This is a genomic window from uncultured Allobaculum sp. (assembly GCF_948576815.1).
Classification (GTDB): Bacteria; Bacillota_I; Bacilli_A; order Erysipelotrichales; family Erysipelotrichaceae; genus Allobaculum; species Allobaculum fili.
In genome coordinates, this window is sequence record NZ_CAPAEZ010000001.1 from 1 (window position 1) to 57671 (window position 57671).

Annotated in this window: 51 protein-coding genes and 1 pseudogene; 19 read left to right on the plus strand and 33 right to left on the minus strand. The window is 52.7% G+C overall.

What is annotated here, in order from left to right; all coding sequences use genetic code 11:
- Window positions 1-75: 75 nt before the first annotated feature.
- On the minus strand, window positions 76-483 hold the full coding sequence (locus tag Q2J39_RS00005; RefSeq protein ID WP_230267173.1) for an Inorganic pyrophosphatase: 408 nt from the start codon (window positions 481-483) through the stop codon (window positions 76-78).
- 2 nt (window positions 484-485) lie between these two features.
- Here Q2J39_RS00005 and Q2J39_RS00010 point away from each other — a divergent pair, with 2 nt between their 5' ends.
- Complete coding sequence (locus tag Q2J39_RS00010) at window positions 486-734, plus strand: hypothetical protein (protein WP_288338666.1); 249 nt, start codon at window positions 486-488, stop codon at window positions 732-734.
- 106 nt (window positions 735-840) lie between these two features.
- Here the strand turns inward: Q2J39_RS00010 and Q2J39_RS00015 are convergent, their stop codons facing one another.
- Both Q2J39_RS00015 and Q2J39_RS00020 read right to left on the minus strand, forming a co-directional pair.
- Entirely contained in the window at window positions 841-1368 is a 528-nt protein-coding gene (locus tag Q2J39_RS00015) for a hypothetical protein (protein WP_288338668.1), read from the minus strand.
- Complete coding sequence (locus tag Q2J39_RS00020; RefSeq protein ID WP_230267170.1) at window positions 1365-2513, minus strand: glycerate kinase; 1149 nt, start codon at window positions 2511-2513, stop codon at window positions 1365-1367. Before Q2J39_RS00020 ends, Q2J39_RS00015 begins: the two co-directional genes overlap by 4 nt.
- A gap of 253 nt (window positions 2514-2766) precedes the next feature.
- Between Q2J39_RS00020 and coaBC the strand changes: the two genes are divergently transcribed.
- From coaBC to Q2J39_RS00045, 5 genes are all read left to right on the plus strand, one after another.
- On the plus strand, window positions 2767-4011 hold the full coding sequence (coaBC, locus tag Q2J39_RS00025) for a bifunctional phosphopantothenoylcysteine decarboxylase/phosphopantothenate--cysteine ligase CoaBC (protein ID WP_230267169.1): 1245 nt from the start codon (window positions 2767-2769) through the stop codon (window positions 4009-4011).
- Complete coding sequence (locus tag Q2J39_RS00030; RefSeq protein ID WP_230267168.1) at window positions 3995-4795, plus strand: type III pantothenate kinase; 801 nt, start codon at window positions 3995-3997, stop codon at window positions 4793-4795. Before coaBC ends, Q2J39_RS00030 begins: the two co-directional genes overlap by 17 nt.
- Before the next feature lie 42 nt (window positions 4796-4837).
- Window positions 4838-5053 (plus strand): hypothetical protein, encoded by a 216-nt coding sequence (locus Q2J39_RS00035; RefSeq protein WP_288338673.1) that lies wholly within the window; start codon window positions 4838-4840, stop codon window positions 5051-5053.
- A 502-nt stretch (window positions 5054-5555) separates the two neighbouring features.
- On the plus strand, window positions 5556-6950 hold the full coding sequence (locus Q2J39_RS00040) for an NAD(P)/FAD-dependent oxidoreductase (protein ID WP_230267166.1): 1395 nt from the start codon (window positions 5556-5558) through the stop codon (window positions 6948-6950).
- Between the two features lie 62 nt (window positions 6951-7012).
- On the plus strand, window positions 7013-7339 hold the full coding sequence (locus tag Q2J39_RS00045; RefSeq protein WP_230267165.1) for a DUF4298 domain-containing protein: 327 nt from the start codon (window positions 7013-7015) through the stop codon (window positions 7337-7339).
- Window positions 7340-7428: 89 nt separating this feature from the next.
- Here Q2J39_RS00045 and Q2J39_RS00050 read toward each other — a convergent pair whose 3' ends face one another.
- The 8 genes from Q2J39_RS00050 to Q2J39_RS00085 form a co-directional block, all read right to left on the minus strand.
- Complete coding sequence (locus tag Q2J39_RS00050) at window positions 7429-8454, minus strand: collagen binding domain-containing protein (protein WP_288338676.1); 1026 nt, start codon at window positions 8452-8454, stop codon at window positions 7429-7431.
- 72 nt (window positions 8455-8526) lie between these two features.
- On the minus strand, window positions 8527-9387 hold the full coding sequence (locus Q2J39_RS00055) for a class C sortase (RefSeq protein ID WP_230267163.1): 861 nt from the start codon (window positions 9385-9387) through the stop codon (window positions 8527-8529).
- Window positions 9384-10634 (minus strand): isopeptide-forming domain-containing fimbrial protein, encoded by a 1251-nt coding sequence (locus Q2J39_RS00060; RefSeq protein ID WP_288338679.1) that lies wholly within the window; start codon window positions 10632-10634, stop codon window positions 9384-9386. Before Q2J39_RS00060 ends, Q2J39_RS00055 begins: the two co-directional genes overlap by 4 nt.
- Window positions 10586-11221, minus strand: coding sequence for a hypothetical protein (locus tag Q2J39_RS00065; protein WP_288338681.1), 636 nt, complete (start codon window positions 11219-11221; stop codon window positions 10586-10588). The genes Q2J39_RS00060 and Q2J39_RS00065 overlap by 49 nt, the downstream gene beginning before the upstream one ends.
- A complete protein-coding gene (locus Q2J39_RS00070) occupies window positions 11218-13872 on the minus strand; it encodes a SpaA isopeptide-forming pilin-related protein (RefSeq protein WP_288338683.1) in 2655 nt (884 codons plus the stop codon). The genes Q2J39_RS00065 and Q2J39_RS00070 overlap by 4 nt, the downstream gene beginning before the upstream one ends.
- Window positions 13873-14173: 301 nt before the next feature.
- Window positions 14174-14869, minus strand: coding sequence for an endonuclease III (gene nth / locus Q2J39_RS00075; RefSeq protein ID WP_288338685.1), 696 nt, complete (start codon window positions 14867-14869; stop codon window positions 14174-14176).
- Window positions 14866-15426 carry a DnaD domain-containing protein gene (locus Q2J39_RS00080; protein WP_230267159.1) on the minus strand — a complete coding sequence of 187 codons (561 nt, stop codon included), beginning with the start codon at window positions 15424-15426 and terminating at the stop codon, window positions 14866-14868. Before Q2J39_RS00080 ends, nth begins: the two co-directional genes overlap by 4 nt.
- Window positions 15395-15943 (minus strand): hypothetical protein, encoded by a 549-nt coding sequence (locus tag Q2J39_RS00085; protein ID WP_288338688.1) that lies wholly within the window; start codon window positions 15941-15943, stop codon window positions 15395-15397. Before Q2J39_RS00085 ends, Q2J39_RS00080 begins: the two co-directional genes overlap by 32 nt.
- Window positions 15944-16151: 208 nt before the next feature.
- Between Q2J39_RS00085 and Q2J39_RS00090 the strand changes: the two genes are divergently transcribed.
- On the plus strand, window positions 16152-17801 hold the full coding sequence (locus Q2J39_RS00090; RefSeq protein WP_288338690.1) for a helicase HerA-like domain-containing protein: 1650 nt from the start codon (window positions 16152-16154) through the stop codon (window positions 17799-17801).
- Between the two features lie 137 nt (window positions 17802-17938).
- Here Q2J39_RS00090 and Q2J39_RS00095 read toward each other — a convergent pair whose 3' ends face one another.
- From Q2J39_RS00095 to Q2J39_RS10760, 11 genes are all read right to left on the minus strand, one after another.
- Window positions 17939-18613 carry a 5'-methylthioadenosine/adenosylhomocysteine nucleosidase gene (locus Q2J39_RS00095; protein ID WP_288338692.1) on the minus strand — a complete coding sequence of 225 codons (675 nt, stop codon included), beginning with the start codon at window positions 18611-18613 and terminating at the stop codon, window positions 17939-17941.
- A 123-nt stretch (window positions 18614-18736) separates the two neighbouring features.
- A complete protein-coding gene (locus Q2J39_RS00100; RefSeq protein ID WP_230267155.1) occupies window positions 18737-19447 on the minus strand; it encodes a class I SAM-dependent methyltransferase in 711 nt (236 codons plus the stop codon).
- Window positions 19448-19668: 221 nt separating this feature from the next.
- The gene (gene rsfS, locus Q2J39_RS00105) at window positions 19669-20004 is read right to left on the minus strand and encodes a ribosome silencing factor (RefSeq protein WP_230267154.1); all 336 of its coding nucleotides are present in this window, start codon (window positions 20002-20004) and stop codon (window positions 19669-19671) included.
- Window positions 19991-21040, minus strand: a complete 1050-nt coding sequence (gene nadD, locus Q2J39_RS00110) for a nicotinate (nicotinamide) nucleotide adenylyltransferase (RefSeq protein WP_288338696.1) — start codon at window positions 21038-21040, stop codon at window positions 19991-19993. Before nadD ends, rsfS begins: the two co-directional genes overlap by 14 nt.
- Window positions 21040-21327, minus strand: a complete 288-nt coding sequence (locus tag Q2J39_RS00115) for a YhbY family RNA-binding protein (RefSeq protein ID WP_230267152.1) — start codon at window positions 21325-21327, stop codon at window positions 21040-21042. Before Q2J39_RS00115 ends, nadD begins: the two co-directional genes overlap by 1 nt.
- On the minus strand, window positions 21328-22410 hold the full coding sequence (locus tag Q2J39_RS00120) for a GTPase (protein ID WP_230267151.1): 1083 nt from the start codon (window positions 22408-22410) through the stop codon (window positions 21328-21330).
- Window positions 22394-22927 (minus strand): YqeG family HAD IIIA-type phosphatase, encoded by a 534-nt coding sequence (locus Q2J39_RS00125; RefSeq protein ID WP_230267150.1) that lies wholly within the window; start codon window positions 22925-22927, stop codon window positions 22394-22396. Before Q2J39_RS00125 ends, Q2J39_RS00120 begins: the two co-directional genes overlap by 17 nt.
- Window positions 22928-22935: 8 nt before the next feature.
- Window positions 22936-24633 carry an NAD(P)/FAD-dependent oxidoreductase gene (locus tag Q2J39_RS00130; RefSeq protein ID WP_288338699.1) on the minus strand — a complete coding sequence of 566 codons (1698 nt, stop codon included), beginning with the start codon at window positions 24631-24633 and terminating at the stop codon, window positions 22936-22938.
- Window positions 24634-24636: 3 nt separating this feature from the next.
- Entirely contained in the window at window positions 24637-25662 is a 1026-nt protein-coding gene (locus tag Q2J39_RS00135; protein WP_288338700.1) for an acyltransferase, read from the minus strand.
- 295 nt (window positions 25663-25957) lie between these two features.
- The gene (alr, locus tag Q2J39_RS00140) at window positions 25958-27268 is read right to left on the minus strand and encodes an alanine racemase (RefSeq protein ID WP_288338702.1); all 1311 of its coding nucleotides are present in this window, start codon (window positions 27266-27268) and stop codon (window positions 25958-25960) included.
- Between the two features lie 5 nt (window positions 27269-27273).
- On the minus strand, window positions 27274-29679 hold the full coding sequence (locus tag Q2J39_RS10760) for a D-alanine--D-alanine ligase (RefSeq protein WP_353887452.1): 2406 nt from the start codon (window positions 29677-29679) through the stop codon (window positions 27274-27276).
- Between the two features lie 491 nt (window positions 29680-30170).
- On the opposite strand from Q2J39_RS10760, the gene Q2J39_RS00155 reads away from it, so the two are divergent.
- Window positions 30171-30578, plus strand: a complete 408-nt coding sequence (locus tag Q2J39_RS00155; protein WP_230267146.1) for an HIT family protein — start codon at window positions 30171-30173, stop codon at window positions 30576-30578.
- Window positions 30579-30751: 173 nt separating this feature from the next.
- Here the strand turns inward: Q2J39_RS00155 and Q2J39_RS00160 are convergent, their stop codons facing one another.
- The 3 genes from Q2J39_RS00160 to Q2J39_RS00170 form a co-directional block, all read right to left on the minus strand.
- Window positions 30752-32737 (minus strand): ATP-dependent DNA helicase RecG, encoded by a 1986-nt coding sequence (locus Q2J39_RS00160; protein WP_288338704.1) that lies wholly within the window; start codon window positions 32735-32737, stop codon window positions 30752-30754.
- Window positions 32734-33591, minus strand: coding sequence for a hypothetical protein (locus Q2J39_RS00165; protein ID WP_230267144.1), 858 nt, complete (start codon window positions 33589-33591; stop codon window positions 32734-32736). The genes Q2J39_RS00160 and Q2J39_RS00165 overlap by 4 nt, the downstream gene beginning before the upstream one ends.
- A 166-nt stretch (window positions 33592-33757) precedes the next feature.
- Window positions 33758-35131 (minus strand): LD-carboxypeptidase, encoded by a 1374-nt coding sequence (locus Q2J39_RS00170; RefSeq protein WP_288338705.1) that lies wholly within the window; start codon window positions 35129-35131, stop codon window positions 33758-33760.
- Between the two features lie 215 nt (window positions 35132-35346).
- On the opposite strand from Q2J39_RS00170, the gene Q2J39_RS00175 reads away from it, so the two are divergent.
- The gene (locus tag Q2J39_RS00175) at window positions 35347-35832 is read left to right on the plus strand and encodes a peptidylprolyl isomerase (RefSeq protein ID WP_230267142.1); all 486 of its coding nucleotides are present in this window, start codon (window positions 35347-35349) and stop codon (window positions 35830-35832) included.
- A gap of 156 nt (window positions 35833-35988) precedes the next feature.
- On the opposite strand, the gene Q2J39_RS00180 is transcribed toward Q2J39_RS00175, so the two are convergent.
- On the minus strand, window positions 35989-36516 hold the full coding sequence (locus Q2J39_RS00180; RefSeq protein WP_288820371.1) for a transposase: 528 nt from the start codon (window positions 36514-36516) through the stop codon (window positions 35989-35991).
- A gap of 302 nt (window positions 36517-36818) precedes the next feature.
- A complete protein-coding gene (locus tag Q2J39_RS00185; protein ID WP_288338707.1) occupies window positions 36819-39218 on the minus strand; it encodes an HAD-IC family P-type ATPase in 2400 nt (799 codons plus the stop codon).
- Window positions 39219-39560: 342 nt separating this feature from the next.
- Here Q2J39_RS00185 and Q2J39_RS00190 point away from each other — a divergent pair, with 342 nt between their 5' ends.
- The 3 genes from Q2J39_RS00190 to Q2J39_RS00200 are packed head-to-tail and all read left to right on the plus strand — an operon-like array spanning window position 39561 to window position 41414.
- Entirely contained in the window at window positions 39561-39941 is a 381-nt protein-coding gene (locus Q2J39_RS00190; RefSeq protein WP_230267139.1) for a GntR family transcriptional regulator, read from the plus strand.
- Window positions 39938-40789, plus strand: a complete 852-nt coding sequence (locus Q2J39_RS00195; protein WP_288338708.1) for an ATP-binding cassette domain-containing protein — start codon at window positions 39938-39940, stop codon at window positions 40787-40789. Before Q2J39_RS00190 ends, Q2J39_RS00195 begins: the two co-directional genes overlap by 4 nt.
- A gap of 4 nt (window positions 40790-40793) precedes the next feature.
- On the plus strand, window positions 40794-41414 hold the full coding sequence (locus Q2J39_RS00200) for an ABC-2 transporter permease (protein WP_288338709.1): 621 nt from the start codon (window positions 40794-40796) through the stop codon (window positions 41412-41414).
- Between the two features lie 220 nt (window positions 41415-41634).
- On the opposite strand, the gene ispD is transcribed toward Q2J39_RS00200, so the two are convergent.
- Window positions 41635-42318 (minus strand): 2-C-methyl-D-erythritol 4-phosphate cytidylyltransferase, encoded by a 684-nt coding sequence (ispD, locus tag Q2J39_RS00205; RefSeq protein WP_230267136.1) that lies wholly within the window; start codon window positions 42316-42318, stop codon window positions 41635-41637.
- 600 nt (window positions 42319-42918) lie between these two features.
- Here ispD and Q2J39_RS00210 point away from each other — a divergent pair.
- Complete coding sequence (locus Q2J39_RS00210; RefSeq protein ID WP_288338710.1) at window positions 42919-44169, plus strand: trypsin-like serine protease; 1251 nt, start codon at window positions 42919-42921, stop codon at window positions 44167-44169.
- A 12-nt stretch (window positions 44170-44181) separates the two neighbouring features.
- Window positions 44182-45030, plus strand: a complete 849-nt coding sequence (locus Q2J39_RS00215) for a hypothetical protein (protein ID WP_288338711.1) — start codon at window positions 44182-44184, stop codon at window positions 45028-45030.
- Window positions 45031-45305: 275 nt separating this feature from the next.
- Here the strand turns inward: Q2J39_RS00215 and Q2J39_RS00220 are convergent, their stop codons facing one another.
- Window positions 45306-45866 carry an ECF transporter S component gene (locus Q2J39_RS00220; protein ID WP_230267133.1) on the minus strand — a complete coding sequence of 187 codons (561 nt, stop codon included), beginning with the start codon at window positions 45864-45866 and terminating at the stop codon, window positions 45306-45308.
- A 282-nt stretch (window positions 45867-46148) separates the two neighbouring features.
- Between Q2J39_RS00220 and Q2J39_RS00225 the strand changes: the two genes are divergently transcribed.
- The gene (locus Q2J39_RS00225) at window positions 46149-47228 is read left to right on the plus strand and encodes a PLP-dependent aminotransferase family protein (protein WP_288338712.1); all 1080 of its coding nucleotides are present in this window, start codon (window positions 46149-46151) and stop codon (window positions 47226-47228) included.
- Window positions 47229-47289: 61 nt separating this feature from the next.
- On the opposite strand, the gene Q2J39_RS00230 is transcribed toward Q2J39_RS00225, so the two are convergent.
- On the minus strand, window positions 47290-48603 hold the full coding sequence (locus Q2J39_RS00230; protein WP_288338713.1) for a hypothetical protein: 1314 nt from the start codon (window positions 48601-48603) through the stop codon (window positions 47290-47292).
- A gap of 126 nt (window positions 48604-48729) precedes the next feature.
- Complete coding sequence (gene uraA, locus Q2J39_RS00235; RefSeq protein WP_230267130.1) at window positions 48730-50061, minus strand: uracil permease; 1332 nt, start codon at window positions 50059-50061, stop codon at window positions 48730-48732.
- 491 nt (window positions 50062-50552) lie between these two features.
- Between uraA and Q2J39_RS00240 the strand changes: the two genes are divergently transcribed.
- Window positions 50553-51416 carry a hypothetical protein gene (locus tag Q2J39_RS00240; protein WP_230267129.1) on the plus strand — a complete coding sequence of 288 codons (864 nt, stop codon included), beginning with the start codon at window positions 50553-50555 and terminating at the stop codon, window positions 51414-51416.
- A 248-nt stretch (window positions 51417-51664) separates the two neighbouring features.
- Here the strand turns inward: Q2J39_RS00240 and Q2J39_RS00245 are convergent, their stop codons facing one another.
- Together Q2J39_RS00245 and dinB are read right to left on the minus strand one after the other, a co-directional pair.
- Window positions 51665-51976 (minus strand): hypothetical protein, encoded by a 312-nt coding sequence (locus Q2J39_RS00245; RefSeq protein WP_230267128.1) that lies wholly within the window; start codon window positions 51974-51976, stop codon window positions 51665-51667.
- A complete protein-coding gene (dinB, locus tag Q2J39_RS00250; protein WP_230267127.1) occupies window positions 51973-53235 on the minus strand; it encodes a DNA polymerase IV in 1263 nt (420 codons plus the stop codon). Before dinB ends, Q2J39_RS00245 begins: the two co-directional genes overlap by 4 nt.
- A gap of 132 nt (window positions 53236-53367) precedes the next feature.
- Between dinB and Q2J39_RS00255 the strand changes: the two genes are divergently transcribed.
- The 3 genes and pseudogenes from Q2J39_RS00255 to nrdD form a co-directional block, all read left to right on the plus strand.
- The gene (locus Q2J39_RS00255; RefSeq protein ID WP_230267126.1) at window positions 53368-53970 is read left to right on the plus strand and encodes a LexA family transcriptional regulator; all 603 of its coding nucleotides are present in this window, start codon (window positions 53368-53370) and stop codon (window positions 53968-53970) included.
- A gap of 540 nt (window positions 53971-54510) precedes the next feature.
- Complete coding sequence (locus Q2J39_RS00260; RefSeq protein ID WP_230267125.1) at window positions 54511-54885, plus strand: ATP cone domain-containing protein; 375 nt, start codon at window positions 54511-54513, stop codon at window positions 54883-54885.
- Window positions 54886-55743: 858 nt separating this feature from the next.
- A pseudogene (gene nrdD / locus Q2J39_RS00265) lies at window positions 55744-57558 on the plus strand (anaerobic ribonucleoside-triphosphate reductase); the annotation flags it as partial.
- Window positions 57559-57671: the final 113 nt, after the last annotated feature.

Genomic DNA, 57671 nt, shown 5'->3' on the forward strand with positions numbered 1-57671 from the left:
GGAACTAACCTGATTTGTAAGTGAGCTTGTGAAGCTTAAGTGAACAGCATTGGATTCTCAGAAAAAAAATACGGTTTACTGTTCCGCCTGCGCCCATGTGGGAACGGTGTTGGAACGGCGTACGAGAATGGCTTTCTGAAACTCTGCCGCGTTGATGAACTTGACGATGCGTTCTGTCTCTTCTTCGTCGCAGCCAATGAGCACTTTGGTCAGAAGCTCCCGCTCGAGAATGTCCGCCTGCACAATAATCGCGGTGACGCTAAGGCCCTTGCCTTCGCCTTTAAACCCGAGCAGCGGTACCCCGTTAGCACTGATGGCGTCCGTGATCCGTACATAGTCCACCGGATAGGAGAGCCGCGGATAGTCCACGCTCGGCGATCCGGCCTGCCGAATGGTTTCCATATTTCCTGAAAGAACCAGCGTATCCAGCTTCTGCCAGAAAAAAACATTGTTTTCCAGTTCACTCGATCTCGTTGAAGACATAAATGATATCCTGCCTTTCCATAATTCTTCCTTCCCTGACCGGCACTTTTTGCCCGGTAAAAGAAGAAAAAGCGGCCGCAGAAAAGCCCTGCGTGCAGCGGGACTTGGCGGCGCATTTTGTTACATTTTCTTACATTCTAGCGCACAAAGCGCAGAGCGGTGTTTCTTTTCTTCTATCCCTCGTATTGGGTGCGATTTTCGCCGCAAACCTGTCGATTTTCCCTCAAAATGGCGCTTTTTCACGCCTGTAATCTGTCCGGGATAACAAAGTAAAACGGTCTGCCATGAAAAAGCAGGACCTATGAAAAGATCCTGCCTGACTTTCCTGTTTTTCTGGGACGTGCCTGTCCGTAGGAATTACTGCGCTTTGGGCTGGCACTCTTCGAGATAGTCCCAGACGGGAATATTCTGCGCGCCGTCCCAGTCGATAGTGGAATCGAGATTCCAGAGGGAGACGGTATGTCTGGTTTCGTCATAGCCAAACGCGCCGTCCACCGGCTTGCCGTCTTCAATGCGGTAAATCGCCGGCGTATAGAGGAAATAGGGGAACAGTTCCAGCAGACGCTTGCCGTCTTCGGTATCGCTGACCAGCGTTTTGGCGCCTTCCTCTTTGCGGAACAGCTTGAATTCGGTGGTATCGAGATGGTAGACCGTGATGTTGTCATGTTCGTTTTTCGTCTGATCGATATAGCTGCTCATCGCGGCACAGAACGCGCAGCCTTCCCGCTCGACGAGCAGAGGGAAGGTTTTCTTTTCCTCTAAGAGCGTATCGAGTTCATCCATCGTCACATCAATAACGGTATACGGCTTTTTCGAAGTATTCGAACAGGCCCCCAGCACAAGGCTGGCGCAAAGCGCGCTCGAAACTAAAACATAAGATTTCATCGCCTGTAAATCCTTTCTGCGGCCTGAAGCAGACGCATGATATTTTCCGCCTGGGCTTCGAGCTTTTCCGGACCGCTTTTGAGAGCCTGTGAAAACGACATAGCCCGGTCCGCGGTAGAAAACAGCGCGTCGATCCCCAGATCGTACAGCTTTTCATAGCCGGTGGAGAGGGCTCCGCTGATGACGACGACCGGTTTATCGTACTGGCTGGCCATTTTTCCGATCTGCGCGACCGCTTTTCCGTTGGCGGACTGCTCGTCGCTCTGCCCTTCCCCGGTAATGACAAGATCCGCGTCCTGAATTTCTTCAATCATACGGCTTCCGGATGCAAGAAGGCGGATTCCGGACTCGATGCGGGCGTCAAAGACGGCGCCAAGCATGCCGCCCAGTCCGCCGGCCGCGCCGGCTCCGGGATATGCATTGAGATTAACATGAAAGGTCTGATCAATTTTCGCGCAGAACCAGCTCATTGCTTTTTCCACGCCCGCGATCTGAAACGGACGCAGACCTTTCTGCCGGCCGAACACATGCGTGGCTCCGTTTTCTCCGATAAACGGATTGGAGACATCGCAGGCAGCCACAAACTGAACCGACGCCGGGAAGGAAAATTCCCGCTTGTCGATGAACGCGATTTTGCTTAAGTTCTGCGCGCTCGGCCGAAGCAGATGACGGCTGCGGTCGTAAAATCTGGCTCCAAAAGCGCCCAGAAAGCCCATGCCGCCGTCATTGGTTCCGGTTCCGCCCAGTCCGATCACGACTTGCTGAGGGGAAAGTTCGCGAATCAGTTTAGCGCAAAGCTGGCCAAGTCCGTGGCTGGATGCTTCCATCGGCCGTCTGGACGGCCTTGGATAGAGCGTCAGGCCAAGAACAGACGCCGCTTCCACACAGACGGTTTTGCGTTCAGGCTGCCAGGCGTAGCTGACGGTCAGCGGCCGTCCATACAGATCGTGCGCTTCCGCCTTTTCCACACGCGCCTGAAACGCCTGCGCGAACGCTTCGACAAACCCTTCGCCGCCGTCGCTGATACAGAAGCTGCTGCACTTGGCCTGGGGGTCGGCTTTGTGTATGCCTTTTTCAATTCGATAATTGGCCTCCCGGCTGCTCATGCAGCCTTTATAGGAGTCCGAGGCGATAAAGATTTTCATGGTTTCATGATACCAGCCGTCCGCATGCGCTCTGTGTAAATCCGCGTGTTCTGACAAATGATTTGGGGATTACATTCCATCCCGCTATAATTTTAAAAAGCCTTGGGACCTGTAAAGTCTTCCTGCAAGACCTCTCTTTTTTTTCAGGTCGCTTTTCCTGTCTGCTCTTTTTGGAGATCTTCATTTTTGAAGTTCTCTGCTTTTAAAGACTGACAGCGAACCGACACGGCTTTCGATCATTAAAGGATAAATTATGGAGAAGAAAACCATTGTACTTGGCGTGACCGGATCCATTTCCGCTTTCAAGGCCTGTTCGATCGTCAGTTCTCTGACGAAAAAAGGCTATGCGGTCGATGTGATTCTGACCCGGCATGCCGCCGCCTTCGTGCCCCCGCTGACTTTTGCGGCACTTTCGCACCGCGATGTATACGTCGATGAGTTTGACGGCACGCACGAAGCACTCATTCCGCACATTGAACTTGCCCGCCGCGCCGATCTGTTTGTGATCGCGCCGGCGGATGCCAATATACTCGCCAAAGCCGCCTGCGGTATCGGCGACGATCTGCTCTCTTCCGCGCTGCTCGCCTGCATGTGTCCGATTCTGGCTGCGCCGGCCATGAACGTCCACATGTATGAAAATCCGGCAACGCAAACCAATATTGCCACTCTCGCTAAACGCGGCTGGTCCTTTATTGAACCGGGTGAAGGGATGCTGGCGTGCGCCGAAACGGGAAAAGGCCGTCTGGCTGAACCCGAAGAGATCGTTGCGCACATCGAGAGCGCCCTTCACAATCAGGAAGAAGCATCTGCTGCTCTCGAACCTCTGCCTTTAGCCGGCAAGCGCGTGGTCGTTTCCGCCGGTCCGACGCAGGAAGCGCTCGATCCCGTCCGTTTTCTGTCCAACCATTCTTCCGGCAAGCAGGGCTTTGCGATTGCGACAGCTGCCGCCAAACTTGGTGCGGACACTGTACTCGTCGCCGGCCCGGTTCATCTGCCTACGCCAGAAAATGTGAAACGCATCGATATTGTCAGCGCGCTCGATCTGGAAAAAGCGATGAAGGAACAGGCCGAAAGTGCGGATTTCATCATCATGGCCGCCGCCGTTGCCGACTACCGCTTTGCCACAACGCATGAGCAGAAAATGAAAAAATCGGGCGATACGCTGACGATGGAATTCGTTAAGAGCCCGGACATTCTGCGCGGCCTTGGCCAGAATAAGCGAGACGATCAGGTGCTCTGCGGCTTTGCGATGGAAACCGAAAATCTCGACGCGAATGCCAGAGAAAAAATGCTGTCGAAAAACTGCGACCTGCTTGTCGCCAACAATCTCCACACCCAGGGCGCCGGCTTCATGACCGATACCAATATCGTTACCCTCATGACTCCAGACAGCCTGTCCCATCTGCCCCTCCAGACGAAAGAAGAGCTCGGCCGTAAGATTCTGCTGACGATGCTCGAAATCCAGAAAGGAAAACACGACCATGCTTCTGTGCATTGATGTCGGAAACTCAAACATCACCATCGGTGTCTTCGATCAGGACGACCTGATCTGCACCTACCGTATGAACACCAAAGTGCGCCGCACAAGCGACGAATACGGCTTCATGCTCCACTATTTCCTGGAAAACGCCAAAATCAAGACGGAACAGATCGAAGGCGTCATCGTCTCTTCGGTTGTCCCGAAAGTGATGCACTCCTTCCGCAACGGCATTGTCAAATTCATCGGCATCGAGCCGCTCGTCATCGGTCCAGGCGTCAAATCCGGCGTGAGCGTTCAGCTCGAAAACCCGCGCTCCGTCGGTGCGGACCGTATTGCGGACGTCGCCGGTGCCATTCAGGAATACGGAACGCCGCTGCTGGTTGTCGATTTTGGAACCGCGACGACGTACGACTATGTCGATGCGGACGGCGTCTTCAAAGCCGGTGCCATCGGCGTAGGCATCGAAAGCGGCGCCAACGCCCTCTGGGGACAGACCGCCCAGCTGCCGGAAGTCGAAATCAAGAAGCCGCGCTCCGTTATGGGACGCAACACCCAGACGGCCATGCAGGCGGGAATTTTCTACCAGTTCCTGGGCGGCTTTGAAAAAACGGTGGAAGCCTTCCGCAAGGAATGCGGCGACTTCAAAGTCATCGCCACCGGCGGTCTTGGCCGTGTGATCTGCCAGCACACCGACTATATCGATGTGTACGATCCCAACCTGATTTTCAAGGGGCTCAAAACGGTGTATGAGCGAACCCGGGAATACGAGAAGGCAAGAGCACAGGCAAAAGCGGGCGCCTAGAAAAGCGGATCTGCCTATACTGAATTCGCGGAGGTAGCGAATATGGCAGATTCCAAACAGCCTGTTTCAGAAGACGAGAAGAAATACCAGGACCTGGTTTCGCTTTACAACCAGGTTCAGGACTATTTTCTGCATCGTTACATGAAGGTCAACCACAACAATATGGATATGAAAATCCGCGTTCTCAAGGAACGTCTTGCGGGCAAAACGCCCCCTGAAATCGGACCCGACTGGGATACCGTTCAGGAAGAAGAATAATTCCCGTTTCTCGCGGATCGAGCCGGTCAGGCGACCGGCTTTTTTCATGGAATTTCAGGCCAGATCGATCGACTTTTCGGTCAGAACGTCCGGAAAAGATCCAGACAGAAGGACCGAATCCAGCGCTGGCGCTGCAAAGACGAAATCCCCCAAAGAAAGGTTCAACCGCTGCATTTACTATTTCAATTCACCCCGTTGAAAATTCCGTTTTCCACAAGAGGCTGTGCGTTGTTTTTTGCGGCCGACCTGCGTATAATTCCGTATTCGGGCGGCTTTGGCCTTTCTCTGGCAGCAGCCCTGATCCTGCTTGTTTCGGACTTGTCGCAGCGATATTCCCGGAGGAATCCTTCTGGAAAATTCAGACATGGATACGCTATGCACCGATGGAAGCGGGACTTTTTGTGTGTCTGCACGGTCTGGGACGACTTGGCGAAACCGGCGTGCAGGCCCACCGCAAACGATTTAAAACCATTCCCTCAGGGAATCCAGGAGAATATACACTATGGAAACTGTATCTTACGATGTCTTGATTATCGGTGCAGGTCCCGGCGGTATTTTTGCGGCGTATGAGCTGACCCGGCTGGATCCGACTTTACGCATCGGCGTTCTCGAAAGCGGCGCTCCCCTTTCCAAAAGAAAATGTCCGATCAACGGCACCACCGTTCCTTCCTGCGTACGCTGCCCGTCCTGCTCGATCATGAGCGGATTTGGCGGAGCCGGCGCCTTTTCCGATGGCAAATACAACATCACCAACGAATTCGGCGGCACCCTTTACGAATACACCGGCAAAAAAGAAGCCATCGAACTGATGGAATACGTCGACGAAATCAACTGTAAATGCGGCGGCGACAAGACGCGTCTTTTCGAAGGCAGCGATGCCCGTCTTTACAAGAAATGTCTGGAAAACAACCTGCATCTGCTTAAGGCGAACGTCCGTCACCTCGGTACCGACGTCAATCTCGTCGTTCTGAACAATCTGTACAACGAACTGAAGGACAAAGTGGACTTCCACTTCTTCCATCATGCCGATTCGATCGTCGCCAAGGACGGTCGCTACATCGCCTGGTGCAGCGACGGATCCCGCTTTGAAGGCGATCAGATGATCATCTCCACCGGCCGTTCCGGCTCGCGCTGGATGGAATCCATCTGCAAGGATCTCAACCTGAAATCCCAGGCCAGCCGCATTGACATCGGCGTTCGTGTGGAAGTGCCCTACGTCACCTTCAGCGAACTGACCGATTCTCTCTACGAATCCAAAATCGTCTACCGTTCCAAAAAGTATCAGGACAAAATCCGTACGTTCTGCATGAACCCGCATGGCGTGGTCGTCAACGAAAACACCAATGGCATCATTACCGTAAACGGCCATTCGTATTCCGATCCGTCCCTGTTTACGGAAAACACCAACTTCGCGCTGCTCGTCTCCAGCCACTTTACGGAACCGTTCCATGAATCCAACGCCTACGGCGAATCGATTGCCCGTCTGTCCAACATGCTCGGCGGCGGCGTGATCGTACAGCGCTTCGGCGATCTGATCCGCGGTCAGCGCTCCACTCAGGATCGCATCGATTCCGGCTTTGTCCGTCCGACGCTGAAAGCTACTCCAGGCGATCTGTCTCTGGTCATTCCAAAACGTCAGCTCGATGACATCATCGAAATGATTTACGCACTCGATAAGGTAGCGCCATCGACGGCCAGCGACGATACGTTGCTCTATGGCGTGGAAGTCAAGTTTTACAACATGGAAGTCGAAGTCGATCACCATCTCGAAACATCCCGCAAAGGCCTTTACGTCATCGGCGACTGCTCCGGCGTTACCCATTCCCTCTCCCACGCGTCCGCAAGCGGTGTCTATGCGGCCCGCAATCTCATCGAATCCCGCAAGCACAAAAACTGATTCCTCGATCGGCCTTCTTTAAGGTATATGCATAAGGCCATCCCTTTAAAGGAGGAAAAGCCATGAACGATTTTGAACGAATGTGCGCAAAGCGCGAAAAGAAAATGCAGGACCTCGAAGACCTGTCCAGCCAGATGAGTCAGCTTCTGGACGCGCTGAAAGCCGGTCAGGACAGTCTGAGCGAGCTGTATGACTGGTATTTTAACGGCAACTGGCTGGCGGATCGCGATTATGAAGAAAACCATCCCCTGCCTGAAAATCAGTCTTCCGGAATTTTCAGCGAAGATGGTCTCTACAATTTGTTTCAGACACTCGATGAACAGTGTGAAGATCTTCGAACCGAGCTGAACCTCTGGCAGAAACTGCTCAATCCAAACGATTCAAAATAAGCACACCAGCGATCTTTGTACCGCCCGCTTCTGGGCGGACCGTCGGATCGATCGTACCGTTTTGCACCTGCTTTTTGGCGGGTGCTTTTTTACTGGGTTTTCTTTCGATCCAGCTTTCTTTGAAGGGCGATCAGGCCAAGCAGAAGCATCCACATGGCTCCAAACAGAAGCAGCAGATCGCGGTAGTGCGTTTGCGATCCGGTTTGCGGACTTCTGAGCGGGCTTGGCGGTGTTTTCGTATTCGTCGACGGGGGATTTGTACCAGGCTGCGGTGTCGGGCTGCTCTTTCGATCGGCGTACGGTACTGCAATGGTCAGCGCGTTTTGCGTCTGCAGCCTTTCGTCAATAAAAAGCTGACCGTCTTCGAGCAGCTCGGCTTTGACGATCCGTGAACTCAGATCATAGCCTTCAGGCGCTTTGGTTTCCCGAATATAAATGGTTTCTCCCAGATCGAGCGTGAAGCGCGCAAAGCCGTTTTTGGGATCGCCGGCGACTTCGTTGCGCAGATTCTTGCACTCTTCATCCCGATAGGCGGAAAACGCAAAGTTTTTTGACGTAATGGCTTTTCCGTCTTCGTCAGTCTTGACGATTTGCACGACTGGCAGCGGCAGCGACTTGGCGCTGACTTTTACCCGGTATTCGAGCGAACCGTTTTCCTCGTTAAACACGGGAAGCGCGCAAAGAAAATCCGGAATCCGGTTGTAGCCGGACGGCCTGGACGTATGGATCAGAAACAGACCGCATTCGCCGGTTTCAAAGAGCGCCTGACCGTTTTTATCGCTCGTACATGTAGCGATCGGCTTGCCTTTCGCCGCGGATAAAATGTCGAGCGCCTTGTAGAGGGCGTCGGCGCTTTGAAGATCTTCCGGCTGCAGGGAACAGTTTTTATACCCGTCCAGATATTCGAAGCCGCCGTTTTCGAGCCGGGCACACTGGTACAGCTCAAATTCCACATCGTGCCCATTTCGATGGTCTTCCGTCTCTTCCAGCTCGATCAGAATCGCCGGAGAAGGCGACTCTTCGCTGGCCGCATCGATTTCGGCTGCGCGAACGGGCAGACCGGACAGGCAAAGACACATCAGCAGCGATATGAGAAGCTGTCGGATTCGATTCAAATCACATTCTCCTTTCCAACTTTAAAAACAAGCCTCCTGCTTTATCGTTTTGTATTTCGATAAGGCAGGCATTCAGCGTCTTTTCCTATGAGCGAAAAAGCGCGCCAGAAAAACGAGTCCGACCAGACCGAACAGGGCAGCCGGCACGAGCAGAAACAGCCGGGAAACCGGCGAAGAAACCGAAAGCATCGGCGAAGCGCTCTGACGCTCTTCTTCCATATCCTGGGTATATTCCGTGCGCATCCCGCTTACTAAAAGACGGTGTGAATTGATGCCAAAGGGCGTACACGTAATGAGCGTCACCCGATCTTCCTCCGGATCGATTTTCAGCTTCTCCGTTTTGGACGGTTCCACTACCTGAATGTCGCAGACGCGATAGGCAAGCGTCTCGAGCGGATTTTCGATCAGAAACAGATCCCCTTCTTCCAGCTCATCCAGGCGCGTAAACAGCATCGCGCTCGCCATGCCCCGGTGCGAAGAAAGCAGGCAATGACTGCCTTTCCCGCCGCAGGGCAGCGAAGACCATTCCACATGTCCGGCTCCGCTGGCCATGCTCTGCGCACTGGCTCTGGGATAAATCGGCAGATGGACCCCGATTTTGGGAATGGAAATCGAACCCATGATCGAATTGCCGTTCCAATCGAGCTGTTCTTCATAGCCGTCCTGCTCCCGGGAAGGAAAAGCCCCGTCCAGATCCTGCGCAAGTGCCTGATTGTAGCGCCTGGCGTTCTGATCGATCGCCTCGAGTTTTTGAACATCGCTCTTCTGCGGTGTCTGGAGCATGGAGCGCACACTGTCTTCCTGCGCCGCCTTCGTCCAGGAAAAAGAAAGCGCCGGCAGCATGCTGAAGCCAAGACCCAGAACGATCAGAAGGAGGGAAAGCGTCTTTCGGATGTTCTTTTTACGACCCGCTCTCTGGCCGCGCTTTTTCATTGCTTCGGACCTTTCTTTCGATTTTTTCGTTTTCCAGATTCAGCGTTTTCCATTTCGTCTTCCGCTTTGGATTTGCGGCGGCTGGCCAGACCCAGACTCAGTCCGCCGATAACGAGCAGGCCGCTCGCGCCGAAAGAAACCAGCGCTGTACTCGATCCGCTCAGAGGCAGAACGAGAGACGTCCGGTTGACCACATCCATATAAAGGGCCAAAGGATGGATTGACGTTTCGAGTACTTTTTCCACGCGTTCGTCCTGGCCGAGCACATGGTTGGTAATGACCGCTCTGGCTTCGAGCGTATTCAGGGTTTTGAGATCGAGATCCTTATCGCCGGCTGTGTATTCATCGCGCTGATTGGTAAACGTCGGAAGCACATCGAGCTGAACGGGTTTCGACAGTCCGCGATAGCCTTGCGGCGCGCGCGTTTCCTTCAAATAGACGCTGCCCTGATCCAGTCCGTAAATGCGGAAAATCCCATCGGCGCCGGTGACCATTTCGACCGCCTGCTTTTTCAGATCCGGATTTTGCGCAATTGCGTTTTCGTTCATAACAAAATAGCCGTCTTTCGCTGGTCGAAGCAGAATTTCCCGGGTGCACGCTTCGTCTTCATACAGGCGGAAGGCTGCATCCTTAAGCGGCTTGTCGGCGTCATTGATCTTTGTCGCCTTCAGCGCATAGGAATAGCTGACAACGGTATCCCATGGGGTGAAGTTGTGCTTTCCCTGCCCGTCCGCACGCGGATCACTGGAATACTCCAGACGCGCATCGTTTTCCTGCGCGGTCATGCCTTCGCCGCTGGTAAAGGCGTTTTCATTGAATTCGCCTTCAAATTCGATGCGCAGCGTCTGGCCGTACACGTGATTTCCTGTAGCATCGAATTTGGGCAGAATGGAATTGACCAGCCCCTTCACGTCGTCAAAACAAACCGCAAACGTTTCGCCTTCCGTTCCGGTTTCGACCCGATACTGACCGGCGGGAATGGTTTTGATCTGGCTGCCTTCCACAAAGCTGCAGCGAATGGAATCCGGATGCAGAGTCAGACCGGCGTCCATCACATCGTGGATTTTCATGAAGTACGTATCGTATTCCTCCATCGACGGCACGGCGACATCGATGCGATACGGAATGTTCTGCCCGCCCTGGTAATCGCCGATATCGTTCCAGCCGACATTCTGATCGTCTTCTTCAATTTTCTTGATCAGCTGCGGCCGCTTCCTTTCAGCTGCACGTCCATGTTTTTCGTCCACGTATCCACCACGCAAAGCGAAGCGGCCTGATGAGTCTGCGCGCTTGAGGGGATGTCGGCTTCATTGAGCAGATACCAGCCCGGCTTAAGATTTTTGAACACATACGATCCGTCCGCCGCGGATACGTCCGCCTGCGTAATCGTTACCCGCTTTTCCGGATTGGCATACTGCATCAGATTGGGACGCAGACTTTCAACAAACTGCCGGAAATCGGACTGAACGCCTTCCGGCTGGCCGACAATCGTGCGATACGTTTCGACTTCGTCCAGGATCTGCTGGTCCGTCATGTCCTGGAGCGCAATGCCTTTTCGATCGCAGATCGTTCGAACGAGCGCCGGCTTGCATAACGGGTTGATCGTGTAGTGAATGGAACTTCCATCTTCGGCTTCCTGAGCATCCATCAGGCGATACAGTTCAAACTTGCGTCCCGCCAGCGATCCGGTATTTCCCGGGTGCAGCGTAATGGTGCACGTCTGCGCCGCCAGAACTGGATGGACCAGAAGCGGCGTATACATAGCCGTCATGCCGCTCAGTCCCAGGACGGCGCTTAAAGCCAGCGCCTGCGGCCATCGTCTTTTGTGACTCATCCGTTTGTTCCCCTCTTTCCGTTTTTCTTTTTCTCTCTTTGCTTAAATGCGGGCGTCCGCATAAGCAGCCCGACAGTACACAACGTAACGGCCATGCCGCTAAAAAGCAGCGCCTCCTGACTTCCGCTCTGGGGCAGAAGGAGCTGTTTCGCATTGGAAACTGTCCATTTCAGAACGGGAAGGCCGTTTTCGTCCTTCTGCAGACTCCAGCCTTCTGGCCAGGCGGATTCGCCTTTGTAATCGACTGTAATCTGCAAATTGCCCTGCGAATCGCGCGCAAATCGAATCGCATGAAGCAGCGGATTTCCCGTTTCGTCCGTTTTCATCCGATAGCCTTCAGGCGCTTTCGTTTCGGCGATGTAATACAGACCGTCCGCTTCGATTTCAAAATGAATTTCGCCGTTTTCGCCGCTCTCTTTTTTCTGAAGGACACTCTGGCGATCTTCGCCGTACAAAGTAAATTCGGCGCCCCGCAGCGGCTCAGTGTTTTCGTCGACTTTTTGAATTTTCAGTTTTGCGCCGCCTGAATCGTTTGGAATGGACAGGCGGCCGTTTTCATGGCGCTGCCCATCCTCCAGACCCTGGATCTGAACGCGTTCGCCCTCAACGATGACTGTCAGCACATTGGCGGCTGCCTGATACCCCTGCAGCGGCTGCACTTCCTGAATCGTGTACGTTCCGTCGGTCGCATAGGAAAAGGCGATTTCGCCGTTTTCGTCCGTTTTTAAAATTTCTTCGGTTCCATCCGGTTTTCCAAGACGGAATTCGACGCCGGCTAAAGGCGCATTGGTCTGCCGGTCGTATTTGAACAGAATGGTGTCGATGGGCGTCTCTTCGAAAATAAGCGGATTTTCAAACGGGTCGATGGCGGTGTCATCGAGGACGATACCCTTTTCTTCCGGATTGAGAAAGTAGCCGTCGGGCGCTTTGATTTCGCGGATCAGTACGCAGCCAACGGGCAGCACGTGCGTTCCATCGGCGGTTTTGAAAATCTCATCGCCGCTGACAAAATGCGAATCGTCCATTTTGAGACGCCCCTGGCTGTCGGTCTGATAAATCCACGAGTACGCCGGCACGGGCTTCTTTCCGGGTTTGACTTTCACGTTGACGTCCCGGTAATACTCGATTTGAAACTGCGCCCCGGCCAGACTTTTCGACGGTGTGGAAGAGTGAGTCCGGCTGTGCTGCTTTTTCAAAATCAGACCGGGGACAAAGTAGTCCGGCGTGTCCTGGAAGTACGTGTCATTTCCCGATTCCTTGACGGTCTTGCCGTTTTCGAGATGCACCGTCCGGATTTCGGAGGAGAGCTGATAGTTTGGCGGCGCTTTGAGTTCCTTGATGCAGTACCAGCCTTCTTCCAGATCGAGCGTATTCGTTTCGCCGTTGGCCTGACTGATCAGCGTTCCCACCCGTTTGGATTCATCGGGCGTCAGGCCCTGGTAGACGCCAAATTCCGCCCCCGCAAACGAATAGCGCTTGGAGTTGGACACCGTAATCTGGGGCATCGTGGTGCCTTTTTCCATCCACAACCAGCAGTGCGTCGGTTCTTTGGGCGGCTCGCCCTCTCCATACAGCAGCGGCTGCTTGGGCATCCAATGGCCGTTCCAGTTGAGATACTGTCCAGCGACGGTGACCATATAGGCTTTGTAAAAGGTCGGATCGGGTTTGGCCTGAATTTCTTCCCAGAGTTTTGAAACGACGGGAATCCAGCTGCCCTCCAGAGCGATATTGTGCGAAAACGATCCGTTGCCGAGAGCTTCCGAAACCAGATCATCGGTGATGACGATCTGCGCTTCTTCGGAATAGCCTTTGGCGATCAGAATGTTCGCCGGACCGTTATACGCGTAATACAGAACTTTGCGCAAAGCGGGGTTATCGACTTCTACAGGAGCACTCGCCGAATCGCCCCGCAAGGGCATGCCATTTTGCCAGTTGCCGCAAAACGCCCATTTTCCATTCGAGAGCAGCCAGAGTCCGTTGTTTTCGGTGGCAGTGCCTACCCGAACGGACAGGGCGCGATAGCCTTCGACGACCAGACCGGACGCTTTTGGCTTTGCGGCGCGTCTTTCTGCCGGTGAAGCAGAAGGACTGGCTTCGTTTTCTTCTGGGTTTGCCCCGTCTTTGGACGGATCGGATTCCTTCTGCTCCGTTTCGCGATCGCTCTCGTTTTCCGAAGACGATGCGAGAGAAGAGCTGGAGGAGGCATCCCCGCTTGAGCGATCGGAGATCTGTGAAGCCTCTACGTCTGCCTGATCCGCTCTGGCTCTGCCGATTTCTTCTTTTTCAAAACGCGCCCGGATAACCATCGGCGTTTCGACAGGGACGATTTTCTTCCAGGACGCTTTCTGCATCGCATCCCTTTGCGGGACATCATTGATTTCGAGTCGTTCGATGACATAGCCCGGCTGGCTTTCGGCTTCGATTTCGAGAGTCTTTGCGCCTTTCAGATCGGTCTCTGTTTTCTGGCCGGGAGGACATTCGATCGGTTCACTTTCCAATACAGCCCTCAGGCTGCCGCCTTCATTCGTCTGCATCGTCAGCGCAGGAATGTCCGGCGGATCGGTCTTCTGCACGGCGGCACTCGAGAGGCCGCAGCACAGACTCAAAGCGCATAAAAAAGCCCGGGACGACTTGAATAACGCTTGAAACATTTCGTTTTTCCTTTCTTCTTGTCTGGATCCGGCCGTTTGGACCGGCCGTTTTCGCGTCTGCAGTCCGCGATCGATCTGAAGAAAGGATAATCACACGCCAGAGCTGGAGTAAAGATTAAAAATATTCCATAATGATGTGGAATAGAGTGTAAATCATGTTATTTTCCGCATTCCGTCACGCTTTTCTCCCGGTGAAAACCGCCCGCCTGAAAGACGGGCAGGCAGAAAAAAAGCGGCTTCTTCAAACCGTCGGAAAGATTGTTGAAGAAGCCGTCAATGGATTCAATAGTGTGTCTGGAAATTATTTGGACGCTTTGCGTTTTGGCCGGACACCCTTGGCCACAAAGTCGGGATCAATTTTCTGTGCCTTGTAAAGATCAAACTTTTCCCGTTTACAAAACGAGGCAAACGGGCACTTTTCGCATTTGGGGAATCGGGCCGTACAAAAATAGCGGCCGAAAAAGATGAGGTCGTGATGGGCCTGATTCCAGCGCTCGCGCGGCAGCTTGCGGCGCAGCTTTTCTTCGACCTTAAGCGGATCATCGTCAAACTTGGCCAGACCCAGACGCTTGGAAACCCGCTCCACATGGGTATCGACGGCCATCGATGGAATGTCGAAAGCGACGGAACGGACTACGTTAGCCGTCTTGCGGCCGACGCCAGGCAGCGACTGCAGTTCCTTGAACGTGGACGGCACTTCGCCGTGAAACTCTTCTTCGATCTTCTGGGCGAGTGCCACGATGTTTTTGGATTTGGTCGGATAAAGACCAATGCTGCGAATGGTGTCGGCGACCTCCTGCACATCCGCCTTGGCCAGCGAAGCCGAATCGGGCCAGCGGGAAAAGAGCGTCGGCGTGACGCGGTTTACTCCCGCATCCGTTGTCTGGGCCGACAGCACGACGGCGACCAGCAGCTGAAACGGCGTTTCGTGCAGCAGTTCGCATTTGGCATTTGGGAACAGAATTTCAATCTGATCCAGAATTTCTTCCGGTTTCATCGTCTTCCCTCTTCAATATCCTGGGCGCTTAAGCCCTTGGCTTTCCAGTTGACCAGCAGCGCTTCCATGTACGCAATCGAGCGCTTATTGTAGACAGCCGCCTCATCGAGCGCATGCAAAATTGTCGACTGTTCGTACGTGTCGCAAAGCTGACTGAGCCGTTCGAGTTCGGAGGCGGAAAGCGTCCGGCCAAATTCCGCCTGCACGCTGGACAGCAGCGTCTTTTCAAGCGGATGACCGGCAGCCGGCGCCTGATCGAGCAGGCAGTCGAGCATGATCGTCAGCTGCTTGTTTCGGGTATCGATCGTCATGCACCCCTTGTCGGACAGCGAAGACATCGCTTCGTCAATCGCTTCCGGATCGAGTCCAGTTTTCAGAGCCAGCTGTTCGGCGATGACCGGCTGATTCGTTTCCTGCAGGTAGTTGATCGCCAGCAGCGTCAGAATTTCATTGGGTTCGAGCGAAAGGGCATCAATATTTTCAAAAATCCAGGCGGTACGGTTAAACCAGGGGGCGTACCAGTCTTCACGGTTGAGCATGTACCAGGTTCCTTTCATATACCCAGTCCAGGGTGTCGTAATCGAGCATGAGAATCTGTTCGCCGGACTGCAGCTGATACACCGGTGCCGAATAGCCGTACGCGAGTGTGACCGTTTCCGGATCCATGTCGTAAGAGCTGCGCGCTTTTTCGCGCGCCGCTTCGTAATTGAGCGTGGACAGATCCCGCTCCGTAATGATGCCGCCCTGAGCGTCAAACCAGTACAGCTTCTGATCGGTATAGCCCTGCCAGGTGACAAAATCGAATTTGTTTTCCGTCAGGCCCTCGACATGAGGCACCTGTTCTTCAATTCGCGCCTGCACCTGGGCGACCTGCTCATCGTAAAGGCGGGACGGTCCGCTGATAAACAGCGCCCACAGGCAGATGATCATCAAAAAGAGCACCGCAAAAAGAGCGGCCGTCATTGGCCAGCCGTACGTGCCTTTTTTCTGCGCCGCCGGTCCTTTCTTCTGGACGGACGGTTTCTTCTGTTTCGACGAAGCTGCCGCCCTCGCCGATCCTCTTTGCTTACTCATGGCTTCCATTATATCGACTTCTGTATCAATTGGATAACGGATCCCCTGACCTCTATTCTTCCTTTCCGATCGCCCTCCAAAACGGTATGCGCGCCTGGCGCAAAAAGGTGCGCTGCGCTTTCGGAGATCGTTCCTGGCTTTCGTATAATGAAGAAAAAAGGCACTGTCCTTTGAAAGGAGACGGCCCCGTCTGGAGGGCCACATCAGTATGACGACATCGCAAATTCTTCCCGTCGGCGCAAACGCCGACGGTCTCTATGGACTCCTTCCTTCCAAAGCCTGCCGGCACGGACTGATCGCCGGCGCAACGGGAACGGGCAAGACCGTTACCCTTAAAGTGCTCGCGGAAAGCTTTTCCGATCTGGGCGTCCCTGTTTTTCTCGTCGACATGAAAGGCGACGTCAGTTCCCTGGCCATGCCGGGAGAGCGAAATGAAAAAATCGACGCGCGTCTGAAAAGCTGCGGCATCGATCCAGAATCGTTCGCGTTTTGCGGCTATCCCGTCCGCTTCTGGGACGTCTTTGGCGAAAACGGCATTCCGCTGCGCACCAAGATTTCCGATCTGGGACCGCTTCTGCTCTCCCGTCTGCTTTCGCTTACGCCCGCCCAAACCGGCGTACTCAACATCATTTTCAAAATCGCGGACGATCGCGGCTGGCAGCTGATCGATCTGAAAGATCTCCGCGCGATGGCTTCTCTGGTGATGGACGAGCGCAAGGAACTGCAGGCGCAGTACGGCACCATTTCTTCGGCTTCAGCCGGGGCGATCGTACGGGCTTTGCTGGAACTGGAAAATCAGGGCGGCGATCTCTTTTTCAACCAGCCGGATCTGAACATCACCAACTGGCTGACGCTCAACGGCAGTCAGGGCACGATCAACATTCTGGAAGCGTCCCGCCTTGGACAAAATCCTTTTCTTTACTCGACGCTTCTGTTATGGATGCTTTCTGAGCTGTACGAAACGCTTCCCGAAGTCGGCGAAGTCGACAAGCCGAAGCTGGTCTTCTTCTTTGATGAAGCGCACATGTTATTTGAAGATACGCCAAAAGCGCTGCGCGACAAGATTGCGCAGGTTGTTCGTCTGATCCGCTCCAAAGGCGTCAGTCTCTTTTTCATCACCCAGAATCCGTCGGATCTCGATGAAGACATTCTTTCCCAGCTGCAGAACCGCATTCAGCACGCTCTCCATGCCTATACGCCGGCGGATCAGAAAAAGCTCAAATCGGCGGCAGCCGGTTTTCGGCCCAATCCCCGTCTCGATACGCTAAGCGAACTGTCCGCGCTCAAAACCGGCGAAGCGCTCGTCTCCTTCCTCGATGAAGACGGTGCCCCGATGCCGGTCGAAAAAGTAACCGTTCTTCCGCCCCACTCTTCTTTCCAGGCTCTCACACCCTCGCAAATCCAGCTTGTGGAAAGCCGGGATCCGATGTACGACCACTACGCTAAAGCCTTTGATGCCTACAGCGCCTATGAAGCGCTTGAAGAGCAGAAGCGGCAGAAAGAAGCAGACCAAAAAGAAGCAGATACTCGTGCTTCTTCCTCCTCCCGTTCGAAATCCAATCGCACGAATACCCGTCGCGCTGACGAAGACGAGTATGAAAATTACGAAGACGACCGTCGTGCCCGCAGCCAGACCCGGCGCCGACAGAATCGTTCCTCTTCTTCGCGCAATTCATCTTCTTCTCTGGAAAAGTCGGTGAAAAAAGCCGCCCGTTCTTCTGCACGAAGCATCGGGAGAAGCGTAGGCAAATCCATCAGCCGCGGCATTCTTGGCTCCGACAATTCCACCGCCAAACGGGCCGCCGGCAACTTTGCGGGCAGTCTGGTCGGCGATCTCTTCTCTTCCTTTTTCAAGTAAGAAGGCGGGAAGCCTTCTGAGGGCCACTTATATCGTTTGAACGCAGGAAACACAAAAGCACCGGATTTCTTCGATCGGCCGGCGATCGAGAAAGATCCGATGCTTTTCTTCTGTATTTCTATTGCATTTCCGTCTGCTTATCGGGTGCAGAACATTTTGACAAAGCGTCCCGCAGCCTGCGAGGACGATTCCACAAACGAGCTGAACTCTACCGGGTTGTCGTTGTGACCGACAATGTCGCTGAGCGTGCGGATGATCAGAAACGGCAGACCAAACTGGCTGGCGACCTGCGCGATCGCGCCGCCTTCCATTTCGCTGCACGCACTCTGCGGAAAGCGGGAAAACAGCTTTTTGAAGTCATCTTCATACGCCATGAACAGATCCTGCGTCGCCACAGAGCCTGTGGTATACGTCAGTCCCGCTTCTTTTGCGGCGGCTTCGGCGCGTTCGAGCAGGTCTCTGGATGCGGCGAACACTTTGCCGATTCCGTCTTTTCCATCGATTGCCGACGTATCGTAATCGGCCTGAATGGCATAATCCGAGAAAACGAGTTCGCCGACGTGCTGGCCTTCTTTCAGGCCGCCCGCTACGCCGATCGAAAGCAGAGCATCGGGATGATAGTTTTCGCAAAGCAGCGTCGAAGCAATAGCCGCGGCGACTTTTCCGACGCCGGAAAGCGCGACAACGATTTCTTCATCGGCCAGATGGCCTTTGTAAAAGGCAGCTTCCGCAATTGTGCGGACTTCCACATCCGTCATCTGATCGGTAATCGCCTTCTGCTCCTGGGGCATGGCTGCGATAAATCCAAGCATGTTTTTCCTCCTTGCTTCGCAGAAGACTTTATAGCGCTTCTGCCTCGGGGATAAAGCCGGCGGCCTCTTCCATAAAAATTGCGAGACGCATGGCTTTATCGTATACGTCGAATCTGACTGGTGTTACTTAGCCGGTCTGGCTTTGCAGGCGATGAAATACTTTTCGCAGTCCTCGAGCGGGGCTTCGTTAAAGTCGCCGGAAAACTGGAGAATTTCAAAGTCTTCTTCGAGCATCTCTTTTAAATCCGTGTCGGAGAAGACCGTCTGCATGTGATGTTCTTCGACAGTGCGATCGTCAAAGTAGAAGGCGAAGTCCTGATAAATTTTATCGTCCTGCGCCGTGATCACCCACTGTACCTGCACGCCGTCATCAAATTCGCCGGCTTCTTCGTATTCTTCGGCAAACTCATCGAGACGGCAGAGCGAATGGCTGTCAAAAAGAAACAGACCGCCCTCGTTCAGATGCGCCCGCACTTCTTTTAAAAACGCGCGCACTTCGTCCTTGTCTTCAAGATAGTTGAACGAATCGCAAAAGCAGCCGATCATATCAAACCTGGACAGGCCGGACAGATCGCGCATATCGCCCTGTAAAAAGGTGATATTTTCGCTGCCGGGTTTGGCTTTTGCGGCATCGATCATGTTCTGGGAAAGATCGAGCGCCGTCACATCGTGCTGCTTGGCCAGTCGCTCGGTAATTTCCCCGCTGCCGCAGGCCAGTTCCAGAACCGTTTTGCCGGGATGGAACGATTCGATCCAGTCCACCCACTGGTCGGCCGCCTGATCGTCCTTGACGAGGGCGTCATAGTATCGGCCAAGTGTTTCATAAATTGCCATAGTCGTACCGCCTTCTGTTTAAGATCCGATTCTGCGGGAAACAGGGAGTCAGGACAGGCATTGAGCGCATCGAATGCGTCGAATCCATCGTACCCATCAAACGCATCGAATGCTTCAAACGCATCAGCGCCTCCCCCTGTCTGCAAAGCCGGATCGAACTTTGCTTCATGGTAAATGTGTCTTTACAAAAGCCGCCCTGCAGGCAAGGCGGCCAGGTGTCGTTATTCGTAACGGGTAACAGGGCATTCCTCATACAGGCGATCAAGCGAATACAGCTTTCTTTCCTCGCCGGTAAAGAGGTGGATGACGATATCCTTGAGGTCCACCAGAATCCATTTGGATTCCTGGCCGCCTTCCATGCGGACTTCGCCTTTCCAGCCGGCTTCGAACAGGCGGTCCTTAATATTCTGAGCAATGGCAAGATTCTGTTTGAGGTTGCCGGCCGAAGCGATGACCATCGTATCCATGAACGGTGTCATGGTGCGGGTATCGTACACTTCGATATCGGTTCCTTTTTTCTCGCTGATTGCCTTGAGTACAAGATCAAGTACGTCCATTTTTTTGTCTCTCCTTTTCGAGATAGGCTTTGTTTTCTGCTTTGACCAGCAGGAAACCATTATACAGATCATGCAGGCAGGCATGATAGAGGGCGCTGGAATCGTAGCCGCGCAGCGGATCGAGCTTGTCGCTGACAAACACGATCATCGCGTAAGGATCATAGCTCGTGCCTTTGACATGATTGGAAATTGCGTTGCGAATCACCGGATCGTACAGGCCGTAAATGCGCCACACAATTTCACTGCCGGCATAGCCGTGCCAGATCGCGTGGTGTTCCTGCAGGGCGGAGGGCGGAAACGCTGCCTTGACCCATTTGGCCTGTTCTTCCTTAGGAAGATCCTTGGCGATGTCATGAAAGAGTCCGATCAGCCACGCCTTGTGCTCATCGAGATGATGGGCTCTGGCAAGCTCCCGGCAAAGTCTGGCGACGCTGCAGGAATGGGCAAAGCGCGCCGGATCCATCTGCGGCTGGATCCAGGCCGGCAGATACAGTTCGTGATCGAGGCAGTACTGACGTACGCTCTCGGGCATGAGATTCAGACGAAATCCCGTACGAATCTGCGAAGAAGATACGTCGACCGGTTCCATGGACAGACGGATCATTCCGTAGTCCTTTTTCAGCAAGTCGAGCTGCTGCTGGCGGTCGGCGACCACAAAGTGCGCTTCCTTAAGCAGCTGCTGCCAGTCTTTCCATTCTTCAAACTGAGCGGCCTGATCGGCGCCGATCAGCCAGTAAAATTCAATATCGTCAAACTGCTTTTTCAGCGTTCGGATCGTATCGATCGTATAGCTGGTGCCGTTGCGCTTGAACTCCACGTCGCTGATGCGAAAGTGTTCGTTCTGCTGGCAGGCCAGCCGAAGCATGTTGAGTCGATGGACCGGATCGGTGAGTACCCGGTCTTTTAAAGGGGAAATCCGCGCGGGAACGAACCAGACTTCATCCGCGCCAAGCTGCTCTAATGCTGCATTGGCCATGGCAATATGGCCATTGTGTATGGGATCAAACGATCCGCCTAACAGAGCAACTTTTTTCATCAGAGAATCCCCGTCTTCTTATCCGGATTTCTGCGGTAAAGCGTAAAGGTGCGGCCGATAATCTGTACGATATCGCTTCCGGTCTGGCTGGCGCATTCAATCGCCGCCTCGCGGACCGAAATCGCGGCCGTCTTCTGCATCGTCACCTTGACGAGTTCGTGGGCTTCCAGATCGTTAGAAAGGCTTTCAAAGAGCGCTTCTGAAAGGTTTCCTTTTCCAATCTGGATCATGCTGGGGAGATTCATCGCCAGCGTTCTGAGTTTCTTTTTGTTCTGTGCGCTTAACATTTAAATCATCGCCTTTCGAAATGTAATCTGAATGCCCTTGTGGGCGTAAACCGTGATCGAGGAAATGTCCCCCGATACGCAGAACCATCCCAGTCCCTGGATGACTACATCCATTTTCTGACCGGGTTTGAGCTTTGGCGCATGCCATGCCTGCATCGTTTCCATCGAGTGATCGATGGCCGGCGAAAGCATCTCCATCAGATGCTCGTTCCACAGACGGTCGGCATCGCTTTTCTTGCCGCGGTGAATAGGCACGCCCGGGGAGAAGTAGCCGACAATGCTGGCCTTTTTCGAGCAGACCACGTCCATGCGCGCCAGTCCGCCGGCTGCAAAGGACTGATCTTCAAAAATCTGGCAGATGTAGGGCTTGATCGGCTTGACGGGGATCACGCTTTTGAGCATGTCCGCCGGCAGCCACGCCAGATACGACTTTGGATTTTCCAGACCCGGCGTATCGTACAGAATTCGATCGCGCCAGGGACGGGAAATCACGTCGAGGGTGGTTCCCGGGTTGCGGGAAATGGTCAGTTCCCTGCTGTGGAGCAGGCGGTTGACCAGAGTGGACTTGCCGGAGTTGGCGAGTCCCATGAAGATAACGTTTTTCTTTTCGCCCAGGCGGTCGGCCGTCTGGGAAATCGTTTCGAGAATTTCTTCGCTTTTTTCTGAGCCTTTGGTCATGTAGCCGGCAATCAGAATGTCTTCCACCTGAATGTTTTCTTCTTTCAGGCGGCGCGAAACGTAGCTTTTAATCTTTTCGTCGCTCAGCGTAACGGGCAGCACGTCCCGCTTGGTCAGAACCATGACCACGGGCTTGCCGGGAATCCGCTGGTTGAGGCGGCTGATCAGATTGCTTTCGAGATTGAACAGATCGACGGTCCAGAATACGATGCCGTCGAGTTCATTGACTTTTTTCAGGGTCTCTTCCGCCGCGATGCCCTGCTGCATGTTAATCGTCACATCGCCGTAGTGGCGAAGGCGGTAGCAGCGCTGGCAGTAATCGGCGTCCAGGGATGGCGTATAGCCTAAGGCTTTGGGGTCTTCATTCTGGAGCTTTACGCCGCACCCTTTACAGTATTCGGACATATCCGTCCCTCCGATCTATTTTGTGTTTCTTTTCGTAATACGTGTAGGCAGCATTTTCGAGGGCCCGCATGATCGAAGTATCCTTGCGTTCCGTCTCGGACAGTCTGCCGCATAAAATGGTATGCATGCCCGAAATTCGCCCGCAAAGCATATCGGTATACAGCTGATCGCCGACAATGGCGGCCTGACTGGCCCTGACGCTCCGCTTTTTTAAAAAGCGATGCACTTTATGGGGCAGCGGTTTCAGGCAGAACGTCAGCAGTTCGCCCGCGGGCCGGCCGCCCAGCACGTCTTCGACGTGCTTTTTCGTGTTGTTGGTCAGCAGCACGGGTTCAATGCCAGAGTGGCGCACGCGGCGCAGAAATGCCGCGGCTTCGTTGGAAATTTTCGTATCGCCGTATGCGGAAATTGTATTGTCGATGTCGACGAACAAAATCCGGATTCCGTCTTTTTTCAGCTGGCGGATATCCAGATCCAGATAGCGTCGAATGGATCGTTCGGGCAGCAGCAAAGTCATGGTTTTTCTCATTGTATAGGGGATTTTGAAGAATTGTCAAAACGCTCCATCAGGGCCATGGCACAGCGCAGACCATCGAGCGCGGAGGTCATAATGCCGCCGGAATAGCCGGCGCCTTCCCCGCAGGGATACAGACCGTATACGCTTGAAAGCAGGCTTTCCTTATCCCGGAATACGCGAATGGCACTGCTTGAACGGGTTTCCACACCCGTTAACAGTGCACCGTCCAGAAATCCCGGAATTTTTTCTTCAAAGGACAGCAGCGCTTCTTTTAAAGAGGAAGCGATCGGTGCCGGAAGCAGCGTCTGAAAATCCGTAAACACGGTCCCTAAGGGATACGTGGGCAGCACGCCTGCAAAATGGTCCGAGACGTTTCCCTGTACAAAATCGGAAGCGAGCTGAACCGGCGCCCGGTAGCTGTTCGACAGTTTCCAGGCCGCCTTTTCGAGCTGTTCCTGATAGTCGAGACCGGCGAACAGATCCGATCCGGTGTCGGTTTCATCGACTTGTACAAGAAGAGCCGCGTTGGCATTTTTGCCGCCTCGATCATGATAGCTCATTCCGTTGACAACAACCGTTTCCGGCGTGCTCGATGCCGCAATTACGTAGCCGCCCGGACACATGCAGAAGCTGTAGACGCCTTTTCCCGTCGAAGTTTTGGCGGTTACCTGATAGCGGGCCGGAATGAGCAGCGGATCCGTCGCGTGATCTTTCAGCATGGCCTGATCAATAAATTTCTGATCGTGTTCGATGCGCACGCCGATCGCAAACGGCTTGTTTTCCATCTGCACATGGCTTTTCGCCAGCATCCGCAGCGTATCGCCAGCCGAATGGCCGATCGCCGCAATCAGCGCCATGCAGCGAATCTGCAGGAAGTCCTCTTTTTCGTTCGAGTCGTTCAAATCCGAAGACACAATCAGATTCTCCAGACCCTTCTCCTTTAAAATTGCGCGGGCGTTTTCAATACCGGATCCCTTCAGGGTAATGGACTGCAGGTTATCGTGACCATCCGGCCCCGATGTTTCCAGGCCAAGGCCGGCCAGCCGGGTATGGAACAGGAACGTTCCGCCCAGCGATTCAATTTCCGCCCGGGCGTTTTTTAAAATCGAAACAAAGCCGTCGGTACCGACATGGGGATGCTGCTCGTACAGGATATTTTTGTTTGCGCCCAAGCGGACGAGTTCGTCAAAGATTTTTCGCGTGCGCAGATCCTTGGAGCGGGTCGTCAGCTTGCCGTCGGAAAAGGCGCCGGCGCCGCCCATGCCAAACTGCACGTTGCTTTCCGGATCGAGAACGCCTTCTTTCCAGAAGCGTTCGACATCCTTCTGCCGCTCTTCAATCGGCGCGCCGCGTTCAATAATAATCGGCTTGTACCCGTACTGCGCCAGAAGCAGCGCTGCGAAGAGACCCGCCGGCCCAAAGCCCGCAACGACCGGCCGTCCGGCCAGCGGCTCAGTACCCGTCGCTTCAAAACGGAACGTTTCGTCGGGTGCGATCGTCACATCGCGGTTTTTGAGGTATTTCTTTTCGTGCCGCACTTCGGCATCGATCACAAAGGAAAAAAGGACCCTCTGTCCTCTGGCGTCCACGCTTTTGCGATGTACGGACCAGCTCAAAAGATCCTTTTTTGGCATATTCAGTTTTTTCAGAAGCCGGGATTCAATTTCTTTTGGATCCTCACATTTTACCTGATGAATTCTAATCATAATTTAAACCAGCCATTTCAGCCACTCTGCCTTTTTCTGTCCTCTTACGATCAGCGTCGCCAGACCCTGCGAGCAGGCCAGCGTGCCCAGGTAAACCGCCAGATGCACATTGGGCATCAGCAGCAGAAGAATGCGGGCAAACAGAATGTGGCTGACGTAAATGCCGGTCGCTTCCTTGCGCATCGTCTTATACACCGGCTTGGACGGAAGGCGATAGCCGATGAGCATCTGCATCAGAAAATACATCGCCGGTACCAGCGTCAGGTACATGCAGCTTTTATCTGTCAGAACGCCCATCCAGGCATAGAGGGTTACTTCCAGTATCAGGCATACAAACGAGATCGCAAAGCCTGTCGCACTCGCCTGCAGCCGCATGCGGCGCAGCTTCGAAGCGCCCAGTCCGATCAGGACAAAGATCGGCGCAAAGAAGATACCATCGCGTACCGTACCGAGAAGCTTCAGGATAAATCCATAAATGACCGAGACAACCGGCAGGCCTTCCCACATGGGGCCAAAGCAGTTGACCAGCCAGCCAAACAGATAGAGCGCCAGACAGATCATGAGGGTATCCCGCATGCCCTTGCGCGTGTAGAGCCAGTACACAATGGCCAGTCCAAGCATCAGCGCCGGCAAAAACCACAGATGATAATAGGAACCGTTTAAAAAGAAGTCTCGGATCCAGCCAAGCAGGGCCGAGAAGGAAAAGCCGACGGACGCGTAGTTCCAGATCGTATACGGCAAATAAATGACCGTCCAGATGAGATAGAGAATGCCCAGACGCTTGAGCGTATGCATCAGCGCCTGACGGTTCTGCCCTTCATGACCGGGGGTACGATCGATTTTCTGAAAGAGAAAAAAGCTGCTGCAGACAAAAAACATCGGGACTGCCAGGCGGCAGATCGTGGCGATAAAAAACAGGTTGAAAGACTCTGAGATGTCCGCAAACGGGAACGTATGAATAGCGACCACCAGCAGAGCGCCAATATATTTTGCGATATCAATCGCCGGATATTCGCGTTTTGATTTCAAGACAGACCTCTCCTTTCAAAGCCGGAAGTCCTGGCGTCAAATCGGCAGGCTGCGGCTGTATAGGTGTGTATTGGGATGTAATCGCGTCCGAAAAGCGATGCGTTTTTCACGTAGAGTTTTCAGTCTGGCAAAAAAGAAGCCAAAACCGTTTACAGTTTAGCAGAAAAGCGAATCAAAGCACAAAAGCCGCCGCAAGCGGGAAACCGAATCGTTTTCCGCAGCGGCGGTCTGTTGTCTGGATTCAATACAGTATTCTTTCGTGCAGTCTGGATTCCATTCCATTCTTTTTAACTTTTTACGCGAGGTTTCCGTCTTCGTCGAAGTAGATGCGCTTGACGCGGCGGGTCAGAATGGAAAGCGTTTCGTTGTTGATCGTTCCGGCCTTGCGGCTGATTTCATCGACCTTGAGCACGTTATCCCCGTCCTGGCCGATCAGTACCGCTGTATCGCCGGCTTCGATGTCGTCAAATCCGGTGATATCGACCATGCACTGGTCCATGCAGATGTTGCCGACAATCGGAACGAGATGCCCGCGAATGGACACCATCAGGCCCTTGTTCGAACAGGCTCTCGACAGACCGTCCGCGTAGCCGATGGCCAGCGACGCGATCTGACGCGGACCGTGCGCCGTGTAGTGACGGCCGTAGGAAACGGTCGCCTGATCCGGGATCGTCTTGACCATGGACACTTTCGTCTTCAGCGAAAGAATCGGAACAAAGTCCGGCTGCGAAGCAATCGGCACTTCGTCATCGCTGGTAATGCCCATGTACAGCAGACCCGGGCGGCAGTAGTCGTAGCCGGCATCCATGTAGTTGAGAATGCCATAGGAGTTCTGAATGTGCCTGGCGCCGGTATCGTACCCTTTTTCCTGCAGGCGGAAAATCAGTTCGTCAAACAGCTTCATCTGCGAACGGGTAAACTCGCGGCTGTCGAAGGCGAGATCATCGCTGACGGGAAAATGCGAGAAAATGCCTTCAATCTGCAGACCGGGTAGTTCAAAGACTTCTACGAAGTCGTTAAAGTGCCGGGCATTGGCTTCGTAAAGCAGGCCGGTGCGGTTCATGCCCGTATCGGCTTTGACGTGTACGCGCATTTTCGTGCCGTGCGCCTGTCCGTAGTCGGAAAGCGCGTGCGCGAAATCCTTGGAGAGCGCGGACTGAATCAGATCGTATTCGATCAGTTCGTCAAAGCGGGAATTGGGCGTATAGCCAAGAATCAGGATTGGATCGCTGATGCCGGCTTTGCGCAGTTCAATGGCTTCGTCAATGCAGGCGACGGCGAAAAACTCCACGCCCGCTCGCTGCAGCGCCTTACCGCAGGCAACGGCGCCATGGCCATAGGCGTCGGCTTTGAGAATGCCGATGATGTCGGTCTTGCCGCACAGACGGCGGACTTCTTCCATGTTATGACCAATCTGATCGAGACGGATTTCCGCCCAGGTGCGCAGCGGCGCGATCATGTCTGTATACGCCTGCGAGTCAAAATGGTTCACATAGGCGATCGCGCGCGCATCTTCAAACGCCGGCGTTTCGTTTTCCGGATTTCCTTGTACATCGGGAGCGGCAGTTTCCGCGTTTGGATTCAGAGTCTGGTTGAATTCGTTCATGCCCCTTATGCCTCGCGCTTCTTTACCATCGCCAGATCGACAAGTTCATCGATCAGCTGAGTGAAAGGACGTCCGGCTTTGGCCATCATGGTCGGATAGCGGCTGGTATCGGTGAATCCAGGAATGGTGTTGACTTCATTGAGCAGAATGCGGCCCGTGTCTTCAATAAACATATCCACGCGCGCCATATCGCGGCAGCACAGGGTACGGAACACTTTTTTCGCAAGCTCTCTGGCCTGTTCGGCTTTTTCGTGCGAAATGCGGGCCGGGCAGTAAATGGCGGAATCTTTCATAGCGTACTTGCCTTCGAAATCGAAGACTTTGCTCTTCATTTCGATTTCATCGATCTCGCCGGCGAACAGCGTCTGATCGCCCATGACCGCGCAGCCGATTTCAAAGCCCTGAATGGCTTTTTCCACGAGAATCTTGCCGCGGCCGTCGTATTTGAAGGCGTCTTTTACTGCCTTTTCGTACTGGTCTTCGTTTTCCACGAACGCTACGCCATAGGAGCTGCCGGCGTTGCACGGCTTAATGATCCACGGCAGTTCGATCTGTGCACGCACTTCGTCAAAGGAAGGCAGCGGATCGCGTTCGTTAATGCAGATGTATTCTGCAGCCGGAATGCCGGCCTGATCGCACAGGCGGTGCATGACTTCCTTGTCCATGCAGATGGCAGCGCCCAGAATGTCGCAGCCGACGCAGGGCAGATCAAACATCTGCAGCATGCCGGCGATGGCGCCGTCTTCTCCATTTTTGCCGTGGAGAACTGGGAAGCAGACATCGAGATCGATCGTCTCCTTCGTCTCAAAGTCATAAATGCCTTTGTTTACCCAGGCGATTGGACGGGCCTGCGCCATCCATTCATCGTGTTCGATGGCGGACGCGTCGCCCAGGTAGCGATAAAACTTTCCGTCGCGGGAAATGCCGATCAGCGTCGTTTCATAACGTTCTGTATTCAGAGAGCGCAAAAAGGAAGCCGCGGAATGAAGAGAAACGGAGTACTCACTGCTCTGTCCTCCAAAAAGAATGCCAAGACGAATCTTTTTCATGTTTTCTCCTTCCAGACAGCCCTGAATTACATCTTCCATGTGCATGCTTCGGCTGCCTTTGACCAGAATGGCCGCATCAAGCTGATCCAGTTTGCGAACAGCCCGGATCATGTCGATCTTGTTTTCAAAATGAACCTTGTATCCGTCAAAGCCGTCGTGTACGGCTTTGGAAAGCGGACCCCAGGTGTAAAGCCGGTCCACGCCCAGCTGGCTTGCGTATTCGCCGATCTGGCGGTGGAGTTCCTGCTCCGTACTGCCCAGATCGAGCATGTCGCTCAGTACGGCGACGTGGACTTTGGCGGGAATCTGCATCAGCGCATCGAGCGCGGCTCTTGCGGATTCCGGGTTGGATTTATACGTATCGTCAAAGAGCGAAGCCTGTCCGAACGGACGAATCTGTCCGCGCATAGGCGTCAGCTCAGTTTCTTCAATAGCCTTGGACCAGAGATCCTTTCGAATCTCGCCGGCTCTTGCCGCCAGAAGGGCGGCTGTCGCGTTGTCCGCCTGAACCGGATTGGCACAGCGAACGACATAGGTATCGCTGCCAAGGCTTGGCAGCGTAAAGGAAAAGCCGTGCCGGGTCATCTGCAGATTTTCAGGCGCAAAGTCTGTGCCCTCTCCAAAGGCGACCAGCTGCCAGGTCGGATCGAGCGGCTGATCGGCGAGGACTTTAACGAGTTCAGGCGAAGCGGCGTTATAGACCAGCGTACCAAACGGTTTGAGCGAACTCAGGATTTCGCATTTGGCCGCGGCGATGTTTTCAATGGAGCCCAGATTTTCCATATGGGCCGAACCAATGGACGCGATAATTGCGATATCGAGCGGCGCGATGGTGCACAAATAGGCGATTTCGCCTTTGTTTTCCATGCCCATTTCCAGAATCAGCACTTCCGTATCGATCGGCGTTTCACAGATCGTCAGCGGCAGACCGATTTCCGTATTGCGGTTGCCCTGCGTTTTCCATGTTTTCTTCGTCGTTCCAAAAAGGGAGGCGCAGAAATCCTTGGTCGAAGTTTTTCCGTTGCTTCCGGTTACGCCGACCACCATCGGATCGACTTCCATCAGCCAGCCGCGGGCAATTTTTCCAAAGGCTTCGACGACATCATCCACCTCAATGAGCGGCAGATCTTCGGGCTTTCCAGGATGGCCTTTTTTCCACAGCATTCCGGCTGCGCCGGCCTTTTTCACGTCTTTGGCAAACGCATGGCCGTCGCTGCGGGCGCCGATCAGCGGCACAAAAAGCATGCCTTCCTTTACGGCACGCGAATCCGATGCGGCGCCGGTGAAGGAAGCTGTCCCGTCTGTATGGAATAAACGGCCGCCGCAAAGCGAGGCAGCCTGGGAAAATGTCATATTGATCATGGTAAAAATCCTCGTCTGAAATTATAGCAACCGTTCCGCCATCCGGCAAAAATACAGCCGTACACACGAAAAACCGCTTACCCATCGTACAGGAACTGCATCCCATACTCCCGGGATGAGCCCGTTCTCCAGGCAGGATCCTCATTTTTCACGAAACGGTTTCCTTTCTGTACTACATTCATATTTTATGGGATTTGCTGTGTGGGAAACGGGTTTCCCGAGGGCTTTGGCCCCCACCGCGGCGGGCAAAACACGGTTTCTGAACCGTTTGTGATGGGGGAATCATACATTTCTGGTTTGAACAGTGGGCCAATGTGCTACAATTTGAACGGCAGAGCTGCCCACGGCTTTGTCGTTATGTATCGAATATCCGCGATATTCATACAGTTAGTCCCCTTATGAAGAGTCAGGCCTCCCCTTAGCCTGGCTTTTCACTTGTTCAGTGATATGCCGCACGTTTTCGCGGTCAGGAAAGGAGCTTTGTCTCGTTTATGGATTGCCTGTTCTGTTCCATTTCTCAAGGAGAGATCCCCTCTTCTACTTTATATGAGGATGAAGATGTCCGCGTGATTCTTGACATCAATCCGGCTGCTCTCGGCCACGCCCTCGTCATCCCCAAAACGCATGTGCCCTCGCTTCTCGAAGCCGACGATGCGCTGCTCGCCAAAGTCTTTTCCGTTGCCCGTCAGGTCGGCAACCGTCAGATCGAAGTTCTCGGTGCCGACGGCGTCAACATTTTCGCCAACTGCCGCGAAGCCGCCGGTCAGACGATCGACCATTTCCACGTGCATGTCGTTCCGCGCTATGCCGGCAGCCCCGAAAAGGACGTTCTGTCCATTTCGCAGGGCGAACTGGAAAAGCCGGATTTTGAAGCACTCGTCGAAAAGCTTTCCTTTTAAGGTTCGCCTGCAGTCCAGACTTCGCTTACAGACTTTATTTTGACTTCACTTATTTTGAAGTCTCGCTTTATTGAAAAATCAGAAAAGGTGCCGCGATCCGGCTTTCCTGCCCTTGCAGGACAGGCGCTGGATCACGGCATCTTTTTGTCTGGCTTGAAGCGGTCTTGTCTGGATCAGTCGAGATAGGCGCTTTTCGCGTTGGCTTTTTCGATCGCGCGAAGCATGTTGTGATTTTGCATATCTTCAGGATGATCGAGAATTTCCTGCGCATCGCGCGCGCAGATTTCCATCATTTTCAGATCCGTGCTGGCATCGCCCAGAATGAACGCCGGCAGTCCCGACTGGCGGGTTCCTAACAAGTCGCCCGGACCGCGCAGCTGCAGATCGAGTCTGGCCAGTTCGAACCCGTCATCGATGCGCTCCAGAGCGGAAAGCCGTTCTCTGGCCTGCGGCGTTTTGGACGAACTCAGCAGATAACATTCCCCCTGCAGCGTGCCTCTCGCGCAGCGGCCGCGCAGCTGATGCAAAGTGGAAAGGCCGAAGCGATGCGCATCGTAAATGACCATCATCGTCGCGTTGGACACGTCGATGCCGACTTCAATAACTGTCGTGGAGACAAGAATCTGAATTTCGCCGGCCGCAAAGGCAGCCATGACGCCTTCTTTCTGTTCGGCTTTCATCTTTCCATGAAGCAGACCGATCGTGCAGCGGTCTTTCAGAACCGAAGACATGCCTTCGTAAATCGACTCTGCGCTGTGCAGATCCATTTCTCCGCAGTCTTCGACAGCCGGCGTCACCACGTAAACCTGCCGGCCTTCCTTTTCGATGCCTTCCAGAATACGGCCAAGTACCGGTTTCATGGATGAACTGTAAAAGGCGCGTGTGAGCACCGGCTTGCGGCCGGGCGGCTTGGTCTTAATTGTCGAAAGATCGATATCGCCGTACAAAAAGTGGGCCGCGGTACGCGGAATCGGCGTCGCGCTTAACAGAAGCACGTCGGCTTCGACGCCTTTTTCGATAAGAGCCCGGCGCTGCCGGACGCCGAAGCGATGCTGCTCATCCGCAATGACAAGACCCAGGGATTCAAATTCGACCCCTTCCTGAAAGAGCGCGTGCGTGCCGACCACGACGGAAATTTTCCCGTCTTTCAGATCCTTGAGAATCTTTTTCTTTTCCCGGACTTTCAGAGAGCCGCAGTACAGTCCGGCTTCAATGCCCATCGACTGCAGGGTGGACAGATGCTGGCGGGCAAGCAGTTCCGTCGGCGCCAGCAGCGCCGCCTGCTTGCCGGAAAGCGCACATGCGTACAGGCTGAGCGCGGCAACCACGGTTTTTCCGCAGCCGACATCGCCCTGCACCAGACGGTACATGACCCGGTCCCGTCCCAGATCCGAAAGAATTTCGTTTAGAACGGTGCTCTGATCTTTGCTGAGAACAAAAGGCAGGGCGTCGATTTTTTCCTGTATGAGCGAATGATCAAAAATGCGGCCCGTTTTTTTCGGCCGTTCGGCCTGGGCCAGTCTGGCCGCGTGAAAGCACAGAAATTCTTCGTACTTCAAAGCCCGTACGCCCTGCGCCAGCTCGGCTTCATCTTTTGGCCGGTGCACCATGGCCAGCGCCCGTTTTAAGGACGGCAGACGGTACTTTTCGCGCAGACGCTGCGGGATGCGGTCGTCAATCTGATCCGCATACGGCAAAGCCTTTTTCATCAGCCGGATCATCGTATCGCGCCGCGTTTTTACGGGAAGCGAATAGACAGGATACAGCTGCAGGCCCTCTTCCAGACTTTGAAAGCTGGTCCACGTCGCCCGCACTTTATGCTCTCTGGTCCACGTGCCGCAGACGGTAATCGTCTTGCCGGGCGGAAACTGGGGATAGTAGCCCTGAAAAAAAACGGAGACATCGATTTGCTGTCCCCAGGCCGAAACGAAAAAGCGGACAACGCCCTTTTTCATGCCGGTCATATGCGGATTTTCACTGCGCAAAACCTCGCCGCAAAACAGAACTTCTTCTCCTTCCTGCCACTGTTCGATGGGCAGAATCGGGATATAGCGAATCGGATACGTCTGTAAAAGTTCTTCCAGACTGCCGATCTTCTTTCGCTCCAGAAAGCTTTTCTGCGTCGGACTGAGCCGGAGCAGCTCCAGACCCGTACTCATTTGCGATCCCCTTTGCGCGAACACCGCGGTTTCCCGTTTTTCGAACTATCCGCTCCAGTGTCTGACTCGCTCAGTTTTCCCTGCCACGCCAGAACGTACGCCGACAAAATCACCACCGCGACAAACTGCACACCATAGCCGATCCATAAAGCCGGGGGCAGAGATCCGTTCTGGGCAAAGAGAAGAAGCAGGAGCGAGCAGCCCGGCTCGCCAAGCGAAACGAGCGTCGCAAACAGACGGGCGAACGCCCCGGTCGATACGGTGCAGAGCGGTCCGCCTAAAAACAGATCGGCAAGCCACAGAAGCAGAAACAGGGCCAGCCAGACGCTGATCCGTTTCGCAGGCGCCTTCTGAAACAGCGTTGCCATCGTCGAAAACAGATCGCTCCAGCTTTTTGCTCCCGTATACACCGCCTGAAAAAAGACGATCAAGCCAGGCAGCACAAAGAAGATGGCCAGAATGCCCAGGACGTTGCCGAAGCCTTCCACGATCGGCGAAGCGGCATAGCTGAGCGGTTCCAGAACAAACGAAACGAGCCACGCCACAAAAAGCGAACCGAGTCCGGCCCGGCCAAGACTTCGCCCGGAATATGCGCCTTCTTTTTTCCCCCAGATCCAGACGCATACGCCATACAGACCGATGCCATATCCCGTAAGCAGAAGAATTCGCAGCAGCGTCGCCATCATCCCGGAAAGTGCAAGCGTACCCAGAAAAAGCTGGGTATAGGCCAGCCCATAAATAAGCGAGAGGGCGGACAGCGCCACAATCGGGCCGATCAGCGTACGAAAAGAAACAGAAGGCAGTCCTTTTTTCCCGGACGATTTAAATTGTGAATTTGGAAAAGAATGTTTCATAAATACTCCTCCTGTCTCTTTCGGTAACCCCTGCAAGACGACCAAATCTCTGGCTGCAGATCTGGCCATGCCGTTTTGGAAAACGGGAATGCGCTCCCTGGGTTTTACGGGATTTGAATCGCAGGACGTTTTCGCCAGTCGCTATATTTTCAATTCCGTCCGAATTTCAGTCGATCTTCGAATCTGTGTTTTCCGGCTCTGCAGGTTCAGCTTCCTCTGCCTGTAGCGGCTCCGCATCCTGGTCAGATGTCACGCGTTCGCTGGCCTGTTCGGCGCTGATCTCTTCCCATTCCCCTTTTTCCGGTTCGATTTCTTCGGGCTCTTCTTGTACAGGGCGAGCGGCAAAGAAACTGCGCAGGAACGTGCCAAAGCGGCTGGATTTGCGCGGGCGATCCGGGGAAAGACGATCCGCGCTTTCTTTCGCCTGCTGCTCAAGACGCGTCTGTGTCTTTTCCATACTTTCTTCTTCCGAACTTTCTTCTTCCGAACTTTCTTCTTCCGAATCCATACGTTCTTTGGGAAGTTCTTCAACGGTCTCGATCTCTTCGATCGAAGAAACGGTTTCAATCGGCTGGGCGCTCTCACTTGTCTGCGGCTGTTTTTCTGCCGGCGTGTCTTCGCCTGCCGGCTCAGCTTGCTCCATCATGCCTTCAGATGCGGTTTCTGCCTCCGTCGTCTCGTCTTCAGAGCGTTCTTCGAGAGAAGCCTCTTCTGCTCTGGCCGGCTCTTCTTTCCAGCCGGCGCTGATCCAGATGCCTTGCCCGTTGGGCAGATGGCCTAAACTCGGCGCTCCAAAAAAGGAAATCGGCTGATCGCAGTACGCCTGAAGAATTTCACCCATTGCCTTCCAGGCGTCTTCCGTATTTTCAAACTGTTTTTCCAGACGGTTAAAGCGGCCGAAAATGACGCCGCGCAAATCGGTGAACAGTCCGGTCTGCGCCATCTGCGCACACATCGATTCGAAGCTGTACAAATCCGCGGAAGACGATTCGAGAAGCAGATAGGAATCTTCCAGAGCGGGCATTCTTCCGGTTCCCGCCAGCTTGAGCAGGCAGCGCATGTTGCCTCCGTAAATGCGCGCGTGGCGCGGGAAATAATCCTGACTGAGCTCCATCAGATCAAAGCTGGCCCGGCCGCTTTCAATAATGTCCACCGCCTGCTTCATGTTTTCCTGCTGCCACAGCCCAAAGAGCAGCGCTTTTTTATGCGCGCACGTCGACAGGGCGTTGACGATGCAGGTACCGTCCGAAAATGCGGCATAGTAGGCATCCGATTTACGATAGGCGTCGTAATCCAGCCAGGGCAGTACGGTATTGGCGAGATTCCCGCCGGAAAGATCAAAAATCCAGGAATAGCGCATGGAGCGCAGCGCCTGATTAAACTCTTCCGCTTTTTCCTGCGCCGAAAGAGGCTCCATGGCCGAACGGGCCAGTTCGGCTTCGATGCCAGCATCCTGCAGCGCCCGCACAAAGCTTTGCGAAAACTGGGGATTATTTATGGGATCGCTCAGGGCGCAAAGCAGTACTCGATTTTCAGTCATAAGGGCCTCCTTGCCGCAGCGCGCGGCTTTTATCCTAATATTGTAAACGATCCGTCAAAGCCTGCCAAAACGCATCTCAGTCTCATCCATTTGACCGGTACTCCGCGCAGGACAGGACTTTCTTTTTCTTTTAAAAGGAAAAGCGGCTCGTTCTTCTCCTGAACGATTTTCCGTATAAAATAAAACCGACACAGCCGAAGGCTTGGGAGGTACTTATGGCAAAACACTTTACCATCACCATGAAAAATGGCGACATCATCAAGGGCGAGCTCTATCCGGACAAAGCGCCGAAAACCGTCGAAAACTTCGAAAAGCTCGCCAACGAAGGCTTTTATGACGGCCTGATTTTCCACCGCGTCATTCCGGGCTTCATGATTCAGGGCGGCGACCCGAAAGGCAACGGAACCGGCGGCCCCGGCTATTCCATTCACGGCGAATTCAAAGCCAACGGTTTCCCGCAAAACGACATCAAGCACACCCGCGGCGTTCTCTCCATGGCCCGTGCCGCCAGTCCAGACTCGGCCGGTAGCCAGTTCTTCATCATGCACGCCGATGCTCCGCATCTCGATGGACAGTATGCGGCGTTCGGTAAAGTAACCGAAGGCATGGAAGGCGTAAACAAAGTCGCCATGACCCGCACCGATTTCCTCGACAAACCCGTCGAAGATCAGGTCATTCAGTCCATCCGCGTCACTGACTAGCTGACACATAGGAACGACAATACATATAAATAGAGGCGGTAGCGAATATTTTAATTCACGTAGCCTTTCCCTATTGGATACAGTCCGGTCTTTGCCAGTTCTTTGGGATAAAAAGGCGGTATCTACTTTATCTAAAGTCGATACCGCCTTTCAGTTTTATGCCGATTTGTAGCTGCACTTTTTGTTTTTGCTTTCTCGTATAACTTTCTTCATTTGTCTGGTGGTGAGGAAAGTTTTGTTCAGGTCTAATGAGATTAATTCAGCCAGGCTTCGAATGAGTTCTGTTGGTTCATACGCATAACTGTATCCTTGGCCAGACAGGTCGTAATAGTTGAATGATCGTAATGAAGATATGATTTTGCAACAGGTAAATTTATTATCCAGCTTCTTCTCTAGAATTCGAAAAACCATTAATACCATGTAACAGATCAGGAAGCGGACTTTAACTCTCTCGTCTTTTTGAAGATACACAGGGTGTGCATCGAAATACGTCTTCATAATTCGAAAGCAGTCTTCAATTTTCCAGCGCTGCGAACATACCTTGAGAATTTCGGATTCTTCCCACTCCAGGGCAGTAGCAACGCAATAATATCCGTCGTATTTCTCTTCTTTTTCGATTTTTTCAGTATCGATTTCGATAATTACGCCATTGGCCACTGTTCGTAGTGAAATAGAGATGTACATAAATGGTGAAATACAAGTTAACAGTTTTGGTGCTGTTAATTACCATTATGGACGTCTCTATTTTTACATTTCTGGTGATCCAGTTAATTTCTGGGATAAATATTTCCAGATCCATTACACAGTGAAACTGAATCAGGCGGATTGTTTTTCTCCCGATTTCAAATCATTTGTTGTGATAGAAAAAAAAGAAACCAGCCTTCCTTAACGTCAACCTTATACAAATTCTGTCTTATAGAGGGAAGAAGAGAGGCTTTTGTTACAATGGCAATTCATAATTGGCCTGTCTTCAGTGCGTTTTCTGTTTAGCAATCCCTGTCTTCTTCACACGCGTATTCCCGGGCCAGAATCTGCTTTTCTTCCTTCAGAAAGGAAGGCAGAAACCGGGCGTACAGATGGTGCCAGTCGGCTTTCTGCAAAAGCGAAAGCACAAACAGCTCGCCAAGGGCGATGGCGCCGGCCGCAATCAGCTGCATCGGATTCAGTACGGCCAGCGAAAACAGAGACGGCACGAAAACCATGACCCCAGCATAGCCGGCTGCACACAGCGTAATCACCAGCAGACGCACGAGCGAAAGCGGACGGCAGATCCAGTAAAGAACGCCGATCGCGTTGACCGAAGCGAGAATGGTGCAGATCGTCTGGTACGCCGCCTGATCCATAGGAATCCATTGCGTGACATATAAAATGTAGGCCGTCGCAATCGACAGGCAGACGCTCAGCGCGCCGGGCGTGGCGCGCGAAAGCACGCTGACCAGGAAGTTGCCCTGTATGCGTTTCGTATCGTTTTCAAAAGTAAGAATGAACGCCGGAATGCCTGTGCCTAAAGAGGAAACGAGCGTCAGCTGAATCGGGATGAACGGATAGGAACGCATCCACAGCACCGTCAGCACGCACAGAATAAAGGAGAAAATCGTCTTGACCAGAAACAGCGACGCCGTGCGCTGAATGTTATTGACGACGCGACGGCCTTCGAGCACGATGCGCGGCAAAACCGAAAACTGGTTGTTGAGCAGCACAAAGGAAGAAACCGCCAGCGCGGCCTGCGCGCCGCTGCCCATGGCGATGGAACAGTCCGCCTGCTTGAGCGCCATGACGTCATTGACGCCATCGCCCGTCATGCCGACGGTATGCCCCTGCTTCTGCAAGGCTTCGACCATCAATTTTTTCTGCACCGGACTGACGCGGCCGAAAATCGAATAAGCAGAGACCACGTCTTCAATCTGATCGTCTGAGACGTTTTGCATGTCGATCGCCTTTCCCTTTACGCCAGCCCGGCCGGCAATCGCCTGCACGGTCTGCGCCATGTCGCCGGAAATGACTTTAATCGACACATCCTGCGTACGGAAGTAATCGAGAATCTGCGGGGCATCCGGGCGAAGTTCGTCTTCGATTAAAATCAGACCGCAAAGGGTATAGTCCCCTTTTTTTAGAGCAGACAGTTCGGGTCCTTTGGCAAAGGCGAGAACGCGCAGCCCTCTGGCGGCATAGTCTTCGATCTGATCGAGCACGGCCGGATCGGGATGAGCAAACAGAAAGGTGTAGGCGCCAATCAGGTACGTCTGATCGCCAAAGACAGCGCCGGAACATTTGGCTGTGGACGAAAACGGAAACGTCCGGGCCGCTTTCTGGCGGGAATGCCAGTCCTGCAAAGCCGTCCGCAGCGCCTTGGCCGTCACATTGTCATCGCCAAGCGATCCAAACAGATCCGCCAGATCCTGTTTCAGCTGTTCCTGCGTTTCCTCTCCCTGAGGAAGAAACGCCTGCACGTGCATGTTGCCGCTGGTAATCGTTCCGGTTTTATCGAGGCAGAGCGTATCGACGCGCGCCAGACTTTCGACCGAATACAGATCGTGAATGAGCACGGCCTGTCTGGCCATCTTGACCGAAGCCGCCGCCAGAGCGGTCGACGTTAAAATCATCAGCCCTTCCGGAATCATGCCGATGACCGACGCGCACGTATTCAGAATGGCCGAATTGAGCGGCAGCCGGGTGTAGAAAAACAGTTTGAGAAAGAGAAGAACGCCGGCAGGAACGAGCATGAGCGTGCAGAACTTGATCAGCATATCCAGCATTTCCTGCAGCTGGGACACTCTTTCCTTATCCTTGCGCGCATCGTGCAAAATCGAGGCCATGTACTGATCGTCGCCGACCGCGATAGCCTGCACAAGCACGCTGCCGCTGACCAGGAAGCAGCCGCCGTACAAATCCTGACCGGCGCTTCGATCGAGCGCGTCGGATTCGCCGGTGAGCAGCGATTCGTTCACCTGGCAGAACCCTTCGAGAATGCGGCAGTCGCACGGAATCTGCGCGCCGCTCGAAAGGCGGAGGATATCGTTCTGCACGATCTGATCCACCGGAAGCGGCTCCCATTTCCCATCGCGCAAAACGGAATACGTCTGTTGATGAATGAGCGCGAGCTTATTGAGCGTGCGGCGCGAGCGGATTTTCTGAATCAGACCGATCAGCGTATTGGAAATCACCACAACCATGAACAGCAGGTTGCGATAGCTGCCCGTCAGAATAATCAGGCCCGCGAGAATGTAGTTGACGATATTAAAAAAGGTAAAAAACTGAGAAAGCATCAGTTCGCCCGTACTTTCCTGATGGCGGTTTTCCATCGTGTTCGGTTTGGCCTTAGATGCCTGCGCGGCAGACAGACCTTGAGTAAGGGAAGTTGGCGAATCGTATTTGAGTGGCGTCATACCCGTATTGTAGAAAAGGAATCGAAACCGATCAAAAACGACGTCTGAACATTTCCTTAATGTCTGGGGTACTTCTCTTACCGCCCTGCAAGATTCCGGAATATGTAGCAAAGAAGATGTCTGATTCTGCTTTTGCCTCCAGCAGAAAGGACAAGCCCCTTTCTCCCAAAACGCAGAAAGGAGCTGAGGGCCGAGAGCGCCGACTCGAACGTCTCGAAAATGTGTTTGTACTCGAAAATGTGTTTGTGCTGTTATATTGTGTTTTCTTCAACTGTTTAACTGTTCTATACTGTTTACGCAAGGAATCCAGACCGGACAGGGATTCCGGAAAGGACACGGCTTATGCTTTTGCAAATACTTCCCTCTTCCATGACGCCGATCTACGAACAGATCGCCGATCAGATCCGTCTGCAGATCAAGGAGCAGAAATTAGCACCGCTCGAACTGCTTCCTTCCATTCGGGCCATCGCCCGCGAATACCACATCTCCGCGCTGACCGTGAAAAAGGCGTACGACCTTCTCGAAACGGAAGGCTTTGTCAAAACGGTTCAGGGCAAAGGCACGTTCGTCGAGAAAATCTCGGGAAACGTGATCCAGGAAGAAATGCAGAAGCAGGTAGAAGACGCCTTTGAAGCCGCCATTCAAAAAGCTTTGCGAATGAATTTTTCCAAAGAACAGATTCTCGAAATCGTTCATCTGCTTCTGGAAGGAGACCTCTCATGATTCAGATTCAAAATGCGCTCTGCCGTTTTCCGTCGTTCACGCTGCAGATCGACGATTTCTATTTAAAAGAAGGATCCATGACCGCTCTGGTCGGCCTGAACGGGTCCGGCAAAACGACTCTCTTCCGCCTGCTTCTCGGTCTGAAAAAGCCCGAACAGGGAACAATCTCCCTGCTCGATCCAAACACCGGAACGCTTCCGGTTTCCGTAAAGCAGCAGATCGGCGTCGTGCTTGCGGACAGCGGCTTTCCCGAAACGCTCTGTCTGAGCGACATTGCCCGCATTCTGGCCGCGTACTATCCCACGTTTGATTGGCCGTACTGGAAGGTGCTGATCTCGAAAATGCGTCTGCCCGAACACAAGCCGCTTTCCGCGTTTTCCAACGGCATGCGCGCCATGAGCAAAGTCATCGCCGCCCTCAGCCACCATCCCCGCTTTCTGCTTCTCGATGAGCCGACTGCAGGCCTCGATATCGCAGCCCGACAGGAAATTTTTGGCCTGCTGCAGGAGTACATGATGGAAGACGGCCGCTCCATTCTGATCAGCTCGCATATTGCTTCCGATCTCGAAACGCTCTGCGACGATCTGTGGATGATTCACGACGGCCGCCTGTGCCTGCACGAAAACGTCGACGAGCTTCAGGAAGAATGGGGCATACTCACTCTGGATCAAGCGCAGTATGAGGCCCTCGACAAGAGCGCAGTCTTCGCCCATGCCCCATTTGGAAATACCGTTCGCGTGCTTGTGAGCGATCGACAGTTTTATCAGGACAACTATCCGCAGTATCCCGCGGCCAAAGGTAGCATTGACGATTTGCTGCTGATCGCGGCCGATGGAAGAAAGGAATAATTTTATGAAAGGCTTATGGACATCCGACTGGATCTGGTTCAAATCGCAGAAGCGGTTTCTGCTCATGATGGCGTTTCTGATCGTATGCTTTCTGTTTTCGGGCCAGTCCTCTTTTCTGATTCTTTACTTCCCGCTGTTTCTGACCATCCTCTCCACGCGCCGCGTACTGGAAGGCGTCTCCGGCAAATCCGCCCGCTTTCTCTTTACGCTTCCCTTTTCCCGCAAGGACTATCTGATCGAGAAGTATCTGTTTGTGCTGGCCTGCTGGGCCATGACCATGGCGGTGTGCTTTGGCATTGCCTGTCTTCAGCGGGATCTGTCGATGAACGAACTGCTTCTTCTCGTCTGGCTTGCCTCCGTCATCTGCCTTCTGCTTGCCGCGATTCTGATTCCTTTTTATATCCGGTTTAAACAGGCCGCTTCTCAGGCGCTGATGATCGCCGTCGCTCTTCTTGCGCTGGCTTCCATCTGGCTCATGGATTATCTGACGGAACATCCCCAGGCTGTTCAGAAAATCCTGTCACACGCCCTGGTTCTGGGCGTAATCGCCACCCTTCTCTGTATTGGCCTTCTGTGTCTGTCCTTCTGGTTTTCCGGACGGCTTCTTTCCAGAGAAGAATTTTAGGATCGCCCAGTTCTCTTTTTTAGCTGTTCAAAAACAAAAGAACCGTTTTTCCTTTGACCGCCTTAGCCTCAAATCCAGGCTCTGGCCGTCTGAAAAACGGTTCTTTTTGTGTTTCTGTTATAAATGCGTACCGGCTGAACGAAGCGATAGCGCGCCAGACCGTGAAGCTTGGGCTGATCTAGCCCGTTTCTGCATTTCGGTATTTCTGCAGATCTGCGCTTCAGCCGGCTTCATCCATTCGAAATTTCTCACGCTCTTCGAGCCGTTCGAGATCCTGGCGGGAAGTCACTTTAAAGTTTTCCGGATCGCCTTCCACGCCATATGAGGGAATCTGCAAAGCCAGTTCCATCGCCTGCGCATCGTCGGTGACCTGCCAGTGCTTTTCGCGCACGATTTCCAGCGCCGTTTGAATCTGTTCGGTCGCAAAGGCCTGCGGGGTCTGCACCGCGCGCAGCGTGGAGCGGACGGGCGTTGCGATGACCATGCCGTTTTCATCCACCTGCTTGATCGTATCCGTCACAGCCACCCCCGGAATGACGCCCTGCGCATAGCGAAGCGCGGTTTTAATCCGTTCAAGCAGGGCTCGCGTGCAAAACGGTCTGGCGCCGTCATGGATCATCACATACGGTTCACGAACCTTCTTCAGACCGGCCAGAACGGAATCCTGCCGCTCTTTTCCGCCGATCGCGAATTCACACCCTGTCGATTTAAAGCGTGTCTCAAATTCTTCTTTCTCGCTCTGGGCGCATACGACAACAATCTGCCGGCAGTCGGGATCCGACTGAAAAAGACGCAGACTGCGCATAAGAATGGGCTCGTTCTGATACGAATAGAGAACTTTGTTATAGGAAAGGCCGCTGCGGCTGCCCTTGCCGGCGGCTAAAACGATGGCTGAATAGTTCATACAGTCTCAGTATACGCAGAGAGTATGGAGCAGATGCAAAAGGAAAACTATCAATACTGGTAGTTATAGCATGTAAAAGAAATAGGCTGGCACACTTTCGTGTCCACCTTACGGGGTGTAGTTTTCTTTTAAAAATTTCAAAATGAATGTATAAAAATATTAAACTGTCTAAAAATTTAATTCTAATCTTGATAGGCGGATACATCAGCCATAAACTATAACCAAGAAAGGATTCTATTAGCAAAGAAACTGGCAGCTTATTCTAATCAAAGGCTATACCTCTCCTCGAATGTATTAGCATCCATTCATTTTGTGGATATGCAGTAAAAACCCCAGAAATCGACAATCAGCAACTAAAGTGTCGATTCCTATTACTGGATCAAATGGACAAATCCCTTTTGTTACAAAAAAGAACAGGAGGGATAACAAGGTAGAAAATAAAATCATTAAATAAGTTCAGTCTTTCTTTCTATATAGTCACCCTGTCGTGATATTAGCCAATGAATTGAACGATTTCATGCTGGCATAGAGAGAACTATTTTCGAGACGCAGGTAACCCTAGTGAACTAGTTTCCTTTGTTAGGTACTGAAAATTATTATATGAGAAAGAAATTTGCTTCTTCCCTGATGTGTGCTGCATTAATACTGGCTATGCCCATCAACGCTTATGCCGCTCAAGAACAAGCTTCAAATGATTCAAAAGCCTGGGATATCCATAATACTGAGCATGGTTCTGGTCCCGTATCCGAAGGTACAACTCTTTCCAAAACACAAGGCACTTTGGAAAACGCAGAGAACATTATTGGCAATGACGATCGTGTTCTCGTAGAAAACACAGAAGTAGCCCCGTTCAAATCCATTGTATTTTTGAACATGGTTTTTGAAGAAGGGGGCGAAGAAAAAAACTATAGGGGCTCTGGCTGCTTAATCGATGAAGATACCGTCCTGACGAGTGCTCATTGTCTTTACGATTTGGAAAGAGGCTGGGCAAAAGAAGTAACTGTCTATCCTGGTCAAACAGAACTAAAAACCCCTTATGGATCCGCTGTTGCATCTAGACTCATTGTCCCAAACAATTGGACATCAAACGAGGAAACATCGGATGATATTGGAATTATCAAACTGGAAAAGCCTATTGGGTATAAGACCGGTACTCTTTCACTAAGTAAAAGCCTCTCGACAAGTACCCAGATTTCCATCTCAGGATATCCTTCTGATGTACAAACGGTCACTCGTTCCCATAATATGTGGACAATCTCAGGAAGCATTAAATCTCTTACACAGGATTTCATTTACTATGATCTTGATTCAACGGGCGGCCAAAGCGGAAGCCCGATCTATAATCAGTCAAACCAGGTTGTAGGCGTACATGGATATGGATCAGATACAGGAAATTTTGGAGTTCGTATCAATGATGAAAAATATTCAACAATTTCATCTTGGAATATGCGTACTCAGTCTGTATTCCGTCTATATAACCCCAATAGTGGAGAGCATTACTATACAGCCAAAGGAAAAGAAGTATATTCGCTTATGAGTGCTGGCTGGATATATGAAAACTGTGCATGGTTTGGAAATGATGCCGGCTATAACGTATATCAGCTTTATAACCCTAATGCCGGAGATCATCTGTTCACGATGAACGAAAATGAGCGTACCTTCCTGGAAAACTCAGGCTGGCTTTATGAAGGAATTGCTTGGGGAACAGATTTAACTGGTTATCCAGTCTATCGCTTATACAATCCTAATGCGACTACAGGTTCTCATTTATATACTATTTCTGAAGAAGAAAAAGATTATCTTGTCTCCACCGGATGGCAGAATGACGGTATTGTCTTCTATGGAAATTAGAAAGGAATCAACATGAAGAAGAACGTTTTGTTTCAAGGTACTTTAGCCCTGCTTCTTGCTGCTGGAGCAAGCGGTACACCCGTTCTGGCAGCAGGGGAACAAGAAGAGATCGATATCACTCCTCAGTTGGAAAGCATCGATCTGGAATCCATCGAAACTGTAAACTGGAAAGAAAACGGGAAAATCGAGTTTTCCCTTGAGCCGGTTGAAGGCGTAGAAGTAGAAGGTTGCCTGCAAGTCATCCCCGATCACCCCGAAGTTTTTACCATGGATGGGGCCGGCAACTGGCAGGCGGTCGCTCCAGGGTCGACCAACGTGTATGTCGATGTGAAATATACGGAAGAAGATATGAAAAAACTGGAAGCGGCTTTTCCAGGCAAGAAACTGGTCGTTCGGGATATTGCGCTTGATGTAAAGCAGTACGTCTATGTTACGGCCCCGACCGATACCGTTTTCCGTCTGTATAATCCAAACAGCGGCGAACATTTCTTTACCAGCGACGAAAAGGAAAAAGACTATCTTGGAAAAATCGGCTGGAAAGAAGAAACCTCACACTGGCTTGCCCCGGAAGAAAGTCCGTACGCGATCTACAGACTGTATAATCCAAATGCCGGAGATCATCACTACACAACGGATGTTCAGGAAAAAGAACGGCTGGTCAAACTGGGCTGGAACGATGAAGGCATCGCTTTCCATTCCGCTGCCGGATCGTCTACACCACTTTATCGCGTCTACAACCCGAATGCAAAAAGCGGTGCACATCATTTTACGACCAGCCACGATGAATACGAGGCTCTGAACCGTTTCGGCTGGAAGCAGGAAGACATCGCCTGGTACAGCATGGAAGAAATTCCCCTTTAAGAAAAAACTCCTCAAATCCGATGGCTTCGTCCCCTTTTCTTTCTAAGGGACAAAACAGATCCATCGATCCTTTAGAAAGCAGAAAGCCGCGGCTTTATAATGCATTACAGAAAAGAGTTCCTGAAAAGCGAGCTCTTTTTTTGCGCTGCCTGCTCGTTCTGGGTGAAAAAAGAGCCTCAAGGAGGCTCCAGGAATAACAGTATTTCAAAACGGGCAATATTCCGTTTTATATAGCGAATACACATCGCCAATGTACACGCTGTCCCCTCTTTCGATCAGATCCGGGAAGCGTGTGAGCGGGAGGCCATATGCATGAAGATTTTGCGCAGGCCCATGCCGTACGTCAGCAGCAGACCGCAGCTTGCGCCGAGAACGCCCTGCGCAATTTCATACGGCATTTTCAGCATGGCCGTTTCAAAGTTGGAATACACGTAGATTTTGCCCAGCGTATAGCCGCCGACCAGAATGATGCAGCCCAGAATCACGCCGACTAAAGCGCCGTAAAACGGTTTGTTCTTAAACAGGTTGTGGGCGCACCAGCTGATCACGAACGCCTGCAGGCCGTGAACGACCAGTGAAACAAACATCGGAGCGGGATAGAAGATGGCATCGCCTAAAAAGGAACCGATGCCTCCCACCAGCATGGCCCCAAGGGGGTCAAGCAGGATGGCCGCGGTCGTAATCGCGATGTCGCAAAGGTACAGCTTGCCGCCCGGAACGGGAACACCAAAGCTTGAGAGCATAATGGTCAGCGCCATGAACATGGCACAGGTAGTCAGCCAGAGAACGGAAAACGGACGGGCCGTACTGGATTTTGCGGGGGTGGAAAGATGCATGGAAAAGACCTTCTTTCTTATGGGGACTGTCTGCATTTTGCACAGTCCTTTGGGATGGATCATAGATCTGCGTTAAAGCGATCGAACGGATCCCTTTGTCTGTTTTGCGGCACGGTTGTGCCGCAAAACAGACAAAGGGATCTTTTTTACATGCCGTACAGGATCCATGCGTCGACGATTGCTTCTGTATGGATATTCTCATGGATTGGCCGGTCATGCGTTTAGTATACTCAGATCTGAACTGATCAAAAGGTTCAGAAAAAGAATAAAGGAGCAGACCAGATGATTAGCTACCCCCTCAAAAAACCGCTCGCTCAGAGCCTGTACTTCCATCTTCGCCAGGATATTGAGTCCGGCCATTTCCCCGAACACACCCGTCTTCCGTCCAAACGGACGATGGCAATGGATCTGGACGTCTCCCTTTCTACCGTCGAACAGGCACTCGATCTGCTCGAACAGGAAGGCTACGTGGAAACCCGGGAGCGCAAAGGCGTCTTCGTTTCGGAAGGGAACCGTCGAAACCGCCCGGAAAACTTTCAGATGCATCTGCTGGCGCCGGATGAAAAAAAGAGCGATCCGGATTTTCCTTCCTCGCTCTGGTTTAAAACGATGCGCCTGGTCATGAGCCGCGATCAGGACTATCTGATGCAGACATCTCCCGCCTGGGGCAGTGCCAGACTGCGCAACGTCATCGCGCTCTATCTGCACAACAGCCGCCATCTGCAGGTGCATCCCGATCAGATCGTCATCGCCTCGGGCGCGCAGGATCTGTACGTTCTGCTGGCCCGTATGTTCGCAGGCGAATTTCACGTGGCCTTTGAAGCGCCCGGCTATCCCGCCATGCGAAATATTTACGCCTCCATGTCCGCAACGCTCCATCCTCTGCCGCTGGATGAAAACGGCATTCAGCCCGACGCCCTGCAAAACTCCTCTGCCCAGTTTTTGCAGGTATCGCCCTTTTCGAGCTATCCCGGCGGCATCGTCGCCAGTGCATCGAGGCGCAAGCGCTACCTCAGCTGGATTGCCGAAAAGAGCGGCTATCTGATTGAAGATGACTTCAACTCTGAATTTTTCCAGAACGGACCGGCGCTGCAGACGCTGTATGCGCAGGATGCGCAGGAAAAAGTCATCTACATCAACACCTTTTCCAAATCGCTGTCGTCCTCTTTGCGTCTGGCCTATATGGTTCTTCCCGCCCATTTGCAGGAACGCTATCGAAAAGCGGCGCAGGGGCTGGCCTGCACGGTAACAATGCTCGATCAGTACACGCTGGCGGAATTCATTGAAAGCGGCAGCTTTGAGCGGCTGATCGCCCGCCGAAGACGAAAGCAGAAAGAGAAAGGTCCAAAAGCCGGAAAATAAGCGTCCACGCCCTCAAGGATGCCCCCATCGCCGAATTGCCGATTAAAAAACAGCCCTGTCTTTACAGGGCTGCCGGATAAAGCGTGTCGGGATCGGAAGCGGAATGCCAGGACTGGCAGATGACGTTGCTGTCGGGGTCCTGAATGGCTTCTTCAAAGTATTCAAAATATTCGCCCGGGGTGTTGATGCCGCGCGGAATGACGATGGACGAGTCGATCTGATGCAGCAGATCGGAGGCAAACAGCGAACAGTTGCGGCCTAAAACCCAGTAGGTTTTCCAGATGCCGGTGCGAAACTTGTAAAACTTCGCGCCGGTTCTCCATTCCAGGCGGCTGGCATAATCGGATTCGTACGTCTTGAAGCGCTCTTTTGTCACCGGCCCCTGAAAGAGCGGACTGTACCAGCGATAGGCCGGCTTGAAGACGTCCTTTAAAAGCGAAACGAGATGCTCCTCCTGTTCTGAGGTTAAGTGCAGACCGTATTCAAACAGAATCGAATTTTCATAGACGCAGCTGTTGTTGACGTAAATATCCGCCGGTGCGGTAAACAGAATGCCCGGACCAAACGTACGAAACAGCTTTTCGTCTTCCTGATCGTAGTTGCCATACGAAAACATGACGCCTTTGTAGGAAAAGGTCATATGACCAAACTGCTTGTCGCCTTTCAGACCGGAATGGATAAAGACGCGCAGGTTGACGGGGTCGTCGTTTTTATTGGCTACCGAAGTGAACGCCTTTTTACTCAGATTCTTTTTTCGCGCATAGCGCAGAACAAGGCTTGGACCGACGGCGACCAGATAAACCGGCAGCGAACTCCAGCGGCGAAAGGACCAGGCACGCGAACCTTTGTGATGATGAAAGACGTACAGTTCGACAAACATCTGAATCGCCTGCCAGACCAGATAGACGCCGCTCAGACGCTGCACTAAAGACGGATCGCGCGTATACAGCAGCAGCGCGAACAGGCAGATCAGAAAGTCACCGAGACCGAACAGAATAAAGCTCCATCCGGTTTTCGACTTTTCGCGCAGATCCAAGACGCCTTCAAGCGCGACGATCACGCTGATCGCGAATATGTAAATCGCAAAGACGAGACAGACGATCCGCACGCCTTCTGCCCTCCAGCTCCAGAACACCCCGGCCAGAATGCCGGCGGCCAGCGCCTTGAGCAGATCCATCGTGCGATGGTAGCGAATCGCCTGATACAGAAGCAGAACGGCAGATGCACTCGTCAGAATGGCGGCGCTGATCATGATGGAATCCGCGCTGATCTGCGGAAAGAACAGACAGAGCAGACCAACGCCAAGAAAAATCAGCGAAATGGTCACTTCAAATTTTTCTTCAATCGTCAGATTGGTAATCTCTCGAGTATTCATGGCTTTATTTTTCCATCCGTAGTGATTTCTTTTCATCCATTTGCCCAGAAGAAAACCCCGCAAATCCATGCGGGGTTTTCTTTTTACGGCTTTGGGCCGTTTTCTATTCAATTGAAATGAGGCGGACTATTTTGCAGCTTCGGCTTTGTGCGCGTCTTCTTCTGCGATGACTTCGTCAAGAACCTTCATTTCATCCTGCGGCTCGCGGGAGCTTTCGTTGAGCAGGTGGCACTTGTCGAAGATGAAGAACAGAAGCGACAGCAGAATGCCGGTCATTGCAGCCAGAACCATGCCGGACAGGCTGACATCGCCAAGCGTGATTGTTACGCCGGACAGGCCGACTACGAAGACAACAGCGGTCAGAATCATGTTTACGGTGTTGGAGTAATCCACTTTCTCATCGATGAGAATACGCAGACCGGAAACGCCGATCATACCGTAAAGCAGGAAGGAAATGCCGCCGATCACTGCGGAAGGAATGGACTGAATCAGTGCGCAGAGCGGACCGATAAAGGCGCAGAGAATGGAGAGAACCGCGGCACCGCCAATAACGTAGACGGAGTAGACGCCGGTCAGCGCCATAACGCCGATGTTTTCGCCGTAGGTCGTTGTTGGAACCGACCCAACGAGACCGGAAATCATGGTCGAGAAGTTATCCGCGAAAATCGTACGATCGAGACCCGGATCCTTGATCAGGTCGCGGCCGACAATCTGGCTGGTGACGATCTGATGACCAACGTGCTCGGAAGTGATAACGAGCAGTACGGGCAGCATCGTCAGAATCGCGCCCCATTCAAATTTCGGGAACTGAAAATTCGGCATCTGGAACAGGCTGGCCTGCATAACCGGAGAGAAATCCACATCGCCCAGGCATACTGCTGTGAGATAGCCGCAGACAACCGCAATCAGAATCGGGATAATCGAGAAAAATTTACGGAAGCAGACGTTGCCGATGATGGCCACGCCGAGGGTTACCAGGAAAATAATAATGTTATGGGCGCTGACGGCATCGCCGACCAGACCCGCGGTGCTGGCTGCACTGCCGGCCAGTTCAAGACCGATCAGAGCAACAACTGGACCCATCGCCGCCGGGGGAAGTACAATATCAATCCATTTCGTTCCAAACTTCTTGATAATGAACGCGATGATGCATCCGAGAAAGCCGACCGCAACAAATCCGCCAAGGGCGTAGGAATAGCCCCACTTGGCGATGATGATCTGTGCCGGTCCTAAAAACGCGAACGAACTGCCAAGGTAAGCCGGCGCTTTTCCCTTGGTGATCGCAATGTACATCAGGGTACCCACGCCATTCATGAACAGAACGATGGCCGGGTTGATGTTGAAGATAAACGGAACCAGTACAGTCGCTCCAAACATCGCAAACAGATGCTGGAGGGAAAGCGGGAAAAGCAGTCTGCCTGGAACCTTCTCTTCAACCTGGATAATTTTCTTAGCCATGGTTACAAAGCTCCTCCTCTTTTATCAGAATCATATCCCAATAAAAACCGCCTGCGCCGTATGAGTCGCTCAAAGATTCACAGAGATCTGCAAATTCTCGGACGGGTTCATCATTTCGGCTTTCCACCCTTCGCAAACGAAGGGCTGAACAGGCGGGTTCTTATCGTTTCTTCGATACTTTATACCATTTTGGCCGGTAATCCAAAAATATTATCGCTTTTCAAAGCAATAATTATCGTCCCTTTTTTGTATCCGAATCGGGCAAGCGCTTAACCTCGAAATCGATTTATTTTTCCCGGGCCGCCCCGTTCGAACCGGCCAGACGGCTTTCCGGAAAGCGCGAGCTGCTTTCGGTTTTCTCCGGAAATTTGCGGCAAAAATATGGAGCAGAACTTTGCCTGTCGATTATAGTTTTTTCAGAGATCTGCCCGCATACGATTCCATTCAAATATCGATAGTCTGCGTCAGACGATTCATGGAAAGGAGGACTCATGCGCAAAGAAGACATCGCAAGGCGGCTTTCCAGCACCGAAGGTCCGCTTCGCCATCCCGCACGCTTCTATCGCTTTGCGGCCTCCTCCCATCTGGATCAGAAGGAACTCGACACGCTGCGTGAAACGATCTGCCGGCGCTGCGCGCTTTCCGAAGCCGCGTTCATGAAAAAGCTCGAAGCCAGCGACGCCCGCTGGAGTGCGAAAAGCGTCCGTCAGGCCGCACGGCTGGCGGCGCATCCGTTAACCGAATCGTTCGCACGCCGGCACGCTTCGGATTTTCGAAGCCGGGGACTGAGCCCCCGACAGTGCAAAGCGCTTCTCATCCGTCAGTATCAGATGGCCTTTCACGCGCTGAGCATTCTCAAAGGCGAAAACTGTCTGAAAGCCGTCTGGATCGACCGGCTGGAAAAACTCCTGAACGACCCAGATGGACTGGCTCCCTCGCTTTCCATGATTGAGCGCCCGATCGTTCTGGGCGCCAGAGGAAAACTGCAGCCCACGCAGGATCCGTTTGTTTTTCACGTTCTTCTCAACAGTCACCTGCTTGCGGACGCACTTTTAATTTATGAAGAAGGCGTCCCTTCGCCCAGAATGCAGATCGTGCGCGATGTCTTTCGCGCCGCCCGCACCTGGGACGAACAGGAAATGGCCGCGTTCCTGCGACCGTCCGGCTTTGAAACGGAACCGCAGGATATCGCCGTTCCAGAAGAAGCGCCGTTCGACGAACTCGAACCGGTAATCGATCCATCAAGAACGTTTATTCTTTCCGAAGAGCTCACGCCTTCGGCTTCGCGCGAAATTCTGGTTTCCCCTTCTGTCCACCCCGAAGCAGACAGCGATGGAAAAGACAGTCCAGACTGATCCCGCAGTCCGAAATCCATCCCCCAAGAAAAATGCAAAAAGACGGCAGTTCTTGCCTGATCCAGGTGATCCAGGCGGTCTGCCGTCTTTTTCCATCTCGTCTCGTTGTCGCCGTTCTTTTCCGAAATTCTCGTTTTTTCGTTCTTTGTTCTTTCCAGTCTTCTCTTCGAAAGCGTTCTGGTTCTTCTTTCGCTCTTCGAAAGTCTTTCCAGATCGATCCCAGCGCGCTATGCCGTCGGGCTGCATCGCTATCGGCCGGAACCGGTACGACCGGAACCGGACGCTTTGTCTGCCGTGAGCGGCGCCTCCTGATGGCCCGGCACAAAAATTTCCGATTCGAGAAACCATCGGTTTCTTTCCCAGTACAGCTTGCGCATCTGTCCCTGCATTTTGCAGAGATAGCAGATGCCGCATCCGCCGGCTTTGGAATACATTTCCCTGACCGACAGCACTTTGTCGACTTTATAGCGATGACCGTCCCAGCAGACAAACAGCGGCCGCAATGCGCCGTCCTGAAGAATCAGCGTCACCACATCGACGTAGTATTTGTAGTACTTCATACTTCAATCGGCCCGTCTAGCGGGGCAATGGGATGCACATTATGAAGGAGACCGAGCGGATCAAAGTCCGTCAGCTTCGCATCGACCTGACTCGAAGCCATGCGGCAGGCATCGTAGCCGTAGCGAACCCGAATGTCGTAAAGAACCTGTTCCATTTTGCGCTGACGGTCGATCTGTTCCAGATCCATGAACAGGTCGCCCTGATCAAACCCGGCATCCTGACACAGACCGCTTACCGAAATGCCGACCGAACGCAGACAGATTTCTTCCAGTTTCAAAGACGCCGTCAGCTGCATGGCCGCCTCGAGAATGTCGCTGGCCAGATCCGTCAGGCGTACGAGCTTTTTCTGACAGCCTTTCGTTTTCAGTTCCGTGGAACGAAGAGAAATGCTGATGCGATTGCATTTCATGTGATCGTTGCGCAGTCTGGCCGCGATGGATTCGCTCAGAACCCGGAACACTTCCTGCAGCTGCGCTATGGATGTAATGTCATGAACCACCGTCTTGGAATTGCCGACCGACTTGACCGGCCGCTTGTAGCCGTTCAGATGCACTTCGCTCTGATCGAACCCGTTGGCATAGTTCCAGAGCAGACCGCCCATTACGCCAAATCGGCGAGTGAGCCGCTCGGGAGACGCCTTGGCCAGATCGCCGATGGTAAAGATGCGCATCTCGTTCAGCTTTTTGCGTGTGCGCGATCCGACCATGAGCAGATCTTCCGCCGGAAGCGGCCATATGAATTCCTTAAAATCGTCTTCCGTAACGACCACAAACCCCTTGTGCTTGAGCAGGTCGCTGGCCAGTTTGGCGAAAATCTTGTTGAAGGAAACGCCCATGCTGACGGTAATGCCGTACGTCTCAAAGACCTCATCCTGAATCCGTCGTGCCAGATCGATGCCGTCTCCAAAAAGACGCTGCGAATGCGTCAGATCGATCCAGGCCTCGTCCAGACCGAAGGACTCCACCCGGTCCGTATATCTACGGTAAATATCTTTAATCTTCTCCGTATAGTAAATATATGCGTCATAGTCTGGATGAATAATCAGCAGATCCGGACACTTCCGTCTGGCTTCCCGCAGAGATTCCCCCGTCCTGATGCCTTTGGCCTTGGCCAGATCGTTTTTGGCCAGGATGATCCCGTTTCGTTTTTCCTCGCTGCCTCCCACAGCCATCGGTACGTTGCGCAGTTGAGGGCGAAGCATTTCTTCAATCTGGGCATAGCAGTGATTTATATCGCTGTGAACAATGACTCGTTTCATAGGCTCAGTATAGAAATAAACAGGCATCTTTTCAACTTGCTTACGCACTTTTTGCGCTTTTACGCACCATGAAACTTAGAAATATATTTCACCTTTGCGCCTATCTTGCGCGAACAATGCTATACTATAGACATGAAACCGAATATTCCACAGATCCTTACTGAATTTAAAAACCAGAACAATGTAACAAATGACTATATTGCCGACTACTGCGGCGTAACCCGCTCCACCGTTTCCCGCTGGTGCAGCGGAAAGATCCGGAAAATTACGCCCGAAGCGCTCGAGAAGCTGAGCGAGATGCTTCACATTGATTTTGACGAGATGACAAGCGTAGCCCGCTATGCGTATACGCGCCCGATTCTTGGCGAGGTCAAAGCCGGCTACGGGCTTCTGGCCGATGAAAATATTGTCGATTACGTCAAAGTTTCAGAAGAGGATTACAATCGCGGCGACTATTTTCTGCGGGTTCGCGGCGATTCCATGAAAGGCGCTCACATTCATGAGGGCGACCTTCTTTACATCCGCAAATGCGTTGACCTTCCGTCGGGGGCAATCGGCGTTTTTCTGATCGGAGAGGAGGAAGTAACGGTTAAGAAGCTGATCAAGAAAAACAACTACTGGATTCTCCAGCCCGCCAACGACGAAGTTGAACCCCGTGTCTATTCCATGCAGGAAGTCATGGATATTCCCGTTCGAATTGTCGGACAGGCTCTTTACTCCAGAACTGAGCTTTAGAGGCGTCAAATCGGGTAAATTTCAGGTTATTCAATTCTTAGACAGACACGGCTGAGCGATGGTTTCCGTTTTCGGAAGCCCTGCGCTCAGCCGTTCTTTTTTCCCATATTTCGCTGGCTTTTTACCATATATTATAGGGGCTTGATTTAGCTATATTTTTAATATGCCATTAAGCTTGCCGCATTACTGCTTTTGCCCCTTTATCTTTCGCTTATTCACCAAAGGTATAGCGAAGCCCGAAAACGGCAAAAAGCCGGCGTTTTGCGCCAGCAGAACGCCATTTTTGTGAATTTTAAGGCAATTTTGGCGTGTCATTCCAAATTGTGGGATCGTTTATCTTTTTAAGAAAATGAAGACTTGCCGCTTTCTCTTGCGATTTTTCGTGCTTATACTTGTCCGTGAACCCCGCGAGATCGGCACTCCGGCCGAATCGTGAGGCTTTTGAACTTTTTTAGAAACACCAGTTGTATAAAACGTCTTCCCCAGAGGAAGCGTTCATTGAATTTATTTCAAATTTTCAGAAAGGAGAAAACACAGCCAATGAAAGTAATTAAGAGAAGCGGCGAAGAAGTCATCTTCAACGTTTCGAAAATCGAAAACGCCATCCGCAAAGCCAACAAAGCAACGACTCACGGACAGATGACCGAAGAAGAAATTCTTGAGGTCAGCGCTCTGGTTGCTGAAAAGTGTGAGAATCTCCACCGCGCTGCCGGCGTGGAGGAAATCCAGGACATGGTTGAAGCCGCTCTGATGAGCCATGGTTTCTACGCCGTTGCCAAGAACTACATCACTTACCGCTACGAGCGTGCTCTCGTACGCAAAACCAACTCGACCGACCAGCAGATCATGTCTCTGCTGGAGAGAAATAACGAAGAAGTAAAACAGGAAAATTCAAACAGTGCGATGCGTTTCTGATTGAAAAGATCAGACATCACAAAAAGACGTTCGAACAGATACATTTCGAACATTGTGATGAACTCCGTTTTTGAAGAATTTCTGCCGGCCCCAACAGCCCGCAGAAATTCTCTTTAAGTCTCCGGCATGCGCCGGATTTCAAAAGGCCAGGAAGTGAACAGATCCTGCGCCGCCAGGTTTGAAATCCGGGGTATGAAGCCCGGTAAAGTCGGCCGACAGCTGCCGCAGCCTGCTTTTTGCAGAGCGAAACCTCCGCCTCGCGGAGCGCAGCCCATAGGCCGGAAGTCCATAAAACAGATATGGTCAGAATGCACCAGACGGTGCTGACGAATTTGCGAATGTACGGATCTACAGTTTTCCGGCGCAGAAATGCGCAGGCGCGATACGCGCGCCGGTGCGGACAAGTAAGAATTGTTTGTATGAACGTCCGTATCAGACGAAGCCTCAATGGAGGCGGCGGGTCTGATCGAGCCGGCAGGTCCATAGCAAAAACCTAAGTCTGTATGCACGGATAGAAAACGGGGAACACAGAAAAGCAGCAGCCTCCGGGAGGCGGGCGAAGAACAATAAGCCGCCAAACTGCTGCCCAAAAGCCGAGGCCGCAGCGATGACCTCTTCTGTAATGGAAGAGCGAGCGATGACCTCAAGTCGATGCACCTTCTTCCGACTTTTCAAGCCGGATTTCAAAACATTTTATTCAGACTCCCTTTCCGGGCGGCGGTTCTTCCAGAGAGAAAAGCCGAAACCGAAGGAAAACGGAACGCATCGATGGAGCGCCGTGTGCGGTGAAAGCCGCATGCACGGTGTGAAGCGGGGGAAAAGGCAGAGATCGCATCAAAGCCTTACCTATCGCTATAAAACCCATTAGTAAACTCTGTTCAGCGTGACTATATGGCCGGTGAAGTATCCAAGGATATCACTCGCCGCTTCCTGCTCCCCCACGACATCATGGAAGCCCACGACAATGGACTGATTCATTTCCATGATTCCGACTACTTTGCCCAGCACATGCACAACTGCTGCCTGGTCAACCTGGAGGACATGCTTCAGAACGGAACCGTTATTTCCGAAACCATGATCGAAAAACCGCACAGCTTCTCCACCGCATGCAACATTGCAACACAGATCATCGCGCAGGTGGCCAGCTCCCAGTACGGCGGTCAGTCGATCACCCTCTCTCACCTGGCTCCGTTCGTAGCCGTTTCCCGTGCGAAAGCCCGTGCGGAAGTACGCGACGAACTGAACGCCATGAACCTGCCTTCGGATGACGAAACCGTAAACGAAATCGCAGAAATGCGCGTCCAGAAGGAAATCGAAAAGGGCGTACAGACCATCCAGTATCAGGTCATCACCCTGATGACTACAAATGGTCAGGCTCCGTTCATCACCGTCTTCATGTACCTCAATGAAGTGGAAGATCCGCAGACCAAAGCGGACCTGGCTTCCATCATCGAAGCGGTTCTCAAGCAGAGAATTCTCGGTGTTAAAAACGAAACCGGCCACTACATCACTCCGGCTTTCCCGAAACTGATCTACGTTCTCGAAGAAGACAACATCCATCCGGACAGCAAGTACTACTACCTGACGCAGCTCGCCGCTAAATGCACCGCGAAACGCATGGTACCGGACTACATCTCCGAAAAGATGATGCTTAAGCTCAAAATCGACGTAAACGGCGAAGGCCACTGCTACCCGGCTATGGGATGCCGTTCCTTCCTTACACCGTATGTAAACGAAGAAGGCAAACCGCAGTACTACGGCCGTTTCAACCAGGGCGTTGTCACCATCAACCTCGTTGACGTTGCCTGCTCTTCCAAAGGCGACTACGAAGAATTCTGGCGCATCTTTGACGAACGTCTCGATCTCTGCTTCCGCGCCCTGATGATCCGTCACAACCGTCTGCTCGATACGCCAAGCGACGTGGCTCCGATCCTCTGGCAGAACGGCGCGCTGGCCCGTCTGAAAAAAGGCGAGACCATCAACAAGCTGCTCTTCGGCGGCTACTCCACGATCTCCCTTGGCTATGCCGGACTTTCCGAAGCCGTATGGTACATGACCGGCGTTTCCCACACCGATCCAGTCGGCACAAAATTCGGCAAGCGCATCATGGAATACCTCAATGCTGCCTGCGCGAAATGGAGAGCTGAAACCAACATCGACTTCTCTCTGTACGGCACCCCGATGGAATCGACGACCTACCGCTTCGCCAAGAAGCTGCAGGACCGTTTCGGCATCATCCCGCACGTAACCGACAAGAGCTACATCACCAACTCCTATCACGTTCACGTTACCGAACCGATCGATGCCTTCGACAAGCTGACCTTCGAGGCGCAGTTCCAGAAACTGTCTCCAGGCGGAGCCATCTCCTACGTCGAAGTACCGAACATGCAGAACAACCTGCAGGCGGTTATGGCGCTCATCCAGCATATTTATGACAACATCATGTATGCCGAGCTCAACACCAAATCCGACTACTGCCAGGAATGCGGCTATTCCGGCGAAATCGAAATCGTTGAGGACGAAAGCCACAAGCTGATCTGGAAGTGCCCGAACTGCGGCAATACCGATCAGTCCAAGATGAACGTTGCCCGTCGTACCTGCGGATACATCGGCACCCAGTTCTGGAACCAGGGCCGTACCCAGGAAATCAAGGAACGCGTAACCCATCTTTAATCGCCAGACCGGAAATCCCAATCCGATCGATCAGAGCAGATCAGCTCCAGTTGAAAAGATACGGGATGGAAGGGAAACCTTAAAAATCTTCTGAATTTCATGCCTGCAGGGCC

Excerpts from the sequence above, each read along its gene's own strand:
- Q2J39_RS00005 (WP_230267173.1), bottom strand. The coding sequence starts at position 483 with ATGTCTTCAACGAGATCGAGTGAACTGGAAAACAATGTTTTTTTCTGG.
- Q2J39_RS00010 (WP_288338666.1), top strand. The coding sequence starts at position 486 with ATGATATCCTGCCTTTCCATAATTCTTCCTTCCCTGACCGGCACTTTT.
- Q2J39_RS00015 (WP_288338668.1), bottom strand. The coding sequence starts at position 1,368 with ATGAAATCTTATGTTTTAGTTTCGAGCGCGCTTTGCGCCAGCCTTGTG.
- Q2J39_RS00020 (WP_230267170.1), bottom strand. The coding sequence starts at position 2,513 with ATGAAAATCTTTATCGCCTCGGACTCCTATAAAGGCTGCATGAGCAGC.
- coaBC (WP_230267169.1), top strand. The coding sequence starts at position 2,767 with ATGGAGAAGAAAACCATTGTACTTGGCGTGACCGGATCCATTTCCGCT.
- Q2J39_RS00030 (WP_230267168.1), top strand. The coding sequence starts at position 3,995 with ATGCTTCTGTGCATTGATGTCGGAAACTCAAACATCACCATCGGTGTC.
- Q2J39_RS00035 (WP_288338673.1), top strand. The coding sequence starts at position 4,838 with ATGGCAGATTCCAAACAGCCTGTTTCAGAAGACGAGAAGAAATACCAG.
- Q2J39_RS00040 (WP_230267166.1), top strand. The coding sequence starts at position 5,556 with ATGGAAACTGTATCTTACGATGTCTTGATTATCGGTGCAGGTCCCGGC.
- Q2J39_RS00045 (WP_230267165.1), top strand. The coding sequence starts at position 7,013 with ATGAACGATTTTGAACGAATGTGCGCAAAGCGCGAAAAGAAAATGCAG.
- Q2J39_RS00055 (WP_230267163.1), bottom strand. The coding sequence starts at position 9,387 with ATGAAAAAGCGCGGCCAGAGAGCGGGTCGTAAAAAGAACATCCGAAAG.
- Q2J39_RS00065 (WP_288338681.1), bottom strand. The coding sequence starts at position 11,221 with ATGAGTCACAAAAGACGATGGCCGCAGGCGCTGGCTTTAAGCGCCGTC.
- Q2J39_RS00070 (WP_288338683.1), bottom strand. The coding sequence starts at position 13,872 with ATGTTTCAAGCGTTATTCAAGTCGTCCCGGGCTTTTTTATGCGCTTTG.
- nth (WP_288338685.1), bottom strand. The coding sequence starts at position 14,869 with ATGAAACCGGAAGAAATTCTGGATCAGATTGAAATTCTGTTCCCAAAT.
- Q2J39_RS00080 (WP_230267159.1), bottom strand. The coding sequence starts at position 15,426 with ATGAAAGGAACCTGGTACATGCTCAACCGTGAAGACTGGTACGCCCCC.
- Q2J39_RS00085 (WP_288338688.1), bottom strand. The coding sequence starts at position 15,943 with ATGAGTAAGCAAAGAGGATCGGCGAGGGCGGCAGCTTCGTCGAAACAG.
- Q2J39_RS00090 (WP_288338690.1), top strand. The coding sequence starts at position 16,152 with ATGACGACATCGCAAATTCTTCCCGTCGGCGCAAACGCCGACGGTCTC.
- Q2J39_RS00095 (WP_288338692.1), bottom strand. The coding sequence starts at position 18,613 with ATGCTTGGATTTATCGCAGCCATGCCCCAGGAGCAGAAGGCGATTACC.
- Q2J39_RS00100 (WP_230267155.1), bottom strand. The coding sequence starts at position 19,447 with ATGGCAATTTATGAAACACTTGGCCGATACTATGACGCCCTCGTCAAG.
- rsfS (WP_230267154.1), bottom strand. The coding sequence starts at position 20,004 with ATGGACGTACTTGATCTTGTACTCAAGGCAATCAGCGAGAAAAAAGGA.
- nadD (WP_288338696.1), bottom strand. The coding sequence starts at position 21,040 with ATGAAAAAAGTTGCTCTGTTAGGCGGATCGTTTGATCCCATACACAAT.
- Q2J39_RS00115 (WP_230267152.1), bottom strand. The coding sequence starts at position 21,327 with ATGTTAAGCGCACAGAACAAAAAGAAACTCAGAACGCTGGCGATGAAT.
- Q2J39_RS00120 (WP_230267151.1), bottom strand. The coding sequence starts at position 22,410 with ATGTCCGAATACTGTAAAGGGTGCGGCGTAAAGCTCCAGAATGAAGAC.
- Q2J39_RS00125 (WP_230267150.1), bottom strand. The coding sequence starts at position 22,927 with ATGACTTTGCTGCTGCCCGAACGATCCATTCGACGCTATCTGGATCTG.
- Q2J39_RS00130 (WP_288338699.1), bottom strand. The coding sequence starts at position 24,633 with ATGATTAGAATTCATCAGGTAAAATGTGAGGATCCAAAAGAAATTGAA.
- alr (WP_288338702.1), bottom strand. The coding sequence starts at position 27,268 with ATGAACGAATTCAACCAGACTCTGAATCCAAACGCGGAAACTGCCGCT.
- Q2J39_RS10760 (WP_353887452.1), bottom strand. The coding sequence starts at position 29,679 with ATGATCAATATGACATTTTCCCAGGCTGCCTCGCTTTGCGGCGGCCGT.
- Q2J39_RS00155 (WP_230267146.1), top strand. The coding sequence starts at position 30,171 with ATGGATTGCCTGTTCTGTTCCATTTCTCAAGGAGAGATCCCCTCTTCT.
- Q2J39_RS00160 (WP_288338704.1), bottom strand. The coding sequence starts at position 32,737 with ATGAGTACGGGTCTGGAGCTGCTCCGGCTCAGTCCGACGCAGAAAAGC.
- Q2J39_RS00165 (WP_230267144.1), bottom strand. The coding sequence starts at position 33,591 with ATGAAACATTCTTTTCCAAATTCACAATTTAAATCGTCCGGGAAAAAA.
- Q2J39_RS00170 (WP_288338705.1), bottom strand. The coding sequence starts at position 35,131 with ATGACTGAAAATCGAGTACTGCTTTGCGCCCTGAGCGATCCCATAAAT.
- Q2J39_RS00175 (WP_230267142.1), top strand. The coding sequence starts at position 35,347 with ATGGCAAAACACTTTACCATCACCATGAAAAATGGCGACATCATCAAG.
- Q2J39_RS00180 (WP_288820371.1), bottom strand. The coding sequence starts at position 36,516 with ATGTACATCTCTATTTCACTACGAACAGTGGCCAATGGCGTAATTATC.
- Q2J39_RS00185 (WP_288338707.1), bottom strand. The coding sequence starts at position 39,218 with ATGACGCCACTCAAATACGATTCGCCAACTTCCCTTACTCAAGGTCTG.
- Q2J39_RS00190 (WP_230267139.1), top strand. The coding sequence starts at position 39,561 with ATGCTTTTGCAAATACTTCCCTCTTCCATGACGCCGATCTACGAACAG.
- Q2J39_RS00195 (WP_288338708.1), top strand. The coding sequence starts at position 39,938 with ATGATTCAGATTCAAAATGCGCTCTGCCGTTTTCCGTCGTTCACGCTG.
- Q2J39_RS00200 (WP_288338709.1), top strand. The coding sequence starts at position 40,794 with ATGAAAGGCTTATGGACATCCGACTGGATCTGGTTCAAATCGCAGAAG.
- ispD (WP_230267136.1), bottom strand. The coding sequence starts at position 42,318 with ATGAACTATTCAGCCATCGTTTTAGCCGCCGGCAAGGGCAGCCGCAGC.
- Q2J39_RS00210 (WP_288338710.1), top strand. The coding sequence starts at position 42,919 with ATGAGAAAGAAATTTGCTTCTTCCCTGATGTGTGCTGCATTAATACTG.
- Q2J39_RS00215 (WP_288338711.1), top strand. The coding sequence starts at position 44,182 with ATGAAGAAGAACGTTTTGTTTCAAGGTACTTTAGCCCTGCTTCTTGCT.
- Q2J39_RS00220 (WP_230267133.1), bottom strand. The coding sequence starts at position 45,866 with ATGCATCTTTCCACCCCCGCAAAATCCAGTACGGCCCGTCCGTTTTCC.
- Q2J39_RS00225 (WP_288338712.1), top strand. The coding sequence starts at position 46,149 with ATGATTAGCTACCCCCTCAAAAAACCGCTCGCTCAGAGCCTGTACTTC.
- Q2J39_RS00230 (WP_288338713.1), bottom strand. The coding sequence starts at position 48,603 with ATGAATACTCGAGAGATTACCAATCTGACGATTGAAGAAAAATTTGAA.
- uraA (WP_230267130.1), bottom strand. The coding sequence starts at position 50,061 with ATGGCTAAGAAAATTATCCAGGTTGAAGAGAAGGTTCCAGGCAGACTG.
- Q2J39_RS00240 (WP_230267129.1), top strand. The coding sequence starts at position 50,553 with ATGCGCAAAGAAGACATCGCAAGGCGGCTTTCCAGCACCGAAGGTCCG.
- Q2J39_RS00245 (WP_230267128.1), bottom strand. The coding sequence starts at position 51,976 with ATGAAGTACTACAAATACTACGTCGATGTGGTGACGCTGATTCTTCAG.
- dinB (WP_230267127.1), bottom strand. The coding sequence starts at position 53,235 with ATGAAACGAGTCATTGTTCACAGCGATATAAATCACTGCTATGCCCAG.
- Q2J39_RS00255 (WP_230267126.1), top strand. The coding sequence starts at position 53,368 with ATGAAACCGAATATTCCACAGATCCTTACTGAATTTAAAAACCAGAAC.
- Q2J39_RS00260 (WP_230267125.1), top strand. The coding sequence starts at position 54,511 with ATGAAAGTAATTAAGAGAAGCGGCGAAGAAGTCATCTTCAACGTTTCG.